The organism is Ruegeria sp. K11 (genome assembly GCF_056531905.1).
This window is the reverse complement of the sequence record NZ_JBQFMP010000013.1, coordinates 1-56,497: the sequence shown is the minus strand read 5'-3', so window position 1 is coordinate 56,497 and position 56,497 is coordinate 1. Positions and strand designations below refer to the sequence as shown.

At 54.2% G+C, this 56,497-nt stretch carries 54 protein-coding genes and 2 pseudogenes; 32 read left to right on the top strand and 24 right to left on the bottom strand.

The window, feature by feature from the left end; genetic code table 11:
- Positions 1 to 252: 252 nt before the first annotated feature.
- Positions 253 to 963 (bottom strand): M48 family metalloprotease, encoded by a 711-nt coding sequence (locus ACR0K4_RS18580; protein ID WP_480516675.1) that lies wholly within the window; start codon positions 961 to 963, stop codon positions 253 to 255.
- A 645-nt stretch (positions 964 to 1,608) separates the two neighbouring features.
- On the opposite strand from ACR0K4_RS18580, the gene ACR0K4_RS18575 reads away from it, so the two are divergent.
- The 3 genes from ACR0K4_RS18575 (at position 1,609) to ACR0K4_RS18565 (ending at position 6,427) form a co-directional block, all read left to right on the top strand.
- A complete protein-coding gene (locus ACR0K4_RS18575; RefSeq protein ID WP_480855155.1) occupies positions 1,609 to 2,694 on the top strand; it encodes an endonuclease/exonuclease/phosphatase family protein in 1,086 nt (361 codons plus the stop codon).
- A gap of 258 nt (positions 2,695 to 2,952) precedes the next feature.
- Positions 2,953 to 4,605 (top strand): hypothetical protein, encoded by a 1,653-nt coding sequence (locus tag ACR0K4_RS18570; RefSeq protein WP_480516679.1) that lies wholly within the window; start codon positions 2,953 to 2,955, stop codon positions 4,603 to 4,605.
- A gap of 265 nt (positions 4,606 to 4,870) precedes the next feature.
- Complete coding sequence (locus ACR0K4_RS18565) at positions 4,871 to 6,427, top strand: flavin monoamine oxidase family protein (protein WP_480855154.1); 1,557 nt, start codon at positions 4,871 to 4,873, stop codon at positions 6,425 to 6,427.
- Positions 6,428 to 6,694: 267 nt separating this feature from the next.
- Here the strand turns inward: ACR0K4_RS18565 and ACR0K4_RS18560 are convergent, their stop codons facing one another.
- Together ACR0K4_RS18560 and ACR0K4_RS18555 are read right to left on the bottom strand one after the other, a co-directional pair.
- Positions 6,695 to 7,150, bottom strand: coding sequence for a hypothetical protein (locus ACR0K4_RS18560; RefSeq protein ID WP_480516683.1), 456 nt, complete (start codon positions 7,148 to 7,150; stop codon positions 6,695 to 6,697).
- A gap of 95 nt (positions 7,151 to 7,245) precedes the next feature.
- Entirely contained in the window at positions 7,246 to 8,328 is a 1,083-nt protein-coding gene (locus ACR0K4_RS18555) for a class I SAM-dependent methyltransferase (protein ID WP_480855153.1), read from the bottom strand.
- Between the two features lie 54 nt (positions 8,329 to 8,382).
- On the opposite strand from ACR0K4_RS18555, the gene ACR0K4_RS18550 reads away from it, so the two are divergent.
- The gene (locus ACR0K4_RS18550; protein ID WP_480855152.1) at positions 8,383 to 10,224 is read left to right on the top strand and encodes an ankyrin repeat domain-containing protein; all 1,842 of its coding nucleotides are present in this window, start codon (positions 8,383 to 8,385) and stop codon (positions 10,222 to 10,224) included.
- A 48-nt stretch (positions 10,225 to 10,272) separates the two neighbouring features.
- On the opposite strand, the gene ACR0K4_RS18545 is transcribed toward ACR0K4_RS18550, so the two are convergent.
- The 8 genes from ACR0K4_RS18545 to ACR0K4_RS18510 all read right to left on the bottom strand — a co-directional run bounded on the left by ACR0K4_RS18545 (position 10,273) and on the right by ACR0K4_RS18510 (position 14,782).
- Positions 10,273 to 10,728 (bottom strand): GNAT family N-acetyltransferase, encoded by a 456-nt coding sequence (locus tag ACR0K4_RS18545; RefSeq protein WP_480516689.1) that lies wholly within the window; start codon positions 10,726 to 10,728, stop codon positions 10,273 to 10,275.
- Positions 10,729 to 10,997: 269 nt separating this feature from the next.
- Positions 10,998 to 11,657 (bottom strand): DUF2461 domain-containing protein, encoded by a 660-nt coding sequence (locus ACR0K4_RS18540; RefSeq protein ID WP_480516691.1) that lies wholly within the window; start codon positions 11,655 to 11,657, stop codon positions 10,998 to 11,000.
- A 12-nt stretch (positions 11,658 to 11,669) separates the two neighbouring features.
- Positions 11,670 to 12,014: a TfoX/Sxy family protein gene (locus ACR0K4_RS18535; protein WP_480516693.1), complete on the bottom strand. Its 345-nt coding sequence runs from the start codon at positions 12,012 to 12,014 to the stop codon at positions 11,670 to 11,672.
- Positions 12,014 to 12,412 (bottom strand): MAPEG family protein, encoded by a 399-nt coding sequence (locus tag ACR0K4_RS18530; RefSeq protein ID WP_480516695.1) that lies wholly within the window; start codon positions 12,410 to 12,412, stop codon positions 12,014 to 12,016. The genes ACR0K4_RS18535 and ACR0K4_RS18530 overlap by 1 nt, the downstream gene beginning before the upstream one ends.
- Positions 12,413 to 12,433: 21 nt before the next feature.
- On the bottom strand, positions 12,434 to 12,820 hold the full coding sequence (locus ACR0K4_RS18525) for a VOC family protein (RefSeq protein WP_480516697.1): 387 nt from the start codon (positions 12,818 to 12,820) through the stop codon (positions 12,434 to 12,436).
- A gap of 68 nt (positions 12,821 to 12,888) precedes the next feature.
- A complete protein-coding gene (locus ACR0K4_RS18520) occupies positions 12,889 to 14,124 on the bottom strand; it encodes an RNA polymerase sigma factor (RefSeq protein WP_480516699.1) in 1,236 nt (411 codons plus the stop codon).
- Positions 14,125 to 14,127: 3 nt separating this feature from the next.
- A complete protein-coding gene (locus tag ACR0K4_RS18515) occupies positions 14,128 to 14,499 on the bottom strand; it encodes a YciI family protein (protein WP_480516701.1) in 372 nt (123 codons plus the stop codon).
- Between the two features lie 121 nt (positions 14,500 to 14,620).
- Complete coding sequence (locus ACR0K4_RS18510) at positions 14,621 to 14,782, bottom strand: VOC family protein (RefSeq protein ID WP_480516703.1); 162 nt, start codon at positions 14,780 to 14,782, stop codon at positions 14,621 to 14,623.
- Between the two features lie 489 nt (positions 14,783 to 15,271).
- Between ACR0K4_RS18510 and ACR0K4_RS18505 the strand changes: the two genes are divergently transcribed.
- From ACR0K4_RS18505 to ACR0K4_RS18440, 14 genes and pseudogenes are all read left to right on the top strand, one after another.
- On the top strand, positions 15,272 to 16,624 hold the full coding sequence (locus ACR0K4_RS18505) for a serine hydrolase domain-containing protein (RefSeq protein WP_480855151.1): 1,353 nt from the start codon (positions 15,272 to 15,274) through the stop codon (positions 16,622 to 16,624).
- A gap of 173 nt (positions 16,625 to 16,797) precedes the next feature.
- Positions 16,798 to 17,430: pseudogene (locus ACR0K4_RS18500) on the top strand (tyrosine-type recombinase/integrase).
- Between the two features lie 1,215 nt (positions 17,431 to 18,645).
- The gene (locus ACR0K4_RS18495) at positions 18,646 to 18,978 is read left to right on the top strand and encodes a YegP family protein (protein WP_480855150.1); all 333 of its coding nucleotides are present in this window, start codon (positions 18,646 to 18,648) and stop codon (positions 18,976 to 18,978) included.
- 236 nt (positions 18,979 to 19,214) lie between these two features.
- Positions 19,215 to 19,673, top strand: coding sequence for an EF-hand domain-containing protein (locus ACR0K4_RS18490; RefSeq protein ID WP_480855149.1), 459 nt, complete (start codon positions 19,215 to 19,217; stop codon positions 19,671 to 19,673).
- A 125-nt stretch (positions 19,674 to 19,798) separates the two neighbouring features.
- The gene (locus tag ACR0K4_RS18485; RefSeq protein WP_480855148.1) at positions 19,799 to 20,863 is read left to right on the top strand and encodes a hypothetical protein; all 1,065 of its coding nucleotides are present in this window, start codon (positions 19,799 to 19,801) and stop codon (positions 20,861 to 20,863) included.
- A complete protein-coding gene (locus ACR0K4_RS18480; protein WP_480855147.1) occupies positions 20,860 to 22,389 on the top strand; it encodes an ABC transporter transmembrane domain-containing protein in 1,530 nt (509 codons plus the stop codon). The genes ACR0K4_RS18485 and ACR0K4_RS18480 overlap by 4 nt, the downstream gene beginning before the upstream one ends.
- Before the next feature lies 1 nt (position 22,390).
- The gene (locus ACR0K4_RS18475) at positions 22,391 to 23,974 is read left to right on the top strand and encodes a sensor histidine kinase (RefSeq protein ID WP_480855146.1); all 1,584 of its coding nucleotides are present in this window, start codon (positions 22,391 to 22,393) and stop codon (positions 23,972 to 23,974) included.
- 69 nt (positions 23,975 to 24,043) lie between these two features.
- A complete protein-coding gene (locus ACR0K4_RS18470) occupies positions 24,044 to 24,715 on the top strand; it encodes a response regulator transcription factor (RefSeq protein WP_480516721.1) in 672 nt (223 codons plus the stop codon).
- A 1,214-nt stretch (positions 24,716 to 25,929) separates the two neighbouring features.
- A complete protein-coding gene (locus tag ACR0K4_RS18465) occupies positions 25,930 to 26,283 on the top strand; it encodes a roadblock/LC7 domain-containing protein (protein WP_480855145.1) in 354 nt (117 codons plus the stop codon).
- Between the two features lie 108 nt (positions 26,284 to 26,391).
- Positions 26,392 to 27,069: a response regulator gene (locus tag ACR0K4_RS18460; RefSeq protein WP_480734350.1), complete on the top strand. Its 678-nt coding sequence runs from the start codon at positions 26,392 to 26,394 to the stop codon at positions 27,067 to 27,069.
- Entirely contained in the window at positions 27,056 to 28,465 is a 1,410-nt protein-coding gene (locus ACR0K4_RS18455; RefSeq protein WP_480855144.1) for a HAMP domain-containing sensor histidine kinase, read from the top strand. Before ACR0K4_RS18460 ends, ACR0K4_RS18455 begins: the two co-directional genes overlap by 14 nt.
- Before the next feature lie 13 nt (positions 28,466 to 28,478).
- Positions 28,479 to 28,808 (top strand): hypothetical protein, encoded by a 330-nt coding sequence (locus tag ACR0K4_RS18450; protein WP_480855143.1) that lies wholly within the window; start codon positions 28,479 to 28,481, stop codon positions 28,806 to 28,808.
- Between the two features lie 300 nt (positions 28,809 to 29,108).
- Positions 29,109 to 29,222 (top strand): annotated as a pseudogene (locus tag ACR0K4_RS18445) (integrase); the annotation flags it as partial.
- A 301-nt stretch (positions 29,223 to 29,523) separates the two neighbouring features.
- The gene (locus tag ACR0K4_RS18440) at positions 29,524 to 30,984 is read left to right on the top strand and encodes a pyridoxal phosphate-dependent decarboxylase family protein (protein WP_480855142.1); all 1,461 of its coding nucleotides are present in this window, start codon (positions 29,524 to 29,526) and stop codon (positions 30,982 to 30,984) included.
- 225 nt (positions 30,985 to 31,209) lie between these two features.
- On the opposite strand, the gene ACR0K4_RS18435 is transcribed toward ACR0K4_RS18440, so the two are convergent.
- From ACR0K4_RS18435 to ACR0K4_RS18425, 3 genes are all read right to left on the bottom strand, one after another.
- Entirely contained in the window at positions 31,210 to 31,482 is a 273-nt protein-coding gene (locus tag ACR0K4_RS18435; protein ID WP_480855141.1) for an HlyU family transcriptional regulator, read from the bottom strand.
- A gap of 386 nt (positions 31,483 to 31,868) precedes the next feature.
- Positions 31,869 to 32,981 (bottom strand): linear amide C-N hydrolase, encoded by a 1,113-nt coding sequence (locus tag ACR0K4_RS18430; RefSeq protein ID WP_480855140.1) that lies wholly within the window; start codon positions 32,979 to 32,981, stop codon positions 31,869 to 31,871.
- 118 nt (positions 32,982 to 33,099) lie between these two features.
- Complete coding sequence (locus ACR0K4_RS18425) at positions 33,100 to 33,588, bottom strand: hypothetical protein (RefSeq protein ID WP_480855139.1); 489 nt, start codon at positions 33,586 to 33,588, stop codon at positions 33,100 to 33,102.
- 153 nt (positions 33,589 to 33,741) lie between these two features.
- Between ACR0K4_RS18425 and ACR0K4_RS18420 the strand changes: the two genes are divergently transcribed.
- The 3 genes from ACR0K4_RS18420 (at position 33,742) to ACR0K4_RS18410 (ending at position 36,606) form a co-directional block, all read left to right on the top strand.
- The gene (locus ACR0K4_RS18420; protein ID WP_480855138.1) at positions 33,742 to 34,407 is read left to right on the top strand and encodes a Crp/Fnr family transcriptional regulator; all 666 of its coding nucleotides are present in this window, start codon (positions 33,742 to 33,744) and stop codon (positions 34,405 to 34,407) included.
- 411 nt (positions 34,408 to 34,818) lie between these two features.
- On the top strand, positions 34,819 to 35,484 hold the full coding sequence (locus ACR0K4_RS18415) for a LysE family translocator (RefSeq protein WP_480855137.1): 666 nt from the start codon (positions 34,819 to 34,821) through the stop codon (positions 35,482 to 35,484).
- Positions 35,485 to 35,901: 417 nt separating this feature from the next.
- Positions 35,902 to 36,606 carry an SDR family NAD(P)-dependent oxidoreductase gene (locus ACR0K4_RS18410; protein ID WP_480855136.1) on the top strand — a complete coding sequence of 235 codons (705 nt, stop codon included), beginning with the start codon at positions 35,902 to 35,904 and terminating at the stop codon, positions 36,604 to 36,606.
- Positions 36,607 to 36,734: 128 nt separating this feature from the next.
- Here ACR0K4_RS18410 and ACR0K4_RS18405 read toward each other — a convergent pair whose 3' ends face one another.
- Positions 36,735 to 37,130 (bottom strand): ACT domain-containing protein, encoded by a 396-nt coding sequence (locus ACR0K4_RS18405; RefSeq protein ID WP_480855135.1) that lies wholly within the window; start codon positions 37,128 to 37,130, stop codon positions 36,735 to 36,737.
- Between the two features lie 371 nt (positions 37,131 to 37,501).
- Here ACR0K4_RS18405 and ACR0K4_RS18400 point away from each other — a divergent pair, with 371 nt between their 5' ends.
- From ACR0K4_RS18400 to ACR0K4_RS18390, 3 genes are all read left to right on the top strand, one after another.
- Complete coding sequence (locus tag ACR0K4_RS18400; RefSeq protein ID WP_480516731.1) at positions 37,502 to 38,278, top strand: MBL fold metallo-hydrolase; 777 nt, start codon at positions 37,502 to 37,504, stop codon at positions 38,276 to 38,278.
- 88 nt (positions 38,279 to 38,366) lie between these two features.
- Positions 38,367 to 39,095: an SDR family oxidoreductase gene (locus ACR0K4_RS18395; protein WP_480855134.1), complete on the top strand. Its 729-nt coding sequence runs from the start codon at positions 38,367 to 38,369 to the stop codon at positions 39,093 to 39,095.
- Between the two features lies 1 nt (position 39,096).
- A complete protein-coding gene (locus ACR0K4_RS18390) occupies positions 39,097 to 39,966 on the top strand; it encodes a sigma-70 family RNA polymerase sigma factor (protein ID WP_480855133.1) in 870 nt (289 codons plus the stop codon).
- 205 nt (positions 39,967 to 40,171) lie between these two features.
- Here the strand turns inward: ACR0K4_RS18390 and ACR0K4_RS18385 are convergent, their stop codons facing one another.
- The 6 genes from ACR0K4_RS18385 to ACR0K4_RS18360 form a co-directional block, all read right to left on the bottom strand.
- Positions 40,172 to 40,588, bottom strand: a complete 417-nt coding sequence (locus ACR0K4_RS18385) for a YybH family protein (protein WP_480516737.1) — start codon at positions 40,586 to 40,588, stop codon at positions 40,172 to 40,174.
- A gap of 147 nt (positions 40,589 to 40,735) precedes the next feature.
- Complete coding sequence (locus tag ACR0K4_RS18380; protein ID WP_480516739.1) at positions 40,736 to 41,080, bottom strand: hypothetical protein; 345 nt, start codon at positions 41,078 to 41,080, stop codon at positions 40,736 to 40,738.
- On the bottom strand, positions 41,056 to 41,520 hold the full coding sequence (locus ACR0K4_RS18375; protein ID WP_480516741.1) for a phosphate-starvation-inducible PsiE family protein: 465 nt from the start codon (positions 41,518 to 41,520) through the stop codon (positions 41,056 to 41,058). The genes ACR0K4_RS18380 and ACR0K4_RS18375 overlap by 25 nt, the downstream gene beginning before the upstream one ends.
- A gap of 49 nt (positions 41,521 to 41,569) precedes the next feature.
- Positions 41,570 to 42,358 (bottom strand): transporter, encoded by a 789-nt coding sequence (locus ACR0K4_RS18370; protein WP_480516743.1) that lies wholly within the window; start codon positions 42,356 to 42,358, stop codon positions 41,570 to 41,572.
- Positions 42,359 to 42,398: 40 nt separating this feature from the next.
- Positions 42,399 to 43,409, bottom strand: a complete 1,011-nt coding sequence (locus ACR0K4_RS18365; protein WP_480516745.1) for a DUF1254 domain-containing protein — start codon at positions 43,407 to 43,409, stop codon at positions 42,399 to 42,401.
- A gap of 17 nt (positions 43,410 to 43,426) precedes the next feature.
- Complete coding sequence (locus ACR0K4_RS18360) at positions 43,427 to 44,482, bottom strand: DUF1214 domain-containing protein (protein WP_480855131.1); 1,056 nt, start codon at positions 44,480 to 44,482, stop codon at positions 43,427 to 43,429.
- A 474-nt stretch (positions 44,483 to 44,956) separates the two neighbouring features.
- On the opposite strand from ACR0K4_RS18360, the gene ACR0K4_RS18355 reads away from it, so the two are divergent.
- The 3 genes from ACR0K4_RS18355 (at position 44,957) to ACR0K4_RS18345 (ending at position 48,278) form a co-directional block, all read left to right on the top strand.
- Entirely contained in the window at positions 44,957 to 46,033 is a 1,077-nt protein-coding gene (locus tag ACR0K4_RS18355; RefSeq protein ID WP_480855130.1) for an AraC family transcriptional regulator, read from the top strand.
- Between the two features lie 68 nt (positions 46,034 to 46,101).
- The gene (locus ACR0K4_RS18350) at positions 46,102 to 46,839 is read left to right on the top strand and encodes a porin family protein (protein WP_480516751.1); all 738 of its coding nucleotides are present in this window, start codon (positions 46,102 to 46,104) and stop codon (positions 46,837 to 46,839) included.
- Between the two features lie 263 nt (positions 46,840 to 47,102).
- On the top strand, positions 47,103 to 48,278 hold the full coding sequence (locus tag ACR0K4_RS18345; RefSeq protein WP_480855129.1) for an alpha/beta hydrolase: 1,176 nt from the start codon (positions 47,103 to 47,105) through the stop codon (positions 48,276 to 48,278).
- Positions 48,279 to 48,406: 128 nt separating this feature from the next.
- Here ACR0K4_RS18345 and ACR0K4_RS18340 read toward each other — a convergent pair whose 3' ends face one another.
- Entirely contained in the window at positions 48,407 to 49,114 is a 708-nt protein-coding gene (locus ACR0K4_RS18340) for an IS6 family transposase (protein ID WP_480516759.1), read from the bottom strand.
- A 156-nt stretch (positions 49,115 to 49,270) separates the two neighbouring features.
- Between ACR0K4_RS18340 and ACR0K4_RS18335 the strand changes: the two genes are divergently transcribed.
- From ACR0K4_RS18335 to ACR0K4_RS18315, 5 genes are all read left to right on the top strand, one after another.
- Complete coding sequence (locus ACR0K4_RS18335; protein WP_480855128.1) at positions 49,271 to 49,672, top strand: cupin domain-containing protein; 402 nt, start codon at positions 49,271 to 49,273, stop codon at positions 49,670 to 49,672.
- Complete coding sequence (gene gstA / locus ACR0K4_RS18330) at positions 49,669 to 50,277, top strand: glutathione transferase GstA (protein WP_480516763.1); 609 nt, start codon at positions 49,669 to 49,671, stop codon at positions 50,275 to 50,277. Before ACR0K4_RS18335 ends, gstA begins: the two co-directional genes overlap by 4 nt.
- 594 nt (positions 50,278 to 50,871) lie before the next feature.
- The gene (locus tag ACR0K4_RS18325) at positions 50,872 to 51,504 is read left to right on the top strand and encodes a tyrosine-type recombinase/integrase (RefSeq protein ID WP_072776096.1); all 633 of its coding nucleotides are present in this window, start codon (positions 50,872 to 50,874) and stop codon (positions 51,502 to 51,504) included.
- A 144-nt stretch (positions 51,505 to 51,648) separates the two neighbouring features.
- Entirely contained in the window at positions 51,649 to 52,308 is a 660-nt protein-coding gene (locus tag ACR0K4_RS18320; RefSeq protein ID WP_480516766.1) for a hypothetical protein, read from the top strand.
- Positions 52,286 to 52,606 carry a hypothetical protein gene (locus tag ACR0K4_RS18315; RefSeq protein WP_480516767.1) on the top strand — a complete coding sequence of 107 codons (321 nt, stop codon included), beginning with the start codon at positions 52,286 to 52,288 and terminating at the stop codon, positions 52,604 to 52,606. The genes ACR0K4_RS18320 and ACR0K4_RS18315 overlap by 23 nt, the downstream gene beginning before the upstream one ends.
- On the opposite strand, the gene ACR0K4_RS18310 is transcribed toward ACR0K4_RS18315, so the two are convergent.
- Together ACR0K4_RS18310 and ACR0K4_RS18305 are read right to left on the bottom strand one after the other, a co-directional pair.
- The gene (locus ACR0K4_RS18310) at positions 52,551 to 54,029 is read right to left on the bottom strand and encodes a pentapeptide repeat-containing protein (RefSeq protein WP_480516769.1); all 1,479 of its coding nucleotides are present in this window, start codon (positions 54,027 to 54,029) and stop codon (positions 52,551 to 52,553) included. The genes ACR0K4_RS18315 and ACR0K4_RS18310 overlap by 56 nt on opposite strands.
- Before the next feature lie 18 nt (positions 54,030 to 54,047).
- Positions 54,048 to 55,811: a hypothetical protein gene (locus ACR0K4_RS18305; RefSeq protein WP_480855127.1), complete on the bottom strand. Its 1,764-nt coding sequence runs from the start codon at positions 55,809 to 55,811 to the stop codon at positions 54,048 to 54,050.
- Positions 55,812 to 56,497: the final 686 nt, after the last annotated feature.

The following is a 56,497-nucleotide window of genomic DNA, read 5'->3' as shown; positions in this document are numbered from 1 at the left end:
GCAGTCAGACCGGACGCTTACCAGCTCCCCTAATTTGATCCCATTGTTTCGGACTAAACCTGACACTTGCTGCCAGAAATCACCGTTCACAGCATGGCGGCATTACGCGTTTCTTGATCGTTGGTCAAACGCACTATGGGGAAGAAAAACTCTTATTTTAGGCTGCAACGTCCGAGCACGGTTCGTTCCAGACCTTTATCATTCAGCTTTGCAAAACCGAGATCAGGATTTCAAAACACAAATTCAAATTGGTCAACGACCGATTTGGGTCATTGTATCTTGCACCGCATAATATCGTTGAGCATTTGGAGGATGTGTCCCTAGAAAACGATCACCAGGATCAGGAACTCGTGCGAAATACAGCGCACCTTTGAGAGGATCATATCCCGCCTTGTAGGCTATAACCGTACCTAGTCGATCAGCTTCCAGTTCAAAGTTCTTTGAATAGCTGCGCCCTCCAACAAAGGCCCCAATGTCTTGTGCTGCGGCAATATCATTCGGCCCAGACCCCGCAATTGTCGCTAATCCCGCCAAAAGCACCGCACCAACTGCCGCATTTTGGGCCTGTCGCGCCAAATGCCCTTGAACGTGGTGAGCGGCCTCATGCGCCATAACAAATGCAAGTTCATCGGTATTGTTCACATTCCGTGTCAGCGCTTGGGTCATTGTGATAACAGGGCGTCCTGACTTGCTTAAACTCTGATACGCGTTTGAGGGTGCATTCTTGTTTGGATCAATTCGGATCAAAAAATCGCAATTCACTCCCCGCGTTTGGCGGCGACATTCCCGCTCTGCGACGGGCTCAATTCGAGAGGCGACCTGCCGAAATCTAACTTGTGCCTGTTGTGAACTGGCCGGAGCACTCGTGCGACCGGGATTTGGGATAGATGCTGATGGCGGAGGCACGGTTGAAACGCATCCCGCCAGCAACAATGCAGCCAATACGAAGATACTCTGCTTCATAAATACCTCTTTCTATTTTCTAAAGAGCCGGAATGGAGCTCGTAGTCGTTGGTAGAGCAACGTCCTATCCCGAACTTTAGGACCTGTGTAAATTGTTATTCAATATCAGTGGAGATTCGGTGCAATCGCATCATGATTTAGCTGCCGCCAAAATGGTAAGCAACGCAAATGGCTTTGAGCCGAGTGGCCAGCCGGTCCGCGCCCCCGTCACCAACGAGCTGAACCGCGCTGAACACCACATCCGAGGCCCCGACTTTCGCTGCACGGCGACTTCAAATCTATCTACTTTACGGCAAAGGGAATACTGCGAGTACATGTATAACTCAACGAGTGTTTCCGTTATTGGCTAACCGTTGACACTCCCTGCAAGTCGCTCTTGCGGCGAGTCACGGCCCATTGCGGACCTTGATCGACGATCGCCAATGCTGCGACGTGCCCGTCAAACCGGACTTTCGCCGCACCGCCGCAATCCCGACGTATTCTAACTCACACATCGCGGGACGAACTTGCCGTTCGGCAATCATTTTAGACGGTCTTCTTTGGGTAGCTGCTGTTCACATACCGTATCCTCTATCGGCGGCACCTGTCACAAATCAGTGCTAGGCTAAATGTAATGCTTTATTGGGATGAACGGAGGCTGCATTAATGAAACTCGCCGTCTGGAACATGGAATGGCTCAACGACCTCGTTGATAGCAATGCAAGCGCACTCAAACTAGGTGACCGTAATGTGCGCGGACCCTGTCCACCTTGGGAAAACGAGGGGCCCACAGTTGCGGAGCGCATCGCGTTGCTGCGCGAGGGTCTTGCTGACCTAGACCCGGATATACTGCTGATTGTCGAAGGTCCTGATCGGACTGAAGATATGGAAATCCTCATGGCCTCCATCTCCGATGCGGAATGGACAATACATATTCAGCGTTCGCACTTTCCTTCCGCCCCGGACAACTCACGTCAAAACACCTCAACTCAATGCGTGGGCATCGCACTCAGAACAGATCGTGGAATTTTTGCTGACACGCCAATGACCACCACAGATGTGGAGGACCCTGCTTACGGGCTGATCCATACTGCGACAGAACCGTTCTTCCTCGACCTCGGTGCTGACAAAGTGCCCGAATGGTTCCGTTATGAGCGCCGCCCCCTCTGGGTCACGATCCACCCGGCACAGGGATCAGATTTCAATGTCATGGGCCTTCATTTGAAATCGAAGGGAATCTTTGCCGCGCATGAATGGTCGCGCTGGTGGCAACTAGCAGATGCAAATAGAATGCGTTTACTGGCGCAGTGTCGCCACATTCGCGAAGCTTTTCTGGATGTATACCTCTCCGACCCCGCGTCGCTCCCGCTTATCGTGGCCGGTGACATCAATGATGGCCCAGGTTTCGACACATCAGAAATGCGGCTTAACGCTAGCGGGGTCGAGACGTTGATGGGTTCCGTCTGGAAACCAGATCTAAGCCTCGGCAATTCGCTCTTCGATGCTTTGATTGACCGCGATCGAGCGCGCCTTGATTTTAGTGAAGTGACAACGACGCGTTTCGCTGATCCGATTTTCAACGATACCTACCATAGAGTGATGATCGACCACATTCTCTATTCCCGAAACACTCCGGACTGGGTGTCTCCAGATGAGGTCCCGCGTGAGACGGCGGCTGGCACCGAGTACTGGAAGATTTCCGACCACTTTCCTGTCGTAGTCGATATCACCCCGCCAAACGTTGGCACCTGAAAACAGCGTCAGTTCCGGCCCTTAGCCGACATTCAGCACGGCACCGGTATTCTGCGGACGCCGCCCGCTTTGCTGACATTCGCTGCAAATGCATAATCTCGGAGTCTTCGAATTCACCGGATGCTGGACGAAGCGTCAATTCGCTTCGGTTGAACGAACGGCCGCATTGAGAAAGTGCCTTCGGCCATATCCGATCTGCATCCAGATAGCGTGTTAGCTAAACATGACAACATCTATTCGGCGGACTAAGTTGCTTGCATGAGACGCCGTCTTGCTGTGATCCTGATGGCCGATATGGTCGACTACACGTCTGCGATGGAATCTGACCAGGCGGGCGCTATCGGATTGATCCGCGAACTCAGGCAAAAGTGGTTGGAACCAGAAGCCACGAAGCGTAGCGGTGAAGTGCTGAAGCGTCTAGGTGATGGCTGGATATTCGCTTTTCCCTCAGTAACAGATGCAGTCGAGGCAGGTCAGTCGATCCAATCGGCATTGACCGGTCATGAGAAAATACAACTTCGGATTGCTGCTCATCTCGGAGAAATTGTTGAAGATGATGTAGATATGTACGGTGCCGGCATAAACATTACCGCGCGCCTCCAGACAGAGGCCCCGCCAGGCGGCTTTATGATTTCAGAAGACCTGCGCAGGCAGTTGGATGACCGGCTTGCAAAGGGCTTTAGCGACGCAGGTACATTTGAACTCAAAAATGTCGCGCATCCAGTAACCGGGTTTCAATGGCGACCGACCAAACTTCAGACTACACGCATTGATGCTGTGCCCGTAATTGCGGTCGAAGATGTCAAAGCAACACCTGAAACCCGCGAGACCCTTGAAGCCGGGGCTGATTTACAAGACCAACTTGTCCACAATCTGTCGCGACGTACCGGAGTAAGAGTTCTTGCCGCAGACGAGTCTGCCGAGTCTGAAGCAACCTACAGTCTTAAGTGCCGGATTCGCACCCGTGCAACGGTTGCAAGGATCACCGCCAGTCTTGTCCGCCGCAGCGACGGGCAAGTTACATGGTCGCGGGTATTCCAAGGAGACGCGCAGGATCTGTTTGAGGTAACAGACCGGGCCGCTGAACAACTCTCGGACGCGTTGCGACTTCAGATCAATGCCTTTGACGGTGAAAGACTGGCAAAATTGGCTGATGATCAATTGAGCTCCAGCGAATTGAGGACCCGTGCAGCGATGCTTGTCTATCGCACCACGATTGCAGACGATTTTCACGCTATAGACCTTTTGGAGCGCGCACTTCGCCTCGATCCGCGGAATGCATCTGGGCTTGCAATGTGGAGCGAGGCACAGTTGTGTGTGCTGGCGGCGTACTACAGGAGCGCTGATGCGGATCTACTGAAACGCATTCAGGAGTGCTCTTACACAGCTGTTCAGCTTTCGCCGCGGTCCGATTACCCTTTGTATGTTCGTGCGCTAATACGTGCACGCCTCATAGGTGACGTTGACGGGGCAAGAAAGGACGTAGAACGCCTGACGCAACTTAGTCCTGGCTATACGCTTGGAATGGAGGCACGTGGTTACCTCGAGCTCATCGTCGGAAACTGGGAAATCGCCTCAAAATATTTGGCAGAGGCGGTCAGTCGTTCCGAAGACGATCCCTATCTACCCTACCGTCTTTATCCGCTTGCCGTTGCGCGAATGATGAACGGACAGGCTGAACTGGCACTTTCAGCAATAACGGAAGCGACCGAATTACGGCCATCTTGTCAGCATTTCTGGCTTGTCAAAGCCTGGGTCCTAAGGGAAACCGGCAAAACCCACGAAGCAGTTGAAGCCGCATTCGCGGCGGATAACGCGTCCGGCAAGGTAGACGTGCTGGCACCGGACTTAAAGTTGCCCGAAGACATTCGAGAAGCGATTGGACTACCCGACAGGCCGATCGAAGCCTAGCGTTCGGAGATGCGTTCTAAGCGCAGCAAGAAGCCGAATACACCCGCTTGGCGATCAGTCAATATCAGAGAAAGCGCAGTATCAGTCCGGGCTTCAAGTTTTGCATTCTGAACTCAAGCCCATCGTCGGACATTCAATGACCGTCGCTCCGGATGACAAGCCCATTGCTAAAATGAGCAATTTTGCCACTATAAATCTGTCGCGCAGGCTACGTCCAATGTTCAATCGTACTGCATTATTTCTTTAAGCAACCTGAGAATACACGATGCCGACACGCCGAACCTTTCTAACGCAAGCTGGCGCTGCTGGTGCAATAACTCTCGCGTCGCCTGTACTTCACGCACAAACCAGAACAACCGATCTCGACGTTGCAATAGTAGGCGGCGGTGTGGCGGGATTGTTTTGTGCGATGCGATTGAGCGAGACGCCGGGACCAAAGGTGGGCGTCTTTGAAGCGACGGACCGGATCGGAGGGCGCCTCCTCTCGCTGCATTTCCCCGATTTGACAACGCAAACTGCAGAAATCGGTGGCATGCGGTTGCGGCACACCGACAAACACGCGCTTAAGGTCGTTGATGATATGGTCGGGCATGAGAAGCTGCAGGACTTTGCCTATCCGATCACCGGATATTACCTACGCGGCCAACATGTCTCAGAGTTGTCCAAGGCCACGACTCTTCCATACGCGTTGAGTGATCAGGAACGTGCGGTCATCACCAGTGGTCAAGACCTACTGACCCATACGATCAACGATCTGAACAAGAAGGTTGCCGCCGGCACGCTGTCGCTCAGTGGAACGGGACTGTGGGAGCTTTTGCTGCAAGAGCGCAGTCGCGAGACATATAGTTTCATGCGCGATGTTCTGGGTTACAATTCCCCATTATCCAATTGGGACAGCAAAACCGCAATCAGCTGGTTCGAACGCGACTTCGCGTACAAAACCAAATACCTTAAGCTGGAAGGTGGTCTTGAACAAATCCCACAGGCAATCGCAAAAAGCTACATGTCGAACGGTGGCGAGGTTCACCTAAAACACAAGTTGGTCGACCTCCGGCGGCGGCCTGATGCGGGCTTTGAGCTGATTTTCCATACAGATGCTGGCCAGGCAAAAGTGTCCACTGCTCGGGTCATCTTGGCAATTCCGCCAAATGCCTTTCCTTCCTTGATCGACACCGACGTTTTTGCAAGCGACGCCCGTTTCACAAGGGCCGTGGACAGTGTGCACAAAGTGCCCCTGGCTAAGGTGCATCTAGCGTTTGATCAGGATTGGTGGACGCCTCGGAACCTGTCCGACGGTCGTGTTATCACGGATTTGCCTGCAAGGCAGATTTATCGCTGGGGCGTAGACGACACGTCTGGCCATGCGCTTTTGATGGCAAGTTATCACGACGGCGAGATGATTGAGTATTGGGACGCGTTGTCCGAAGGGTCGACTTTTGGTGCGCCGAACTGGATCGATCAAGCGACGGGGCCCAACGGAGATCCTATCGCGCCATCAATGCGCAAACTTCTTCCAGCGTCTGAGCGACTTGTGAAAGAGGTCTGGAGTCAGGTCCGCAAATCTCACGACATTGGTGATGACTTGCCCGAACCTGTTGCTGCGACCTACCAGAACTGGGGGCGCGAGCCCTGGGGTGCTGCCTATCATCTGTGGGGTATTGGGGTGAACCCACAGGACTCCATCGCCTACATGCAAGAACCCGTTCCGGGAATACACATTTGCAACGAAGCGTGGTCGGTATCACAGGGTTGGACGAATGGCGCAATGCAATCGGCAGACAGCCTGCTTGTTGCCAAATTCGATAAGGAACCCTTTGTCTAGAACAAATCTTTTGAGCCTTTCGAGACAATCGAGCAAGGAGAAAATCAGCCAACCAACAATGCAAGCCCCAGACGCGCTGTCTTCGCGAACTTCGTCAGCCGATCATCCTTCCAAGTTGCAACTGGAACCGTGATGTTTTGGCATTTGATAGACCGGCTTGAATTGAGGACAGACTAATGACGAATCAGGAAATACAATTTGCATCTAGGCCTAATTAGCCAGTAGCTTGCTTTACTTCTGACCGCCCTCGGCACTTGAAGACTTTGGCTAACCGGTGCACCTGACATCAAACGCGGCAGCACGCTTGTTGTCTTTTTTGAAGAATTTCACCTGACCACTCGCTCCTTGGAACACTCCGGTGCCACCGACAACTGCCAATTGCGTTTCGAAATGGGGCACAGTGTCGGGACTGCTCGGGGCGGGGTAGGAGCCAGAGTAGATCAGTTGGTTGGTGTCAATTGTCAAGTAAGCGTTAACGATTAGCTGGGTTTTACCCTCACTTGCGCCGGGCGCTATCATTGTCGTGACGTTTTGCATACCAATGACCTGTCCATCTTCACTGAAAACCGTGACGTGCCCGACCGCGACGTCCCCAATTTTGTCGCCACCAGACGTGATCTTCAGGTCTTCTAAGTAGACAGTAAATTGGCCGCATTCCGGAGCGCCGTCAGCTGAAGCAGCAAGGGCGTGGGTGAGAAGAAGCATGGCGGCGAAAAAACGCATTTTGACACTCCTGTGAAGATTAAAAAGGGCTGGCGAACTATTTCGACAAGCCTTGTGAAAAAGTGAGATTGAAACAAGCCTGCATGGTTGTTCGCTCACTGTCTTCTAAGTTCAATCGTCAACAACCAGATCTCAAAGGCGTATCTGCCCCCTCCTTCTTTGATGGTTGCTTCAAAACGATCATAAAACTGATCCAGAAGAGTTTCAGTCTTCTGCTCAGAGTCACTGCGTAACAAAGATTGCCTGAACGTGGACTCGGTGAAGGAGCGAACAAAGCCCTTATAGCTTGCTGCGTATTCTTGGGGCGCATTGATCTGGTCTGCAAAGATATCCTCCGGGTTTTGCTGAGCCGGAGCTACCTCTGCTCGTTCGATCAAAAATCCATCTGCCAATTCCTTGTTGCGTTGAAAGGGTTCAAGAGCTTCCTCCCTGGACATAAACCAGATTGGCATAACGAAGTCGCGTAGCGCGTGCCCGGATACCAACCCGTCACTCACCATCGTTTCGGCAACGTTGTACATCGCGCGGTAAGTATGTCGGCCAGAACTGCAAATTCCGTTGACCTCGCCCGCATCAGCAATTGCCCCCAGCGTCGAGACCATAAGCCTGCCGCCACTTCGCAATTCACGATGTCGCAAAGTAAGGAAGCTTTCCCAGTCGTGTTGCGCTTTTCTTTTGAGCTCCTGGCGAGCTTCTCCCTGCAAATCTGCGAACCAAAGCGTGCCCTTTGAAGAGATTACCGGCTGTGTGCTGAGCCAATGGCTCGCCCCAAACGAAGTCCCGACATCAATAGACGATGCCGGTGCAGCCATTGAAAAAAAACTACCCACACTTGCAACAGGGCGAATACTGGAAGAGAGATTGGTGTAACCGTCCTGGCCAGCAGCACAATCAAACAGGGTATTCCAATCGTTTTCCGCCTGATCGACATGGTGAACAAAGATGGAGCGACCCGGATAGCGATCTACAAAGGACTTTACGGCAGGCTTGACCGACAAGATCGCGTTTGCCCCGGTGCCACAGCCATAGTCAGCAATGTGTATTTCGTCAGATGAGGCCAGAACCTTATCGGCCATCTCCCGAACATCGTCCGCGCGAGATTGAATTGAGTGCTTCTGCGGGAGGGAATTTCCTGCATAGTCGATCATTCCCTCAGTTGGGCTGCTCCTATCGTCCATTCGATCCTCCCACGTGCAGTTGGGTTGGCAGCTAGAGCCGATAGTATACATTGATTGCCAGTCAAAATCGATGAATTGACTGGCCCAAAAGCCGGTAGCAAGTCGCCAACCGAAAAGCCGCGATCGCCGCCTACTCGGCAGCCATTCGATGCGAACAGCAATTGCCCAAACTGCCCTCTGATCCGCTGCCGACTTGCGGGACATTCCCGCAAGCGCTACGTTGACCTGAGGCTGTTCCGAGGCGGCCCCCTGGTCCGCGGAAAGCTGTCATCGGCACCTCGCACAGGATTTGTGAAAACCACATCGGTTTCTCAGCCCGGATTAGCGGACCGTCGGGCAGTGGAGGGAAGACCGATGACCAAATCACTCGATCAACTGCGCCGTGATGCCAAGGCTTTAGGCAAAGCTCTGACAGAAGACGACAAAGGCGCCATCTTGCGCGTGCACGGCATTGTCGCAACCCCCGCAAACGGGGCCTACAAACACGCGGATTGTCTGCATGTCATCGCACGAGAAACTGGATACGCTTCTTGGCCGGCATTGAAACTTGCCGTTGAAACGCAAGGTATGGATCGCGCGCAGAAACAGGGTCGGCTGCGTTGGGCGCTTTACAATGGCTCAAACGAGACGATCACGCATTTGCTTGCAGATGAGCCGGACCTCGCCGACGGTCAGGTGCCTCTTCTTGTCGCTCTCTATGACGTGGCCGCAATGCGAAAAATCCTCGCGCAGGATGCCGGTGCCGCGACGCGCGAATACCCTCCGCGGCGACCAATCTGCCATCTGGCGTTTTCGAAATACATCAAGACAGCGCCTGAAAAAGAACCCGAGATGCTCGCCGTGGCGGAATTGCTTGTCGAACACGGGGCAGACGTGAATGATAGTTTTGCATTCGACCCCGAGACAGATCACCGCTTGTCCGCGCTCTACGGCGCCATCGGCCATTCGGACAACATGCCGTTGGCCAAGTGGCTGTGGGAACATGGGGCAAATCCTGACGACAATGAATCCCTCTACCATTCCACCGAACTGGGCCATACCGAAGGTCTTCGTTTGTTGCTGGAACATGGAGCAAACCCGAAGGGCACAAATGCACTGCCCAGAGCGATTGACTTCAACAGTACCGATGCAGTTCGGCTGTTGCTGGAACACGGTGCTGATCCCAATGAAAGCATCAATCCTCATCCGTCGGGTGACCCTACACTGGTGATCCCCGCCTTGCATCAGGCGGCACGGCGTTTGACTTCGGGCGAAATCGTTCAGCATTTGTTGGAGCATGGCGCGAACCCAAATGCCGTGAGCCGCGGCCGCTCTCCTTATGCTTTTGCACGCATCTTCGGAAGCCGGGATGTGGCGTCGGTACTGGAGCGCACAGGTGCATCCACGCAGTTGAGGTTGATTGAAGAGCAACTGGCTCGGGCAGCGGACGGTACGTCAAAGGAGGACGACCAGATCGACATGAATACCCTGTCGCAAGAGATGAGGTTTCTTCTTTGCCGCCTCGTCTGGCGCGAAGGAACCCTGCCTCATATGCAGCGCCTGGTCGAAATTGGCTTTGACCCAAATCTGCCGGACGAGATGGGAATGCCGCCCATGCACCTTGCTGGTTGGGAAGGCATGCCCGAAGTCATGTCGTATTTTCTGGACCAGAAACCGGACCTAGACCAAACAAATGCGTACGGAGGCACACTGCTGTCAACTATCATCCACGGGTCCGAAAACTGTCCGCAAAGAGCACATCGCCATCACATCAAGTGTGCGCACTTGGTACTGGAGAGAGGTTTACCACTTCCTCGAAAAGCCGCGCAATTTGCAACAGATCCTGAAATGTCCGACTTTCTTGCTGATTGGGCGGTGTCGCATCCGCTGCAAGTAACAGAACATGGGGTCGTTTAAGGGAAAAGGCGCTTGCGCCAGACGAACAGGCTGGCGCAGCCAGATTATCTAAAGGTTGGCCTTCATCGGCAAGATCGGCCCCCAAGACGTCTGCCGCGCAGGACCAAAGGCAAAGAATCCCGCCTTCTTATAAGCCGCGATCGCGCGTGCATTTTCAGGGTGCGGATCTGTTGCGACGACCGGGACACCTGCGGCGAACAATCCTTTCAGATGCTCTGAAATGAAGGCCGGGCCGTGCCCTCGCCCGATCATATCTGGTTCGCCAATGAACTGGTCGATACCTCGAGATCTCGGTGGAAGGGAGAAGAAATGATGATCCTCCCAACCGTGAACTGTGTAGTCCTGGATATATGCAAATGGGCGTACCTCAAGCGAAACGATCCATCGTTCGACCCGCGTGTCTTCCAGGTCTCTGTTCGTGCTTGGCTCATTGGTATCCCACCATTCGCGTACATGTGGGTACGATTGCCATGCCGAAATCATCGCAAAATCTGCTGACGTCATCTTGCGAAATGCATATCGGTTAGGACTAATCATGGTAAAGGGTAGCAAACAGTAGATAGATGTTTAAACCCATTAGCATGTCCCTTGGGACGGCGCTCTGGGTGTAGAGGGTCAAGTGTTTGATTTAGCGCTGCACCGGCTCGAAGCTGCCGCTAAGTGACCTGAAGACTCGACACAGCAATAGCGGCCCATTCCTGTCGTTCATCCAACCGGAACCAAGTTGCGGCACCCCGTAAAAGCCGCCATCCGCTGCGTTCGCAATAGTGGGGTCACTTGATCCGGGAAAGCAGCTGAAACACCGGCATCAGCTTGGCGAACTCGGCGGTTGTTCGCTCCGTCAGATTCGACTTTAGAACAAAGGCTTGGGTCTCGGCATCCATCCAAACTGCAAAGCCCTTGCGCCGCAACGCTTCCTCACGGGGGTGGTCTTTGTCAAAACCGGACGGCACACGCTTCAACTCCGGCTCACCGATCCTGTAGCCCCGTTCTCGCATCTCTTTGGTGGTCTGGATTAACTCCGCCCCGAGGGGACCCGCCATAGCGTCGCGGAATGCGTCCAAAGATCCTTTTTCATACTGAAAAACCCCACAACCGAGGGACAGCATTTCAGGAGAGAACCCAAAGAACCACATCGGCGGTTGATCCCCCTGCCCCGTCGGCATGAACGCAAGGTGCAGATGGGCGTTGTAGGGTGTCTTGTCCTTGGAGAACCGAACATCGCGGTAAATCCGAAAGATCTTGCTGCTGTGATCCTGTCCGGTCAGTCCACCCAGGGCTAGCGCCATGTCATCGGCGAACAGCTTGCTGGGCGCTTTCAGGTGGGTTTCATAGATCGCTTTGTTCGCTGCAAACCAATCTTTCGTGTTGTTCGCTTTCAGGTCATGCAGAAAGCCAACCGCTTCAGGCGAGAAACAGTCAAACTGGGCCATGAAGTCCTCCGTTCAGTCTTTCTTGGGCAGCGCCGCGGCGTGTTCAAGGCACAGGTGCAGCCAACGCTTCAATGCAGCGCCATCGCAATCTGTTTCGTCCACTCGAACAAAACCACCCAGCTTGCGGTCTCCGTGGATCACGGCATGGGCCGTGGGGTTTTTCAGGGCGACGCTCTCGTTCGCCTTGCCAACCCGGAACATGAACCGCCCTACCCCGTCCGGGTGCCGCCGTGCACCGCAAAGCATGTTGCCGTTCAAAAAGAAGCACAACCCGCCCATCATCCGCTTTTCGGAAATGCCCACATGAGCGGCCAAAGCCTCTCGAATGCGGGCGTTCAGTGTTTCATCCACGGGCATCAGTTGGTTACCCAAAGCTGCCAGAGGATCGCCAACGCAAGGACCAGCATGGTCAATGTTGTGAGCGCCGCCCCAACCGCGCGCCCTCTGCCATTCACCGAAGCACTCAGGCTGAAATAGTGAATGGCACGCGCAAGCAACAGCACACCACCACAGGCAGCGACGAGCCAAGGTGCAGTTCCCGCAATCTCTGCCCCTGCAAGGGCCAGCAGGGCGAGCGGGACATATTCGATGAAGTTCCCATGCGCTCGCATCAGTCGCAGCAGGCTTTCATCCTCACCGTGAAGCAAAGGAATTCCAGTCTTGGTGCGACGCACACCAACGGCAATCGCCATCGGAATGCTCATCAAAACAAACATTGCCGTGACGGCCAGCGCGATTTGCGGAAACTGTTCCATCTGATCCCTCCTTTGCCGCGCTCAAGATGCCATGCTTTCATAGGTGATCAGCGCGAACCGCGCCCCTTGCGGGTCAGTCAGAGTGGCCATACGACCGACCCCCGGCATATCCATCGCAGGCTGAACAATCGCGGCGCCTTTGGCCTCAGCCTTGGCGACACTGGCGTCCACGTCGGCCACGGTAAAGAAGATCGTCCAGCTACCGTGATCCTCTGGCATGGGGGAAAAGCCACCAATTGCGGTTTCGCCTACGACAGCAGCAGAATAACTCGACCCGTCCTGCATGGGCATGTCATTGATCGTCCAGCCCAGCACCTCTTGATAGAAGGCTTTGGCTTTGCCCTGATCCGGGCCGGAATGTCCGATCCAGCCGGAGTTTCCGACAGTGGTCATCTCAAGAATACTCATGTGCGTCTCCCTTGGTTACACCCGCCACATACGGGTCTGATCCAAGGACGCACGACGCGCCGCGATCCCTACAAGCTACGCAAAATTTTTTGACTGATTGCAATTTTTTCAGTGATCGCAACACATTCGGGCGCGGTTGGACCAAGGGTCATCACCGTTTCAAAGGCCGCAATCGCAGCTTGGTGGTCACCCGCTTCCTGCAAAAGCCCTCCGCGCATGGCATGAAACCAGCGATACGCCGATAAATCCCGTGCCAGCGGCTCCATCGCTTTCAACGCGTAATGCGGGCCATGGAGCTTGGCCTGCGCTGCTATCTGATTAAGTCGGACAACAGGCGTTGGCTGCAATGCGTAGAGGGCAGCGTAGTGACTCTCAATCGACGCCCAGTCCGTTTGATCAACCAAGGTCGCCTGGGCATGTGTCGCTGCGATTGCAGCCTGAATGATATAGACACCATGATGACCAGTCCGCTGGGCCTTTTGCAAAAGACCCGTCGCCTCGGCGATGTCCGCGCGATCCCATAGACTACGATCCTGATCGTCCAGCGTAACAAGCTTTCCGTCCCCGTCAATGCGTGCACGCCGTCGGGCGTGTTGAAACAACAAAAGCGCCAGCAGGGCAGCCTGTTCCCCCATTGCCGGAAACAAGGCTGCAAGCAGACGGGCCAAGCGGATCGCCTCTTCGCACAAGGTCTGCCTGATTTGCTTTGGACCACCCGAGGTCGACCACCCTTCGTTGAACATCAAGTAAATCATCAGTGAGACTTCGCCCAAGCGCGCACCCCGCTCGACCGGGCTGGGTGTTTCGAAAGCAACCGGGTTACTGGCAATCTTCTTTTTCGCACGGGTGATCCGCTGTTCCATAGTCTTGGGCTTGATCAGAAATCCGCTCGCGATCTCGTCCACGTTCAACCCAAGGACCACGCGCAGCGCAATGGCAATCTGATCCCGACGGTCAAGTTCCGGATGGCAACAGATGAACAGCAGTCTCAATACGTCATCGCGCATCTCGTCCGGGTCCGGTGTTTCGGCGGGCATCGGCTGAAACTCCTTACTGTGGCGCGACAGGATTGCCGCACGACGCTGTGATTTGCGCACATGATCCAGGCCCGAGTTACGTGCCGTCGCCAACAACCACGCCAACGGGTCACGAGGTGCTCCGTCTTTGGGCCAAGCCGTCAGAGCCTTCAGGCAGGCATCGGCAAACGCCTCTTCCGCCATGTCGATATCCCGGAAGAATCGGGTCAGTGCCGCAAGCGCGCGTGGTCGGTGCAGAGTGAATGTAGCCTCAAGCCAGTCCGACATGATCTATTCCGACGAGATCACACCACCCGCCCAGGCCACTGGCCGCACCTCAAGCCTTGCAACGGGGGATGAGATCATCTTTGCGAATTCCAATGCCTCATCAAGATCCTTGAACTCCGCGGCATAGAACCCAAGGAAGTTCTCCTTTGTTTCGGCGAATGGACCGTCAGTGATCAGTGTCATTGCGTCTTCGGTCGAAGCGGGCTCGACCATCACGGCAGAGGTCGGCGGCATCAGCTTCATCGACACGAACTCCCCGCGCTCTGATAACGCCGATTGCAGTGCGCCGTGGCCTGACATCACCTCGTCCTGGCGATCTTTGGGCAGCGCTTCGAACACGCCCGGCTCCCCATAAATCGTGATTGCGTATATCATTTTCGCCTCCATGCATCATTCACATGGTGCAAGGACGCGCGAGGATATGCAAATCCGACAACCGGTAAACAACGCAAGGTCGCAAGATAGCCGCTTGGAACCCCGAGACGCTGATCGAATGCTAGGCGGGTTCCCAAAGCTCAATTGGGTTTCCTTCTGGATCATTGAGCCACGCGAACTTGCCATTTGGATAAGGCGAATCTGGATCGCGACGGACTTCAACATTCTTAGATTCGAGTTGTGCGATCATTTTCTCAATGTCGCGAACACGAAAATTCAGCATAAATGCCTTTTCTTGGTTCCCGAAATACTCTGTCACTTTTTCGAACGGGGCAAATACAGTCTCGCCTGCTTCCTACGTCCAACACGGTGTTTCATAGTCGTTTGGTACAAGGTCAATGCCCAAATTGTCACGATACCATGCCGCTAAAGTAGCAGGCTCGTCTGCCCTGAAGAAAAACCCGCCAAAGCCCAGTACTTTTTCCATCTTCGACATCAAACCCGGACACGCTATCGGAAAAGACTACACCAATATGTGGAAATTGATAAGCGCGGCCCTTTGCTGCCGATCGTACTACGAACTCGCTGCTGCAGTGCGGCCCGTCAAACCGGCCATTCGCTGCAATCGCAAAATCAAAGGTTGGCTGAACTCACACAACGCGGGACAATGCCGCCGTTGAATTGTAATCTGCAAATGGCCGCTTTGGTTTATTTTGCGATCCGGTCGGTAGAGCTTTCTTGACTGGTGGTCTGCGACGGAGATACTTCATTTATGAGAACCCAAAATGATCATCGCCATTCGCCTGTAAGGCCCCTTCTGGCCTTGCTCCTCGGGCTATTTATCCCGGTTAGCACTACATCCGCACAAGAATTTGAGCCGCAGCGTTCCGACTTCAAAATTCCGGCTGATTTGAAATCGGTCACAGAAGGTCGAGACGGTTTTTCTGCTGAGCAAAGCCAGTTGTACCGGCAAGCCTACGACGGGGAAACTCTGACCACCTCTGCCGATGCTGGCAACTATGCTGCGTCTCGCCTTAGCGAGAACCTGCCAACGGCAATCGTGCATCGCTATGGACCAGTTTCAGAACTCAAATACCAGCTGATGCCTGAAGTCGGTGATGTCAGAGCGACAACCATTCTCGGCACGATGACATTGAACGAGATGATCCAAGACGAAAGGTCTCGGCTCAAAGCAATCGCCGTTGTTCACAAGGGACAGATCGTGTTCGAAGAGTATGTCGGCATACGCGATTGGGACAATCACCTCTGGGCCTCTGCAACCAAGATACTGGTTGGGACCCTTGCCCACATCGCCAACGAGCAAGGCCTGATCGACCTTGATGAAACGGTGTCCCACTATGTCCCCGAGCTCTCAGACACACCATGGGCAGACATCAAAGTGGCTGATGTTCTCCACCAGCGATCCGGTCTCGATATAAGCGAAAGTCGCTTGGGTAGCTCTCCAGACCACCCGGTCAGCCTGTTTTACGCCATTGGCTTTGGTGACCCCAATATCCCAGAGGGTCTGTCACTCATGGAAGCGCTGCAGCGCGTCGAGGTTGAAGTAGAACCCGGCAGTCGTTTTGAGTACGCGTCTCTCAACACCTACGTTACGACGTTGATCTTGCAGAAAGTTACAGGCAAGCCTTTCGAAGACATCGTGACTGAACACATCTGGAGCCAAGCAGGCATGGAGGGCGATGGGGTTCTCGGCCTGACTGTCAGTGGAGAACCTTCGTCTCCGGGGGCATTCGCCGCCAGACTTCGTGATCTGGCCCGCTTCGGAATGCTCTTCACCCCGAGCTGGGACGTTCTCGCGGAAGAACAAGTAGTTTCAGCGGACTACTTCGCGAAGGTCCAATCCGCCGCAGACCCCGCCATCTATGGCGAAGACTATATGAGCAAGCGATTGCTCAACGACTTTGGAGAAGATGGTTTTAGCGCTTCTTATCAGTGGGATGCCGTGTTCCCTGATGGCGACATGTACAAATCCGGACGGACGGGACAGTGCCTCTACGTGTCTCCCGAAACCGATACGGTAGTGGTCTATTACTCGTCGTCTTACCAAGCGGAAGTTTGGGTTCACGCCTACGCCCGTGAAATCGTTCAACAACTGTTCAGATGAGTTAGTTCAAAAGGTGAGGGGGGATGTTCGAAGCCGACATTCGTTCGCATCGCAGCATTTTGCACTTTGGGCTCGAAGCAGACCTCGGAGGCAGCGCAGCAATCCTATGATATAGTGCGTTGTCAACGTCGGGTTGTCGTTATGGGAGGGCATGGCGGATCGGAGGATCAGTCATGGAAACACCAAACCTTCCTGCCATTCGCGCGCTTCGCCCAGCTTGGAACAAGGGACGCATCGTCGGTCAAAAACGCCCGCTAAAACCCAAACACGTCTGGGCAATTCGAGTAAGATTGGAGCTCGCAGAGAACCATCGCGACCTCGCTCTCTTCAATATGGCCATCGACAGCAAGTTGCGCGGCTGTGACTTGGCGAAGATGAAAGTCGTTGACATCATGGCCTCTGGTCAGATCAAGGAGCGGGCTTCGGTGCTGCAAAGTAAAACTCAGAAACCGGTCCGCTTCGAAATTTCTGAAGGTACTCGGACCTCCGTCGAGAAGTGGATGGAAGATGAACTCATGGTTGGGTCTGAATAGCTTTGGCCAGGGCGTTTCCATGAGCGTTTGCACAATTCAACGCGCCAGTATGCCCGGATCGTGCGTGATTGGGTCACGTCTATAGGTTTGGAAGCCAGCGCATATGGCACACATTCTATGCGGCGCACAAAGGTTACTCAGATTTACAAAAAGACGGGCAATCTGCGCGCGGTGCAACTCTTACTTGGGCATACAAAAATGGACAGTACCGTTCGTTATCTCGGTGTTGAGCTTGAGGATGCACTTGCCATAGCGGAGGCCATCGAAATCTGAATACTACGGGCCGCTTTCGTTGGCGGCCCATTGCGGCCGTTCGCCCGTGTCTCAGTCCGTTGCGGCGCGGCCCCTCAAACCGGCCATTCGCTGCGCCCGCAAAATCAGATGATGGAAGAAATCACAGCGCGGAAAAAGCTCCCGTTCAAATTTATTTTCAGCTGCTTTCTAGGCCCCAAAACACAAACGCCTGAACGATCAAAGATTCTTTCATCCGATAGGTTGCTGCCATTTTAATCTTGGCTATCTGCCCGGCTTCGAGAGGACCAGTAACGAAATTTGGGATGTCTTGCGTTGCCTCAGCGGTATAATCCAACTCCGTCGCCGTGACACGGGGTTTGACCCATATCTCGGTAGGGGAAAGTGTCAGCTTTGCAAACTCTCCAGCACCTTGAAAGTAATTTTTTTACTCATCGCGTCCACGAAACTGCTTTCGGGGGTTAGCAAATGACGCGTTCGTATCGTAAAAGGTGTCCACCAATTCGACAAATCGCGCTTGGTTATGAATGTCGTAGTATCTGTGCCAAAAAGATTCATCGACTGCCATCATTGTCTCATTCCGTTTCCAATCACTATGAGAAACTATGTCATTCAGAGTGTGGGACGTCGAGAACGTCCCGCAGTTCGTCAATAAAGCCCTGTGAAACATGGACTCCCTGCTGCCATCGGAGCAACCGCGGCATTTTGAAGAGCAGACCAGCTTGCACGGATTAGGGCGGCCCAGAGCTGACTTATTATACGGCGTTTGAAAGCTGCGGCCGCATCCCACTTGCCCGCAGCTATCAGTTGCCACGACCTCAGTTTATTGCCGCATTTGGCGATGCATATGAGACCTTCGTAGCGTTTTAGGGTTTTATGTTGTTTGCGGAGATCCCAAGCGACTTCACGATCTGTGGCATAGTTCTGATTTTGGGGTAGGACTGCTTGTTTTGAATTAGGACAATTGAAGTACGCGTTCCGTCTGAGAATAACTTCATACCATATGCGAATGCAGGTGATCTTACAGTGTGTCATTGTATTCCATCAACAACAGGCGGAAACCCTTGAATGCGTAGATGACCCGGGTCAGCGCGGAACCAACAGGTCCTTTGTTTGTCAGACTCTGTGGTCCCCCCTTAAGCTGGAGTTCCACAACACAAATTTCTTCTTGTGACTGTCTGGCAAAAACCGCAACGTCGTGACGCGTTTGGGTTCTACATCAATGAGGTGACTTACATGGCAGGAAAATTTGAAATTTACGAAGACAAAGCCGGAGAATACCGTTTCCGGCTAAAGGCGGGAAATGGAGAGATCATTCTGGCCAGTGAAGGGTATGTCCAAAAGGCCAGTGCCGAAAACGGCGTCGCATCGGTAAAAACAAACGCTCCGAACGACGATAGTTATGAGCGGAAGGAAACCAAACCCGGTGGCCATATGTTCAACCTGAAAGCCAGCAATGGCCAGGTTATCGGGACCAGCGAAACCTATACAAGTGCATCCGGACGCGACAACGGCATCGAATCCGTCAAGCGCAACGCCCCTGATGCGCGGATCGAAGACCTGACCTGACTTAGACTCGTCCTTGATCGAGCTAACGACCGAGGCAAGCCAAGTTTCACGGTGGCGCGAAGTTGCGCCGCCGATGCCTTATTAACAGGTTTTGCAACCGACATTGCATCAATGCGTTTTCTGAAATTCCTCTCGCACGTTCATTTTCTGTTCATTTTTTGAATATGCGCGCTTCATTTGCACACGCCATATTGTCCTACTGGAGTTAAGAAAACACTGGTTCCCGCGAAGGGCCGATGGGCAAAGGAACATTTGTGTCGGGGAATGGATGTAGGACCAAGCGCTGGCCGGGGGCAATCTGTCACGCGGTCTGCGTTATATTTCTGACTTGTATTCTATGCGCCGGGTTGGGGCAGGTCGGCACGGCCGAGGCGCAAACCGCAAGCTTTCGCTCGGTGGATACGAACGCGGATGGTGTTCTGAGTTTTGACGAGCTTGTGGCTGCCTTTGGGACGGCGGGGGCAAGAAAACTGCTTCAGGATATAGATCGCAACGGAGACAATCGCATCACGATCATGGAACTGCGTGGTGGACGGGACAACGGGAAGGACAGACAAGACAACCGAGGCACGCGTGAGACCGACGCGGGTAATCGGGGCGAGCGGGAAAACGAAGACGGCGACGACGGTGAGCGCGATATAGATGACGGTGATGACCGCGATGACGGCGGCGATGATGATAAGGATGACGATTGATCTAGACCCGTCGCGTTCATCTGTCATTCATCTGATCACATGCCGTAGTTTCATCCGGTTTTGCGATTTTTCTCACATGGCGCTGGCAAAACGAAAGCATCAAACAGCCAGTCACGGAGTTAAGCATGACACAGTTTCCCCAAACCACTCCTTTTGCCTGCGACATTGCAAAATGGGCCTTCACAACCCGCAGGGTCGATCGGTCCGACGTGCGTGGGTTTTCCACGCGGATGGACGCCGCAAAGGCGGGCGATCTGATCCTGTGCGAGATTGCCGAGATCGGGCACCATAAGAAAATCCAATTGGCCGAGCGCCGTGCCTCGGTCAGTTATCCGGGCGATTTCGTCGTCGTTTGCCTTGGGGATCGCTATGCGCCGGATCAGTTTCTGGCCAGTGCAATCATTGATGACGATCTGATTGATCTGGTGGCAGGCGGCGGCGTCGCCGGGCGGGTGGACGCGGCCCATGTCCGTATGGAAGCCCCCACTCGGTTGAAACCTCTCGGTTTGCTGACGACTGCGGAGGGGCGGGTGATCAACGTGGCAGATTATGCTCTGCCCGGCCTGCCATCCAACGATCAGGTCACTGTCATCGGTGTTTTTGGCGCATCGATGAATTCTGGCAAAACAACCGCCGCGTCGAGCCTTGGGCACGGCCTGACGCGGTCGGGCTTTGCCGTGGCTGGGATCAAGGCCACTGGAACCGGCGCCTTTGGCGACTTCAACAGTTTTGAGGACGGTGGCGCTCCGGCCCTTGATTTCACGGACGTCGGGATGGCCACCACATACCGAATGCCGATGGCGCAGATCGAAGCGGGCTTTGAAACGCTGGTTGCCACCGCCGCCGCGCGCGGGGCCGAGGTGGTGGTGGTTGAGATTGCCGATGGTGTGTTCCAACAGGAAACCCGGGCCATCCTGCAATCATCGCGCATTCGCGACCGTCTGGATGGAATCCTATTCGCTGCCCCGGATGCGCTGAGCGCGCTTGGCGGTGTGACCGTTTTGGATCAGGCGGGTCTCAGCCCCTTTGCGATTTCGGGGATGGTCAGTTGCTCGCCTCTGGCCGCTGCCGAAGCCACCGAGGTCACGGGCCGCCCGATCCTGTCGCGCGAAGACCTATGGTCGCCCGAGGTCATCACCCAACATGTCGTGCCGCTGATGCGACGCACACCTGAAGATGTGGCCGCATGAAACTCCTCCCCGGATTGGCCACAAGGGACCGCATCATTGATGCGGTCCTGGTGGTGTCCAGCAGCATCCTGCAGGCGGGCGCATTGGCCGTTGCCGCCTTTGCCACTCGGGATGCGTTCGCAGCGCTGCACGCGGGCAATGTCCTGGCCGTGGAAACCGTCGCGCAACTGGCACTGGCAGGAGTTGTCGCGGCGCTGTGTCTGCTGATATCGCAATACCGCGCCGAGGCGTTGGGCCAGAGCTACGCGATCTCGCTGCGTCAGGTTCTGTATCGAAAGATCGCGCGCCTTCCGAAATCCCGCCACGAAGAACGTCGGCTGGGGGCTTTGTCTCTGCGTTTCGTGGGGGATCTTTCGGCGGCACGCCTCTGGTTTGGCCGGGGTCTGCCCGATGTATGGTCCGCTGCCGTGGTGATTCCGGGCGCGGGGGCCATTCTGTATGCGCTGAACCCGACGCTTGCGATCAGCGGCGTATCTGCGCTGGCGTTCTCTGTTGCGGTGATGGCAGGCTTGGCGTGGCATCTGGGACGTCGGCATCGGAACCTGCGCAGTCGCCGGGCAAATATCGCAATTTCCATGATCGAACGGATCGCGATTGCGCCGGAACTGGACCTGATGGGCCGCACCGGTCGAGAGCTGCGCAGGTTGAACGCTCAGGGCTCATCCCTGCGTGACGATGCGCTAGCGCGCAGGGGGCGAACTGCCTGTCTTCAGGCAACGCTGCAGATGGGGGTAGCCCTTGCCGGTCTCTTGATGCTCTGGCAAGCCAGCCAAACCGGCATAGCGCCAGCCACGGTTGCTGCCTGTCTTTCGGTCATTGCGCTGGTCGCCCATCCTCTGCAGAGGCTCGCGGGGGCGTGGGACCAGTATTGCGCGTGGCGTGTGGCGTGCGAGAAGGCTGAGAGGCTGCTGTCGGAACCCGAGGTGCTGCGGAAAGCGACGCCCTGCACCGGTCCCATTGCAATCGAAGTCACCGGAGAAGTTGATCAGACGCCCATCGCGTTCATGGCGGGACATAGCGCCACCTCGACTCTGACAGGTAAACACGCGTCGATCATCGCGCGGTGTATCGCGGGGCTCGACCGGCGCGCGGGGATCAACGTGCGCTTCAGCGGGCAGGACAAGGCCCCCAAAGTGGCCTTTGTCGGAAATGATCATATCGGCCTTCAGGGCAGTTTGCGCCGGTCGGCAAGTCTGATGTGCCGGAAGCGGCCTGGCGACAGGAGGATATCAGAGGTCATGCGGCGCTTTGGCTTGTCTGATCTGCTGTCTGCGCCGCGTGGTCTTGATCAGCGCCTGGCAGAAAACGGCAATGGGTTGTTGCCGCATCAGACATTGCGGCTGGACTTGACCCGCGCCGTTCTTGGCAAGGCAGATGTCATTGTCATCGCCTCGGTGCGGTGGGAATTGTGCAAATCCCATCAGGCTGACTTGCTTGCGACGCTGCGGGCTCTGTCCGGTGCTACGATCATATTGGTCGAAGAAACCATCCCTCTTAATCTGGAAGAGAACTCAAAGGTCGTCTGACATGCGCTCATCTACATTGTTTGGTATCTATGCAATTGTTCTCGTCGGTTTTCTTGGGGGGCTGGCGGGCCTGACCTTATACAGCCTTGAAAAAACCCGATGGTGGGATGCTCGGATACAGTTGGCGCAGGAATCCTATGGGCTGCATCTGCGGCTGGAAGCGGACCTCTACCGCCTGTTCAAGCAGCACGGCGATGCGCTGCTTATCGGGGATCGGGACGACGGGGTGAGTGAAGTCGAACTGCGGGCAAAGATCGCCCAGACTCTGGAAGCGATCCGTAAGACCATCGCGCGTGAGATTCAGATGGTGGGCGACGAAGAGATCGAGGAACTGGAGCTGCTGGATGAGATTGAGGAGGATATCGAATCCGTCAACGCGGCCATCGCAAGCCTGTCAGCCGAAGGCAACCCGATTGAGACCTTTGTTCAGATAGAACGCCTGGCGGGTCTGCTTGATGGAGATATCGATGACGCGCTTGATCAAAAGATTCAGGCCGCGCTGGATGAAGAGGTTGAAGAGGTCGAGGATGTTCTGGCCGAGGCAATCGCCTTTCGGCAATGGAACGAGCGGTTGGTCTATATGATTGTTCTGGCCGCGATCGCGGTCCTGCTGGTGGGGCTTGTATCGTTCAACCGGCAGATCAGAAAGCCGCTGACACGGTTGGCAGATGGCATCGGTCGCCTGCGCAAGGCCGACTATTCCGAGCCGGTCCATCTTGGTGGCAGTCTGGAGTTTCGCGAACTGGGCACCGTGCTAAACGGCATGGCCGAGGGCCTCGCCGCGCGTGAGGCCAGCCGCGCCGAGCAGAAGCGGCGGCTTGAAGATACCGTTGCCGCCAGAACGGCCGAGCTGCAGCAGCTTATCGATAAGCTGGAGACCGGCGAGGAAAACCGCAAGCGGTTGATGGCGGACATAAGCCATGAGCTGCGCACCCCGCTGGCCATCATTCTGGGCGAGGCCGATGTTACCCTGCGGACGTCGAATTCCCTGCCCGACGAGGCCTCGGATTCGCTGGCGCGTATTCGGGATTCAGCAAAGCATACCAATCAGATCGTAGACGACATGCTGACCGTTGCGCGATTTGAGGCCGGCCAGTTGAGGCTGGATCGCAGGCAAACCGACCTGCGCAAGATCGTTCATGATGCTGTCGCAATGTTCCCCGACCCGGTTCGGTTCGATAGCCTCGACATCAAAGTGATGGCATCGGTCGATGAGGTGCGTCTCCGCCAATCCGTGCTGGCCCTGCTACAGAATGCGCGGCGCTATGGAGGGCCGACGATCGGGGTCAAGCTGGACGAGGGTCTTGCTTCGTGCACGATAGCCATCGAGGATGACGGGCCGGGGCTAAGCGCGGCAGAGAAATCCCAGGCCTTTGATCGGTTCTTTCGGGGCTCGAACGCGTCGGGGCAAGGTATCGAAGGCAGCGGCCTGGGGCTGCCGGTGGTAAAATCCATCGTTGAGGCGCATGGTGGAGCTGTCGATCTTCAGGATCGGCCCGAGGGCGGGTTGCGGATCGTCATAACCCTGCCAAAGGTTGCCCGGATGAAAGTTGTTCAAACCGGCACGATGCAAAAAAGGGGTTGATGCGCGGACATCAGGGCTAACCTGATTTTGTCGGCGCAGTTTCGAACAGCGAAAGAGTTGAGGCACGTCATGAATATCTTGCTTGTCGAAGATGAGGCCCGCGTTGCCGATTTCATACGGCGCGGTTTATCCGCCGAGGGCTGGGCGGTGGATCACGCTCCGGATGGTGAAGATGCCTTGGAGCTTGCCGCGACAAACACCTATGACGTCATTCTTCTGGACCTGATGCTGCCCGGCATTCAGGGTCAGGACGTGTGCCGCAAGATGCGCGCCCGCAAATCGAAGACACCGATCCTGATGTTGACCGCTCTGGATAGCCCGGAAGAAAGGGTCGAAGGGCTGAAGATCGGCGCGGACGACTACCTGCCCAAGCCGTTCGACTTCGACGAGCTGATCGCGCGGGTCGAGGCACTGCATCGCCGTGCCAACGGGTATGCAAGCAATCTCAGCGACACCGAGATCATCTGCGGAGACCTGAAGTTTGATCGGACTTCGCTTCAGGTTTCGGTAGCAGGGCAAGAAATCAAGCTGTCAAAGAAAGAGCGTGATCTGTTGCTGCTCTTTCTTACCAACACAGGCCGTGTGCTGTCGCGCGAACGCATCCTGAATTCTGTCTGGGGGGTGCACGAGGACCCGTTGACAAATGTAGTCGACGTCTATGTTGGCCGCTTGCGCCGCAAGATCGGGGCCGAAGGCCAGCGGATCGTCACGCTCAGAAACGTTGGATACCGGATGGGCTGAGTGCGGTATTGGCGCAACGAAAGAAGTGACGCGTGGAACCAGAACCCGCAAATCTGTCATGATTTTCATCTTGGTGAAAAGTGACTGCAAGAAAGCACACGCATGATGCAGGGGTGGATTGATTAGCAGAACTTCGAGGGTTGGTGGATTCACAGCCCGCCCAAACCGGGGCACACCGGCATCTGACGATGCCACTCACTCCAAGAACCCGGCCAATCCTCGTGGCGGCCTTCTCCAGGTGTTTCGGCGCAGTGGAGGAGGTCGCCTATTTTGTGACCTGCGGGCTGCTGAAGGCAGTGCATGCTAGCCTTGGAGTTGTCAAATCTTATATTTTGTAGAACCAAATGTATTGTGGGAAAGTGCGCTGCATTCTGTAGGATACAGTTCTGGACATCATTACGCTACGTCAGGGATCTACATTGAAAGGCGCAGAAAGAATCTCGTTAATAATTGGTACAAAATGAGAATTTTAGAACTATGAAAACCACCTGACCGACAAGCTGACCTGCACAGGCCAATCTTACATATTTTTAAAGATCCTGAATAATTCAGTTAAACTGAATATCGCTTCTACACTCATCTGTCGGTTTGTATGAGTCGTGGGCAAGCATGTTAAGCATCATCATCTGCGCGATCGCATATGCCAGCTTTGAGTGCACCAACCTGTGGTGCGTCCTTGCAGGTGACAAAGGCGATGCGATCTCTCCGCTACTCGCGTGTCATACACCGTTTGGGTATTGGTCGGTGCTGAGTGCTGCACGGCTGTTGTGGCAAACTGCGGATGTCGTGCCGATACAAACTGCGCCGACGTTTCGGTTGCAGGCCGCCACGCTCGCCTTGCCGCGTCGGCGTGCCTCCGCGCCAAGAGCGCTTCCGCAGATCGACGAGCAACTCATAGACACGTTGCTGCACCATACAAACAGCGTGATGACTCCGGGCGCGAGGCCGCGGACCACGTCAGTGATGTTCTAAACGATGCTGCTTTCATACCCCGGAAACAACTTTCCACCTAGAACCGACGAGTGAAGACGATGGAAAAAAACAAACAAAGCTCTCTATCGGCCGCCACGCGGTTTGGCGAACGGTTCGGGCTGGTCCGCACATATACGATCAAAATCCCGGGCACTGGCCCTGCGAATGAAGAATCTGAGCCGCGAAATGGCACCTCTGACAGAAAAAGAGCTGCCGGTTTTAACCTAACGAAGGAGAAGATGATGTCTTTGGACATATCAAAACTCAGTGAAATCAAGGGCCTGATTGGTGCCTGTCTGGTTGATAGTGACACCGGCCTGACCCTTGCAACCGAAGGCGGAGCTAAGTTCGATCTTGAAACCGCAGGCGCGGCGAATGTGGAAGTTGTGCGCGCCAAACTGCAGGCCATTGAAGCGCTGAAGCTGAATGACGTGATCGAGGATATTCTCATCACGCTGGGCAAGCAGTTCCATCTGATCAGGCCCCTGGAAAAGAACCCGAATATCTTCGTCTATGTGGCGCTGGACAAGAAGACCGCCAATCTGGGTTTGGCCCGTCTTCAGGTAAAAGCCGTCGAAGAGACGTTGAGTTTATAAATGACCCCCTCGCGCCAACGGTTCAGGCGCAGTAATGTGCCTGAACCACCCGTACGAGGGCTTGTTGCGTCAGCGTTGCTTTCTGCAATGTGATTGAAAGCCGGAACCATGAAAATTCTAGTCGCCGAAGACGATGTCAAAACCGCGGAGTTCGTGATCTCAGGGCTCCGCTCCAGCGGGTTTACGGTTGAGTGGTTCGAGGATGGGCGCGATGCTCTGTCATACTGCCTGTACAACCAATGCGATGCGGTGATCCTTGACCGGGTGCTGCCCGGCATGGACGGCATGTCGATATTGAAAGCGCTGCGCGCGGCGCAAAACCAAACGCCGGTGCTGTTTCTGACCTCAATTAGCGACGTGAGTGATCGCGTCGAAGGTCTGACCGAAGGGGCGGATGATTATCTGGTCAAGCCGTTTCACTTCTCAGAGCTTCTGGCCCGTCTGCAGAGCGTGCTGAAACGGCGCACCGACAGGGTGGAGGCGACGGAATTGCGCGTTCTGGATTTGTCGATGGATCTACTGAAACGTCTGGTTCGCCGACAGGATCAAACGATCGATCTGAAACCACGAGAGTTCGCGTTGTTGGAACTCCTCATGCGCAACTCGGGCAGGATCGTGACCAGAAACATGATCCTCGAACAAGTTTGGGATTACAACTTCGATCCGAACTCGACCGTGATCGAGACCTATATCAGCCGTCTCAGAACCAAAATCGACAAACCGTTCGAGGTCGCGCTTTTGCATACCATTCGAAATGTCGGATACAGCCTCCATGGACCGCGCTAGTATTTTCTCGGGCGCGCCGTTTAGAACCGCGTGCTATGCGGCGCTCGTTGTCTGGGTCATCACGGCGGTGTTTGGATACGCTGCCTATGTCGCGCTGAAAGACACGCTGCGGGCAAATCTCGAGCAGCAAATTCTGGAAGAGGAGCTGCTGCTGCATGAAATCCTGCTGGATGGCGGCACAGACGCGCTCCAGCGCGCGGTCGACCACCTGAACAGCCCGAACCGAACCAGGCTGCATATAATTGCGCTCTTCGACAAGCATAACTCTGCCCTTGCAGGCACTGTGGCCAAGATACCCGAAACAAATGGCTGGCACGAGGTTGACCCTGATTTTGTTGAGATCGGGGGCGGCAGCCCTGTTTATCTGCTCAGAGCATCCGACTACCTCGGGTATCGCACCGTAGTCGCACGCAGCATGGCATCGATGAACCAGGCATTAACCACTCTATGGGAAAGCCTGGTGCTCCTCACCATTGCAACCACCATCGTCGTTCTCGGGCTTGGCTATTGGGTAAGCTATTACAGCTACGGCAAGCTCAGGCGCATTGAAAAAACACTCGACATGGTTTCCAAAGGGAATACTGAGGCCCGCCTTCCGGTTTCAAGCCTTAACGATCAGATTGATCGGGTATCACGCCTTATGAACCGTCATCTGGATCGGTTGTCCAGTTTGATAATCAGCACGCAGACCACTGCCGTCACCATCGCCCACGATCTAAAGACTCCTCTATCCCACGGATTTCTGGCACTGCAGCAGGTTTTTGCGGAGCTGGACTATGGCGGCGACCCACGGCCAAAATTATTTGAACTGGAACAAGAGCTCAAACGGCTCAGCGCCGTGTTCGACACCATTCTCAGGATATCGCGGATCGAAGCAGGTACTTATAGACGGCCGTTCTCGACCGTTAATCTGAGCGCCCTGGTCGCTGATGCGGTCGAGACCTTCCTGCCCGTGGCCGAAGATCAGCAGATGAACATCACAGCGGATTTCAACGCCGATACCATACTGGTCCGGGGTGACGAGCAGATGCTGAAGCAACTTCTGGTCAACCTGATCAACAACGCGATCAAATACTGCCCGCCCCAAGCCTGGATACGGGTCTCGCTTGTGGCCAGCAACGACTCGGTGGTGCTGGAGGTCTCAGATAATGGCTTTGGCGTGCCCGGCCCGCTTCTTGATAAGATATTTGACGCGTTTTACCGCGTCGATGGGCATCGTAAGGAAAGCGGAAACGGCCTGGGTCTGGCGCTGGTCAAAGCCGTCGCCCTACGGCATGGCGCTAAGATTTCAGCCAATAACAACGATCCCGGGCTGAGGATTAGCGTCAGCTTCGGTAAACCCGAAGTGAACACTGTAGAAAACGACGTGTTCGATGGTCGTAAGACGAAAACGTGAAACGAGGTGTATTATGCTGGGAAAACTGGTTTTGATGAGCGGCGTAGCCTGTGCTTCGAGTGCCGTTGCAAGCGGAATGGAGTTTCACTGCTTATCAGATGTAACAAGCGACGAGATCAGAATTTCACAACACGAAGAAGGCGCAGACGCGCAACTAGTGTTTCACGACATCAAAGGGTCTGCGACGATCGCGCATGGCCTTGATGGTGTAACCTTTATCCATATCAAAGAAAACGAAGTCTGGACGCTCGCTCTACATTTCCCCACGATGAAGTATGAACTGTCCGCACATGGATCAGAAAACCTCGAAGATCATGGTCAGTGTACGCAAAACAGCGAATGAGTTGAGACCATTGCAAGAATACGCTCGCGATCTGAGCAATCCTCACCGCACCGGGTTGGTGTAAGACGACTTTTGTGCGCCCTCATTGAAGGTCGGCTTTACGTCGTTCCAATTCCCGATCGTAACCGTTTGCTAAGGCTCAAACGGATGGTCGTGCAGTTCGTGGTGTAAGCAAAGTGCCCTTGTAGTTTAGTTGCACCAATTATTAGGCACTGACGTTCGGTCATAGGTTCTGTAGAAATGTCATCCTCACGACCTGCCTTCTTTGAGAAAGCTCTCCATCTCGAAGCGGCCATCTATAACCTGCGTGCCGTTCAGCTCCTACTTGGTCACACCATGATGGACAGCACGGTGCGCTACCTCAGTGTGGAGTTAGAAGATGCCCTAGCGATTGCTGAAGCCATTGAAATTTGACTTCATCGGGCCGCCGTCATAGGCGGCCCATACCCGCCGTTGACCATAACATCCTAGTGCTGCTCTGCAGCCCGTCAAACGAGCCATTCGCTGCTAGTGCGAAATCTCAAGCGACCGGAACTCACAGTCGACGGGAGAAGCTGCCGTTGCAACTGATTAACTGAATGACTGTTTCCGAGCCCAGTCTCACTCCGTGCCTCTGACAAGGCTATTGGATTGCAAATGCAGCCCTCACTAAGCATGGTCTCTGAACACTTTGTCGAGAACTTGTGCCAAAAGTACTTTTGGGAGGAATTGATTAATGTCTGAAGGGTCATTGTTTGAGAGTCTGGACCCACCAAACTGGGAGAACACACGTGAGCAAGCACATCAGATTGTGGATGTCGCTATTGATCATACGCGAGACGTTCGAGATCGTCCCGTTTGGTCTGACATACCGGAAGAGGTGCGCAAAAGATTTCTGACGACTGTTCCTGAAGAACCGGCACCATTGGGTGAAGTTCTGGATGAAGTAAAAGAAACGGTTCTTAAGTATCCCATGGGTAATATCCACCCTCGCTTCTGGGCATGGTACATGGGCAGCAGCAATTTCACAGGAGCCATGGCCGATTTTATTGCAGCGGTTCAGGGGTCAAATCTAGGCGCTGGCAACCACGTTGCAGCTCTGATCGATAAACAAGTGGTCTCATGGTTCCGGGACATGATTGGGCTGCCCAGTGGGTCCAGTGGCACTTTGGTCTCCGGTGGCTCGGTCGCAAACCTCATCGGGTTGACCGTCGCCCGCAATGCTCTCGCTGGGGTCGATATCCGCGAGGAAGGCGTCGCCGCGCTACCCAAAGCTCTGCGATACTATTGTTCTGATCAAGCGCATAGCTGTCATCAGCAAGCGATGGAAACACTTGGCTTGGGAAACAAGTCTCTGGTTCGTATCCCCTCACGGGCTGATCTGACAATGGATGTGTCAGCCCTGAAAGAAGCAGTTAGAGCCGACCTTGCAAACGGCCTGAAACCGGCTTGCGTTATTGCGACGGCAGGCACAGTAAACACTGGCGCAATCGACGATCTTGCCTCAATTGCCGAGTTTTGTGAGGCAGAGGGTCTTTGGTTCCACGTAGATGGCTGTATCGGTGCCTTGCTTGCAATCGCGCCCAAGAACCGCTGGCGCGTTGCCGGAATCGAACGCGCTGACTCGGTCGCTCTCGATCCGCATAAATGGATGCACGCGCCGTTTGAGGTTGGTTGTGCACTCGTGCGGGACAAGTCAGCACATCTGAAAACCTTTTCATTAACCCCAGAGTATCTTGAACGCGCGACGCGCGGCCTCGCTGCCGCCGAGTTCCTTCACGAATATGGCATTCAAACCTCTCGCGGCTTTAGGGCGCTCAAAGTCTGGATGTCGTTGAAAGAACAAGGCCTAAAAAAATTCGGGAGACTGATTGATCAGGATATCGAAAAAGCCCAGTATCTGACCGAGCTGATCGAACGGACACCCGAGATTGATCTACTGTTCCCGACGAATCTGAACATCGTGTGCTTTCGCTATGACATGGGAAATCAAAGCGAGGCGGAGTTGAAGGCGATCAACACTGAGATCATGCTGCGCCTTCAGGAAGAAGGTATTGCTGTTGTGACCGACACGACCGTCAAAAACAGGCACTGTTTGCGGGCGGCAATGAACAATCACCGGACCCAGCGCCCCGACATTGAACTATTCGTGTCTTCAATCTTGAGGATTGGGGCGCAAGTCACAGCAGAGGGCTAGCAAACTGAAAGTCGGCGTTCGGTCTTACTGCAGCATCGGTCAATTTTTGGGCTCTTTGCAGACCTCGGAGCAGAAGCAGCATAAGCCCCTGCCCCGCTTGCCACGACCCAGCCATCGGCCCTTAGCGGATTTTGCCTATGTAACTCGATGCGGCGGCGCAGCGTCACCGTATCAGCCATTCACATGGTACCCGCGGATCGCACCGTGAACTTCGACCTACCGCTTCTATGAGCCGAAAAGGCGTCCGCCTTGCTCGTCAATCACCTGCTTCGCCTTTGCGATGCTGAATCTTTCAGCCTGCTCCCGGCTTTCAAAGACATCCGCCCTGATCACCGTATGGGTCTTTCGATCTCCGTCTATGATCTTTTCGATACGGACCAAAAGGCGGTACTTGCCGCCCTCGGGCATCAGGTCAGGGAAAATCTCGAACCCTTTGTACGATACCGGCTCCGGCTCAGACTTTTCGCTGTTACCGAAGAGTTTAGAAAAAAAGGACATTGGGCGGCTCCTTTCAGCATTGCTAGGACCGGAGACTAGCGCGGCTTAGCGCAGGCGTTAAGCGACTCGTGTTATCACCTCAGTGGTCGTCCATCCGGTGGTACGCTCTGTGCGTGGTCTCAAACGTCCCAATCCACGGGGAAAGCCCTTTCCTCTGCACCATTCTCACATTTGCGGATCGGCCCTAAACCGAAGTTGAATGATCAGTTTGGTTTCTGCATTCGCGCCCGCTTTCCGGCCGTTCGGCGCGAATGCAAAGCCGTGTATCTTCGGACCCACGATCTGTGAACTATGGCGTCATTCGTTCTCCTGCATGGGCTGGAAAGCGAGAATAAACGTGCCCCAGCCCACGGCTGAAGCACGGTGGTCCTGAATTCCGGAGCGTTTTAGAAATCTCCTGTTCGGTCGTTAATGACAAAGTCGGTCTCGGACGGCACGAATTTGGGGGCCGTCAGACCTTCCAGCGCTTGTTTGACATCTACACTCTGCACCGTTTGAGACTTGTAGGTCTTGAAGTGATACACGCGGTTTTGGGTGTCAGAGGCTGCAGTCCAAACCGTATAGTCTGTATGCACACCTTCTGGTGTTGGCGCGCGCACGGCCCCTTTGGGGATATCAAACATATTCAGAACGTGGAACGCCTGAAAGATCGTCTCAGCTGCCGTTTCCGTCGGAAGGGCGGTTTCCTTAAACGCGACCGCGCGTACAAAACGGGACGGCGGCGTAAAATCACCGGGCAGACCAAGCATGCCAGTCCCTTCGCCAAAGGCTGACAGTGTTTCACTGCCAACGGTGATCGGTTCGCGATTTTCGGGGCGAATGTTGAGGTAATTACGTAGGTTGGTCAAATGCCAGTCATAGGTTGGATTGTTGGTTATGACGCCGACTGTATTGTCGAAAATCTTGAGCCCCTCGTCGGTCTGCTCGATCACAATCGCTGCGCCGGATGCATCAACGACCGTATAATGGACCGGGGCGTAGCTTCCGATGACATCAATATGGCTTCCAACCAGTTCAATGGTCGAGATCGCCTTGCGCACTTCTTCAACTGTACTGAACTGCCCCAGAACCCAGTTCCCAAGCTCTTCTGATGACACCGCGCGGTCGCGATTTTCATCGCTTACCTCGCCAAAGACGGCGTCCCCAGCGAAGTAGAATATACCGAAATACAAGCCTTCAGTATTCATGCCATCCACGATGATCGGATATCCAAAGGCATTCGCGCCCAGAAACCCATATTTGGTGGTGTAGGTGAAGCCAGCCTCGTCGGGGTTGGCCTGCAATGTGGTGATCTCGGTTCCGGCAGGAACGGCATACAGGTCCGATTGCACATCAACACCGAACTCCATTGTCCGGGCCGGAACAATCGCGCCATCTGCCGCGCTTAGAATAATCCCGGTGCACGCATAGGCATGTCCGCCGGTCAGCGCGATGCAGACTGATAGCAACAAAAGCCTGAGGTTTTGCAGAATTGGGTTTGGTGTCCTGGATCTATACATGAGAAAATCTCCATTTTTAGGTCGTACGAATTTCAGATTGCAGATTACCTTTGAGACACACCTTGGCTCGCTCAACTTCACTTATTCGGCTACGCAAGCAAGCCAGCGCCTTTCGCAGTTAGTCACCGACGGCACCGAGGTATAACTTCAGGTCAACGAGAATGCGTTGCAGGGCCATAACCTCGCTCAATGTTTCCTGCGCTTCGCGCGCTGTCGGCGCGTTATGGTCATTTATCGCGTTGGCCGCAGCCATTAATTTGGCGAATTGCTGACTGAGATCAATGATCTGATGTGGCAGTCCAAGCTTGTTAAGCTCATTCAGCCGAATGCGCCTTTCGTCCCCGCCATGCCCCCGGAACTCCCTGATGGCCTCGGTCACATATGGGAAACTGGACACCTGTTCGAGGATAGCCACCGACGTCAACGGCATAAGCCTGTCGCCGTATTCGGCGTTTCGCGAATAGTACCGGCCCAGTGTTGCTTTGGATTTTCCGGTCAAAGCGCCAGCGGCTTCGATGCCCATATCCTTGACCAAAAACTCAGTATGCTTTTTCAGATAAAGCCTAATGTCCTGTTCCGTCGCAGGATCTGGCTGTTTCGCTTTCATTCGTCCGTCCTGCAGCACCAGAAGGTGCTGACACCTGTAAGTAAAATTGCTGCACCTCTTGGCGCAAAGCATACGTTCGAAATAATGACCTTGTATTGCCCGATCCGATGACTCAGATTGTTCCGGGCTGCACAATGTTGAGATTTTTTTGGAATGGCACCTCCGATTCAAGCACGATGGCTGGCCTCGGCGCCCGATGATCTGAAAAGCGAAGTGATCGCAAAGTGTGATCGACTGACTTTGCAGCAAGATCAATCCATTTACCGCGCCGGGGATGAGGCCGGTGGAATATACGGTGTCATTTCCGGTCGCATTGATCTGCACCTGCTCCACCTGCGCGAAGGGCGTACTTTGTTGCACTGCGGAGGTCCGGGAGGTTGGATCGGAGATATGGCTGCACTTTCGGGTGAACCCCGGAAGTTCGAGCTGATTGCGGGCCGCGATAGCGAAGTGCTGCGGCTCACGCGTAGCACTTTGATGATGTTATGCGAAGCCCACCCCATTCTCTGGCGCAACCTGGCAGAGATGGTGAACACCAACATGCGCATGGGGTTTAACACCATCGAAATGCTGCGCACCGAGGACCCCACGGCGCGGGTGGCCACATGCCTGGTGAGATTGAGTGCCGGTGGCCCCGGTTGGGGTGGTACGATCTCGGTCTCACAAAGTGAACTTGCATCGCTTTGCGACATCGCCCGCAGGCGCGTCGGCATCGCCCTGGAGAAGCTGGAAAGCCTCGGCTACATCAAGCGCAAATATGGGCATGTCGAAATCACGGATGCGAGCGGTTTGGCAGGAGTATTACCCAAAGGGCACTAAGGTACTGATAGCACAACGCCTTGACCCAGCCCTCGACTGTGGCTGTGCTGAATACCAGTTTCATAGCACAGCCCTGCATGTGCCAGAAACTACAGGCACATCATAGTGCGTCCTGAGACGGGTCTACCGCATCCGCAGACGTTTCGCCGCAGCGTGATCCGGTAATTTGGGCATCTGGATCATGAGGAATACCAGGGGTCGGCGACCCTCAATTGCTGCGGCGATCCTTCTTTACAACTCTACTAAACCACTCGTACCTATCGGTTACTAAGAAGACAAATAAGGATTGAATACGGGGAAAAAAATCCTGAAAGGTATCCAGATGGTGTCTACGTTCATAGACTATCTGAGAAGCAGCCATCGCTGATCAAACAGTACCTTCTGAGTTTGAGCTGGATATCTCTCTGTCCCATGGCAATATGCGACACCGGATCAACGGAGGGCAGTACACTGTACAATTTAGAGTTTTTCCTCACTCTCGCTGGTTTTGGCTTGTTTCACCTGCTGGCCGTTATCAGCCCAGGGCCGAGCCTGATTGTTGTGACGCAGACATCTATATCGTCTTCCAGAAAGGCCGGCATCTTGAACGCGCTTGGTTTCGGCGTTGGATCGATCATATGGGCAGTCGCCGCAATCTTCGGGCTCAATATTCTGTTTACCACCGTGCCCTGGATCTATCTGGTCGTGAAAGTCGCTGGCGCTCTTTATCTAATCTATCTGGGGTTTAAGCTACTGACGAGCCCCGGCATGAAAGCCATTGATGGGAAAAGTGTCGCCTCAAAGTCGCCAGCCGTCAGTGCGTTTTTCAAAGGCCTGATGATCCAGCTTTCCAACCCAAAAGTTGTGATTTTCATGGGTTCCATCCTGACGACCCTCCTACCGCGCGAACCAGCGGCTGAACTGTTATTCTGGGTTGTTGTGGTGATCTTTCTAAACGAGTTCATTTGGTACAGTTCGGTCGCGTTTGCGTTTTCCATCGAGCGCTTGCGAAACGCTTACGCAAAAGCGTCCAAAATGGTTGACCGAGCGGCCGGCGTTTTTCTCGGCGGGCTAGGGATCAAAATACTATCACAATAGATCAAACCTCTTTGCAGCAGGCCACGCTAGCAAAACCCTCTGAGAAAAAGAAGTTTGCTATTGGCGCCGACCGCAGCACCTGTGGAACAGGCTTATTGTGTTGAAAAACTCGTAAATCCGACCGACGCGAGCTGTCTCCGCCTGCCGAAACTACCACTCGTTTACTTTGCAGCATCCGTCACTTTGGGCTTTCTTTGCCGACCTCGGAGCAAGCGCGGCGTCTTGGCAGCAGGCAGACCCGTCTTAGATGTAGACCGGCCCATAAGAGACATTCACAACCCACCTGAATTTCTGCGGTCGCAGCCCGAACCAGACATTCGAAACAAGACTTTGCGAGTATTGCTGCCCTTCAACGAGCGAACCAAAAAGTTTTGTGCTACGATTGCAGAGAGACGAAAGCTGTAAGGAGAAGAAATCATGGATGGCAAGGTTTGCGTCATCATCGGTTTTGGCCCTGGCTTAGGTGCGGCTTATGCTGAGACTTTCAAGCAGGCCGGGTACACTCTCGCACTGTTGAGCCGTTCAGGCGCCGCATGCGATGACGAGGGTTCAACTGATACGTCAGTTCGATCCTACAGGTGTGACGCTGGAGACCCGGATAACTTGAAAAAAGCGCTTTCTGCAGTCCAGAACGATCTAGGCATAATTGATGTCGTTATCTACAACGCAGACCTCGCACAGTTTGGAACGCTTGAAGACGTTTCGGAGCTCCAGTTCGAGCAGAGTTGGCGCGTCGGGGCTCTTGGTCTTTTTACCGCCGCGAAGCTTCTAGGGCCTCAGATGGTCAAACGCGGTTCCGGGGTGATCATTGTATCGGGCGCGACCGCTGCGCTACGTGGTAACGTTTGGACGACGGTTTTTGCGCCTTCAAAGTCTGCCCAACGCACGCTCGCAAATGCACTGGCCAAGCAACTCGGTCCAAGCGGAGTACATGTGGCGTACATCGTTATTGACGGTGTGATCGACACAGAGGACACACGGACGAACTTTGCTCCAGACGAACCCGACGAATTCTTTATCAAGCCAGCCCGGATTGCGGATACAGCTCTAATGTTGGCCCGACAAGACAAGTCAGCCTGGACATTCGAACTCGACATTCGACCCTTCAGAGAAAAGTGGTAACTCACTGACAGCCCTAACCGGACCTTCATCGTTGGGCTTTGCAAACTCCGAACTGCGGGACAAAGTGACCGTTTCCACCAAGCATTCAAACGGCAGCTATGTGCGGTGAACTCACCATCAATTTCGGATCAAGAAGCGGACATCTCTTGCAAGACGGCCATGGCATCATTCTCTCGTCCGTCCGGAACGAAAATATGATCATGAAAGATACCCGACACCGGATTCACGCCCATTTCGTGCTTCGCCAACTCCGACGAAATGCGAGCCATGAACCCTACGGCCTCAAGGGAAGAGTGGATGTTCAGAGTAATCATCCTGCAAGGGAACTCGTAGGTTAGGCCGTGCTTTTCAGCTTCGGATTTCAACATGATTAGTGAGGTTCCTTCGGCTTCTTCAAAAACCATGCGGGGCGAAAGACCATGGGGCATTTTTCCGGGCTCAACTGTAACAAAAACGTACAATCCATCGATAAGAGTCGCCGAAATCGACCTTATCAATTCGTCCAAGTTTGTCTCACCAACCATGTATCACTCTCTTCCGTCTATTTTTGCGGCTGCTATTTCGATGAACCTGCCGTGGATCGACAGCAGAGAACAAGCTACTAGGCACTTTGAGATTTTGCCAAGGTTTCTGGACATTGGTCGATTTTGCAGCATCCGTCAAAAATGGGCTCGTTGCCGCCTTTCACTACTTTTTACATCAGTGACCGGTTACATCCCGAAGCCGACCTTCAAGATCCGACTTTGCAATTCTCGTGTTGCGGACTTTAGCTAACCTTCGCCGCACCTGAGCGAATGGCTGCTTGTTCGGCAGATTTCAGATTATCTTTTTGCGCCCCGTTTGGGGCATGTGATGTGTCTTCCTTCTGAGAATTTCACTTCAGTGGGAGAACAGTGTGTGTGATCAGGGAACAAGCGTCATGCCTCATGGCGCGCTGGATGAGGTTTTTCCAAGCATTTGGTTTGTTGAGGGCAAGTGGACCATGCCAGTACCCATGCGTCCGAGCATTTCGCGGTCGATGATCGTGGTGAAGACACCAGGGTCGGGCGAGCTCACACTTGTGAACAGTATGCGTCTGTCAGAAGACGGTTTGGCAGCGTTGGATGCAATTGGGCCTGTAACGTCCGTGATCCGGCTGGCCTCGATGCATGGCGCTGATGACGCCTTCTATCGCGAGCGATACAACGCCACCGTCTATGCGCTTGAAGACACCACCTATCAGCGCGGTCTGAGCGCAAACGCGGACGCCGCGCAGTCCTACTTTGCGCCGGATGTTTTCTATGGCGCCAGTACAGTTCTGCCCATACAAAACTGTCGCGTCCTGATTATGGATAGCCCCTCACTCCGCGAGGCGTCCCTGCTGATCGAAGATCACGGCGGTATCTTGTTGAGCGGAGACTACTTTCACAACACACCGGTGCCGACCGAATACAACAATCGTGCCGCCAAGGTATTTCTGAGATTGGCCGGGTTGTTTCGCCCTGCGAATATTGGCGTGGCCTGGTTCATGATGACCAAACCAGAGGCCGAGGATTTGCTTTCGCTTCTCGATATTGATTTTGACCACGTGCTGCCCATCCATGGTAAGCCTGTGATTGGCAATGCGAAGGCACAATATGAACCGGCCATTCGAAAGTTTGCGCGCAAGGCAGCCAAAAGAGCTCAAAAATAGCGGATACTCAAAAAAATTCTAAGACCGCGCCCCGTTCTCTGTCCACCAGGTGTCTTACCTTCAATCGGCTGACAAAGAGGAGATGATAGTGACCAGGAAGATACTCATCCTCGGCGCCGGACGTGGCGTGGGCCGCGCAACAGCAACCGCGCTTTCCAAAGAAGGGCACAACGTTACCGCTGTGGCACGGACGCAATCGGATCTGGAAAGTTTAGCAGCCGAGACCCCCGGCATCACAATCGACGCCTGCGATGCATCAAGAGAGGGCGCGATTGCAGAGCTTTTGCGACGCCACTCGCCCGAAACTGTGCTGCAAATCGGCGGCATCAAACCAAAGATGGGCATGTTGAGTGGGTATAGTTGGTCAGAGTTCAGCGCCCCATGGCACAGCGATACCAAAATGAGCTTTGACCTCGCGCAAGCCGCCCTCAACAGCGCTCTGCCTAACGGCGGCAGCGTGATCGCCTTCGCAAGCGGTGCTGCGTTGAATGGTTCACCATTGTCAGGTGGTTATGCGGGTGCCAAGCGAATGCAGCATTTCGTTATGAACTATGCGCAAATGGAAGCGGACAAACGCGATCTTGGGCTGACCTTCACTACCGTCTATCCCAATCAATTGATCGCGGGCACCGAAATCGCTAACGAGGCCTCCGCCGCATATGGCAAGATGCAAGGCGGAGATGCCGCCAGTTTCATGAGCCAGTGGGATGCCCCGCTGACACCCGATGGCGTTGCCGTTCACATGCGTGCTTTGGTGACCAAACCCCAAAAGGGGGCTTTTGGCGTCGATGGGTCCCGCATGGTAGCACTGTCGTGACATGAGCAACGCGCAGTTTTCGAAAGACAACGATCTGAACGCCGAGATCGCCAAGCTGCGGCCGGAATTGCACCGTTTTCTGTCGCGCATGATGGGATCGGTATTCGACGGCGAGGACGTGCTGCAAGACACACTGGTCGCCGCATTGCGTGCGCTCGAAGCCGGAACCGAGGTTGAGAACTTGCGGGCCTGGTTGTTCCGGATTGGCCGTAACACTGCGCTCAATGCCATCCGTGCGCGCAAATCGGAGCAGGCTATGAAGGACCGACTGACGCAATTCGAAGCGATCACGCGCACCTTGCCTCTATCAGGCGGTACGTCCGACGCACTGCGCCCGCTGATGGCCTTAACACCCGGGCAGCGCAGCGCTGTAATCTTATTTGATGTTCTGGGCTACAACGCCACTGAAGTCGCCGAAATCTCGGACACAAGCGTCGATGCGGTGAGATCTGCGTTGAAACGCGGACGCGCCGCATTGCGCACTACGCCGGAAGCCAAGCCTGTTGTGCTGAGCGACAAGGACAAGGTGCTCCTGGATCATTACACGACCTGCTTCAACGCACATGACTTCGATACCATCCGGGCCATGCTCGCGGACGAGGTGTCCCTGGATGTGGTCAGCATCGAACATCGCAGGGGTGCCATCCCGGTGGGCGGTTATTTCACCAACTACTCCAAGGCCACCGATTGGCTCATGGTTCCCGGCCAAGTTGATGGCGCGCTGACGGTGCTGGTCTTCGACCGCGAGACTCCGGGCAACACGCCCCTTTACGTCATTCGACTGACATTCGCCGATCGTAAGCTGCTGAGAATTCAGGACTTTCGCTATGCTCGATACCTCATGCAAGATGTCCACTGGCAACGTCTGTAGCCCTGTTCCCGGAAGAAGAGTTGATCCAACAAGACTTTCCGGCGGCATTGCCGCACAGCCCGCTCACCGAAGTATGAGTAACGCAAGGAGAACACATGACGTAAAAGCCATTCGCTGCGCGTTGCTCGAACTGGTAAGATGCGGACAGAAGCCGACTTTTACCAGACGACAATCAATGTCCGCTTTATGACTTGTTCGGTTTGCTTCACTTTTTTCCCTGCCAGCCGGAAGTGCAGGTTACAGCAACAGTAAATCGCCAGCCATCGTCAAATCTCCGAGCTACATAGTGCCCATCTATCACTTCGATGGATGATCCATCCTTCCTGAGACGCGCCACACTCTTCGCATCAACGACCGCCATCTGCTCCCCACAGGCTTGAGCCGAAATCTCGCTGACTTCTGTGTGGCTGAAACCGTCTGCTTCCAGTCCTGCAAATACCTTCTCGAGCAGCACAACAAAACTGGCCCTGTCAGAAATCGGTATATCTATTCCGGGGAGAGCGTAAAAAGCGGGTTCTGAAAAACAATTGGCGACGCCCTCAAAATCACGACTGTTCCAAGCACTCAGAAACTGAACATAGAGTGCTTGAATTGCATCCGTCGGGTCTGAAAAGTTCGACATTCTTAATCTCCACCTTGTTTAAACGGACATTCGTGTGCGCTGCAGCATTTGTCAAAATGGGCTCAGAGCGGTCATCTGACAACTTCTGTCAGCATTCAAAGGGCTCCCAGCGTGCCAGAGGTCGGCTCTGCGGGACAAAGCCGCAGTTCACTTTCTGGACGGTGCTGACGCAGCATATTTTAGCAGTCGCTGCACACGCCTTACTGCAACGCAGCGCACGTCGCCGAAGCAGTCGTTAACTGGCACCAATTTGGACCGAACCGGCACCTCGTTTTCGCTGCTGGTAGTGCAGACGTTCGAGACGCAGACGAAGCGATCTTTCGTCGGACAAGTGCCAAGGTCTGCTTTCGGATTTTTGGGATTGTCGAACGTTTTTTCTTTGGCTGAATAAGTAGCAAATTGCAAAAAAGCACCAATGTCGACGATTTCGCTTAGGCTAGCATCGATAAAGGCGTCCTTGGAATTTCCTACTTGCCACGCCACAACAACCAATACGTGACTCCAAACGCCAGACCGAGTCCAGAATACCCAACGAAATAAAGCGGCTCCAGGTCCGTCGTGTCGAGTGTGATGACCTTTCTGGCAACGGCCATCAGGGCAGTTGCAACTACCAGCTTCACATGTATGACATCGGCCGTCAGGTAAAGCGTGACATTCGTGTAAATCTCGATGGCGATCAGTACGACAAGCGCGGCCGCAAAAACCTCCAACAGATCACTGACGTCAAGAACCAGGACCGGCGGACTTATAAGCTTGATGTAGAACGAGTAGCCGGCGTCGATGACGGCAAATCCGATCACAACGACCATGAACAAAGACATCACACGAACGGCGTGTCGAATGAGCCGATTGCAGCTTCTGACAATCAGATCCTCATGATCTGGGTCAAGCTCGACATGCGCTTGCGCATTGCGTTGCATCTGATCGGCCATCAAGACCTCCCTATTTTCGACGTTTCATGAACTATCCTTCAGCCAAACGTCAGCGGCCTCTGGGCAAGACGACCTGAGCCTGCAATCGTAGGCGAACGCCCTCGGCACCCACCTCGGGCGCTTCCAGCCAGTAGCCCGCCCCCGCTTGCAGATTGACTGGCAGCGCCCCCCATTGGACCAGCTTGGAGATCGAAGCGTTTATAGGCACAGCCCAGGCTTCAGTTTCCCAGTCATAGGTGCTTTCGCTTTGCAGCGAATAGGTCCACGCGCCTTCGGTGGAATAAGCAAGAAAGGGCTGGAGAAAACTAACATTCGTGGGGGTGTCGGGGTTGCTTTCCAAGTCCCACAGATGATTGGCCAGCGCACCATAAGTCCACGGCCCCGTCTGCCGCAGGGCAATCCCGGTAATCCCAGCGGCCCATGTATCACTCGATACGTCGCTAAAAGTTGGAAAGCGCACAACGGGACCAACGCCCCACGTTACGTCCCCGGTTCCGATTGGCGAGAACCAGGCAGAGAACAGGATATCTCCGAACCCCTCCTGTCGTGTGCCCGGCACAACGTCTTCCTGCCAGATGTAAGGAATGATAGTTCGTGTGATCAGGTTAAGGTCATCGTTCAGTTGAAAAGGCACGACTGGTTGAAAGTTCAGCGTGGTGCGCGAGCCCTGATCAGAGACGCCCAGATTTTCATCATAGTTCAATTGAAATGGAACCGAGACGATTGCCGCAAGTGGATTGGCCAGTTCTTGGGCCAGATCGGATGCCTCGTCTGCAACGGTTGTGGTTCCGGCACTGGCTGCAAAAAGCAGCCCCAAAAGAGTAAGGGATCGACGCATAGCCGTGTACTCCTTTTGAAATGCGGGTTGGGCGAGTGGCCTAGTTGATCGGCTCTAATTTCGGGAAGGCCCAATTACCGTTCAGGATTGCATCCTCCGGCTCATAGAGGCGGATCGCGTAGTTCCAGCCCGGAGTAATCGGCAGACAGTTAACGCGGCCATCGTCGCACCCGCCGAAATGCAACGTGACCGAGCCGTCCTCTGCCGCTTCGGCTGTGTAGCCATTATAGCTGTTTACGCCCAGATCATTGGCTTCCAGAAAGCCGTCACCGTTATAGACAGTCACTGACCAGAACGCCCGAACCGGCACATCCTTGACCGTTACCGCATGTGGTGTCTCGCCGTCATTCTGATCGACCGCGTCCAACATGTAGATCGCGGCCTCAGGCGGAAGCCCGCCCCAACCCGAGAACGCACCGACCAGAAACTGAACCGGATCAATATCGTCTTTGGTTCTGCCAAAGGCCCGTGCTGTATCGGTGCCCAGCAAGGATAAGTCGTTTATCGCCTGACGCGCAGTGGCAAGCTGTTCGGTGTTCCAGTTGGGCGCATCAAACGGGCCCGTCCCCCCGCCGCTGACGACAATTCCATCCTGTGCCGCTTGCGCGGCGGCAATATCATCCGGGTCAGTTACATCGACGAATGTGCGAAACGCGATGAAACCAAAGCGCGTACCAAGGTCTTCCTGTGTGATTTGATACATGCCGGGCTCTGCCTCGGCGTACATGAAGTGATCCTGATTGATGACATGCATCGAGATATAGCGGCCATCCGCCACGGGGAGCGTCACTTCGACGGGTTTGCTCAAATCCAGCAAGATGCCGGAGTAGAGCGTGTCCTGATTCATGCGGATAACCGGCTGGTTGTCCGGTGTGGTGGCTTCGCGCATATGCCCTAACTCGCCAACAGCGAGGCCGAGATTGGCCATGTTGGTGCGAAACATGTGATCTGTCTCGGCACGCACAAGGGTGTCGACGGTTACATCGACAATGTCTTCGGCCCAAACGCCTGTCGGGAGTGTAAGCGCGACTGTCAGAAGAAGCTTTTTCATCGTAAGCATCCTGTTGTTCAGTTTGCGGGTTCTACGGAGGGGAAGACCCAGCTTCCGTCGATGACCTCTGGGCCCGGCTGATAAAGGCGCACGGCATAGTTCCAGCCATCCATGATCGGGAGACAGTTCACGCGTCCGTCGTCGCAACCGCCGAAATGCACGGTCACACTGCCATCATCATTCTTGGTGCCAGAGACCGAATTGACCACATACGAGTCGAGGGAATTGAGTTCAAAAAACCCGTCTGCATTATAGAGGCTCACGGACCAGAACGCGTTCACTGGCACATCCGCTGGGACCTGGATTTTGTATTCTCCAAGCGGCACGCCGGGCTCGATATTGAGGTAAAATGCCTCGTCTTCGGGCAGTCCACCAAAGCCGACTGCTGTGCCAAGGAAATGGCGTAACGGGTCTATATGATCTGCCGTACCAAAAGTCCGGGCGCTGTCTGTGGCGAACCTGCCCAGCTCAACCGCTGCTTGGCGCAGGGCCTCAAAGCTATCCGCGTCGTAATTGGGCATCTCGAAGGGTGTCGCGGAGGCGGCATTAATGGTGAAACCGTCCTGAATTGCATTGACCGCCGCAACATCCTTGGGGTTTTCGGCATCCACCAGTATTCTCATGAAAACAAGCACGTAAGGGGTATGGAACGTTTCCATGTCAAGCTGGAACACACCGCCACCGTCGAACACTTCATTGATAAAATGATCTTGATTGACCACCATCGTCGTCATGTATCGGTCGCCCACATCGGGCAGAGTCAAGGTTGCGCCTTTGCTGATATCAATTACCGCAACGCTGTAGAGCGTGTCGCGGTTCATCCGAATGGTGGGCTGATTGTCAATGGGGGTGGGTTCTTTGAAATGAAAGAACTGATTTACGCCTCCGGCCAGGCCATAGTACGTCTTCAGTTCGTTGTCTGTAGCAGCCCGAACAAAGTTGTTTATGGTAATGGGCACTTCGTATGTCTCTGCAAGTGCATCGACCGTGGTATCAAAGCTCTGAGCGGTCGCTGTGCTTCCAATCAGGACAGCTAAAGCAGCAAGTTTCCAGTGTTTGTGCGTGGGATTCATAGTTTGTCCGCTCCACTAGCCAATTACAGAAATGTATTGCTTGATGGTCCCGGCAGCTGATCAAATGCGCACTCTCGCGCCCCTCTTTTTGTTGTTTTTGAAACGCTACAATTGAAGCCGTGCCATCTCTCTCCAACAAACCACAAAGTTCGAATGTATGCCCTGACAGATTGGAGCGGCCACCTCCGAAAACAGGCCAAAAATGACAGGTAGCGACAGCGCGTCGGCCAACAACTAGATACTCTCTTTGCATATTGACCGAGCGGCGGGCCTATTATTCATGTGGTGATGTCAGTCTGTTAGAGCGCACTCTCTGTGGGTAGCGTGGTTCCATTCGGTTGAGCCTCTACCAGCGGGCACCTGACTTTTTTACCTCAAAAAGTGACTTCAGCTTTGACGCAGGTCAGGGACACTGAGCCGCACTGGTCTATGCTTGACCTGCCCGGCCTTTCAATTGCGATACCTTAGGGGGTTATGATGACAGGGCAGGACGCGCATGCTCAATACAGAACACCACCGCTTACACGCGGGCGGGTCATCATCCCGCTTTTGCTTGCGTTTCAAGAATCCGGTCAATCTGTAGAAAGTCTCCTTGCGGAATTCGATCTATCCTTCTCAGAGTTGAGCGCTCCGAGTTGTTTCATTCCGCACGACACTGTCTATGCCGTGTTTGAAGCCGTCGCAAAAAAGACATCGCCGGACTTTCCAGCACTTGTTGGTCAAACTTCAGATCCGACGATTGCATCCCCATTCGGACAGGCCTTTCGCGTCGCAAAGTCGCTGGCCGATTTCATTGCCAGGTTCTGCGTTCATGCGGGAAACAACACAAATGCGGTCACCATGACACTCGATGTCTCTGGCGAGTTCGCCGTGCTGTCCGCCAAACGCAGGTTCACGCCATGCTGTTCGCCCGCCTATATGGATGCGTTTCAGATCAGTCGATGGGCTACGTTGCTGCATGAAACCGCAGGCCAACGTTGGGAAGCGAATAAGGTTCTTGTGCGGGTGAACCGTCCTGATCTGCTACCGTCTTACTTCTACGGTATCCGGGCGGTAGGCGCGGGCTCAGACGGGTATTCCATCCGCTTCCCAAGTGCCTGGCTTTTGTTTGAACTGGCTAACCGAACTGCGACCGAGTACGTGTCGACCACTCAGGACGACAAAAACCCTGTGCCTACAGACCTGTTGAGTTCGATCCAAAGCGTTGCCAATTCAATGGTCGGACGCACGGACTTGTCGGTTACAACCCTCGCCAAAGCATGCGGTTTTCGAGGCGCGGTTCTCAACCGACGGCTTGCTGCCTATGGAACATCACTGTCGCGCATCGTCATCGAAGCCAAATGTGACCAGGCAAAATACTTGCTTTCCAAGTCTGAATTGTCGGTGGGCGATATCGCTGCTCAGTTGGGGTATTCTGACGCTACCGCAATGACACGGGCCTTCAAGAAATGGACGGGTCAGACACCGTCGGAGTTTCGCGCCCGTGAAACGAACTTCGTTAAGGCATCTGTTCCGATACTCGACCCGGTCGAATGCAATTGTGAAACGTAACAGGAATACGACGCGGCTTATCTTTTTGCCGCGTTTCAAACTTGGGATCGAAAAAAGGGGAGCAGGTCATGGAATTCACACAGGTAAGGAGTTTCTTGGGCAGCTTTCTGGTTGCGTCGACTACGCTGCTCTACGGTTCTCCAGCAGTGGCTCAGGACTCTGGTTGGAGCTTCTACGGCAGTTTCTACACCTATGGCGCGGATACTGAGACAACCATTGGCCCCTTGGAATCGGAACTGAGCTTCAGCGACGCACTTGAGAATCTGGACCTCGCCTTTATGGGCACGGTTGAGGCGCGACACGGTCGATGGTCACTGATCGCAGACTATATGCGCACAGATCTGACATTTGAAGGCGACACCCCTGGCCCGGTGTTCAGCGGCGCAGAAACTAGCCTGAAGACGCAGTTCTTTAGCGGGTGTGCGGCGTACACGGTCTATCAGGACCAATCTCTGGATGTCGATCTCGGTGGCGGGCTTAGTTGGTTTGATACCAGCAGCACAATCACACTGGGCGGCGGCCCCAGCCCGGCACTAAGTTCAAAATCCAGCGACGATTGGATCGACCCCATGATTGCAGCCCGCATCTGGTATCAGATCAATGACCGCTGGTCGGTAATTGCCTTGGCTGACTATGGCGGATTTCGCTCAAATCGCGAAACGGCGCAATTTGTAGCTACCATGGGTTATGCCGTCACTCCAAAGTGGAATTTGCGCGAAGGTTATCGCTACATCATGGTAGACAAAGGTGAAGGTGACAGCAGGTTCAAGCTCTCACAACCCAGACCCTTGTTGGGTGTGACATAAAGCTTTTGAGTAAGGGCATTATGCGAAAGGTGGCCATGCCGAACACAAACAGGTCTGAAGTGTCGAAGTTGCGCCAAGACGCGAGCAGCGGTTCTGACATGTTGGGGCCAGGCAATTGCAGCCGGATGCGAACAGTCGGACAAAGGCAATTGAGGCAAGCAACGACGAGGCGACTGATTACCAGAGCTTTGCCTGCGGCAACCGTGTGTTCGTTCTGTGTCCTTGCTGCCTGCGGGCCAAATATCTATGACGAAATTGAGCTGATGCCCTCCCCAACGGTCTATGCCGAAGCTGCTTTTGACCCTTACACGGACATCACGGCAGACAATTTCGTGCAGCGTTCGCAGCTATTCTACGCCACAGATCGTCAGCCCGCGGTTCCCGGCGACCCACAAGCATATTACAACAACGAGCGCGGTCAAATTCTGCGCACCGGCGTTGCCGATGTGCAAAGCACCCCCCCGCTGGCGACGTTGGAAAAGCTTCGCCACGTTACTATGACGCGCGACCGCGCTAAGGACTACACGCTCAGCGTATCTGACGTACAAGAGATTGGTGTCATGCCGTTCAGCGTCACGCGCTACATGAACGATCCACCTTCGCAAAAGGAGATGAAGGCAGCCGGTCTTCGGTTTGCCCAACGGGTTGACGATCAGCTTGCAGCTTCTGGCAACAAAGACGTTTTCATCTATATCCATGGCTACAATGTCGATTTCGATTACTCGACCCTTGTTTCCAAAGAGTTGCAGCACTTTTTGGGCTATCAGGGCGCTTTCATCAGCTACAACTGGCCCGCTACACCCAAACGCCTGGCGTATTTTCGGGATCAGGAATCTGCATTGGCGACGCGCCGCAATTTGCGGTCTCTTGTCGAATACCTGTCGGCAAACACCAACGCCCGGCGCATTCACCTTATAGGATACAGCGCTGGGTCCAGGCTCGCATTTGAAGCCGCCTATCAGATTGCTTTGCGGCCTGAATCAAAGCCGCGGCTGGGACGGCTGATCCTGATCAGCAGCGATCTTGATCGAAGCTACTTTTTGCAATCGATTGAAGACGGCCTATTGGATGCCGTTACAGATGTGACACTCTATCAATCGCAGACCGACTCAGCACTGGCGATGTCACGGTTGGTCTTCGGTCGCGACCGTCTGGGTCAGGTTTCCGATGAAGCAATAAACGGGTCTCTGTTTCAGCGCCGACTTTCTGAGATGAAATCCCTACATATCATCGACGTGACCGAGGCCGAAGCGGCCGATACAGGAAACGGGCATTGGTATTTCCGATCTTCGCCCTGGGCCAGCAGTGACCTATTCATTTCTCTGCTTACAGACCGAGATCCTCAAGCGCGCGGGCTTGTGCGTGCTCCCGGCGAAGCTGTCTGGAGTTTTCCACCGAATTACCCTCAGATACTACAGCGCTATCGAAATGGCAGTTAGCACTTTGATTCCAACAGGTTAGAACCACTGGAACCAGATTTTGATTATATTTTATGAGACTCACAACGCACCTAGGGTGCTGTCAGACGAATTCGAACCAGTCTCAGTTTGCCGCGGAAACCGCGAACCTATCCGGAACAAAGCTGACGCCACTCGGCGAGAGCAACGGTGCGGGTCAGCTTGAAGGTGTCTCGACTGGCTAGCGATCTTTCCTGGTTGAAATGGTTGTAGATAGAGGAATGGACGGAGGCGAATTTCTGTAGACTTCGCATGCGCCTGAAACGCTGCATCGCGCGTTCGCGTCGTCGAAACGGCAGGTGCGAATTCTCGACTCGGTTGTTGAGCCACTTGCCCGTCTGTTGTTTTTCGAGCGCGCCAATTTCTCTGAGCGCAGCCTTGTAGGAAGCGAAGCGATCTGTGGCGATCTTTTCGGCGCAACCGTACCGCTTCATCAATTTCTTGAGGAATTTCAGTGCTGCGGCTTTGTTTCGACGCTTCGTGACGACGGCCTCAAGCACTTCACCTTCGTGATCGACGGCACGCCAGAGATAGTGGCGTTTGCCGTTCACTTTCACGAATACTTCGTCTACGTGCCACTTCCATTTTGAAAAGGCTCGGAGTTGCTGAACCCGTTTTCTCCGGATCTCTGATGCAAACATCGGACCGAACCTGTTCCACCAGTATCGGACAGTTTCGTGGCTCACATCGATGCCTCGCTCGTGCAGCAGATCTTCGACATTCCGAAGCGAGAGAGGGAAACGGATGTACAGCATCACCGCAAGGCGGATGATCTCGGGACTGGTTTTAAAGTATTTGAAAGAGGCAGGTCTGGTCATGTGAAAAAACTACGCAACCGCCCTGCCCCGCTCAAGCAAAGTTCTTCTGACAAGACCTGATGGTGAACGACAATGCCTGCCAATGGCGCCAACCTGACAGAACCCACTACGTGCCTTCACAGCGCACGCTTTCGAAAGGATAGAAAGAGCTACGTGATGGAATATGTTCACATTCAAGCAGATGCCAATGGCGTAGCCCATTTATCCAAGGAGGTGTGGGCGACGCATGAGGGAGAATTCACCCCTCCGTCGCCAAGTGGCTACAAAATTACCGAAGCGATCAAGGCAACCGGGGTCATCATGATGCACCACCCTGCCGGGTATCGGGACGCGTGGCATTGCGCGCCCTCGCCTGTTCTTGGGACGGTCCTTTCGGGAACCATCCGCATTGATACGAGCGACGGCGATAGCTGTCTGCTGCAACCCGGCGACCAATTTGTAGCCACGGACTTGGACGGCGATGGCCACAAGATTGAGGAAGCATCCCTGCAACCCTACGATCTTGCGCTGGTGCTTTTGGAGGATGTTCAAAGCTTATTTCCAGAGGAATTAAAATGAAGCTATTCTTCATGCCCGGCGCGTGTTCTTTGACGGTTCACGTTGCTCTCATCATGACTGGACGAGACTTTAGGATTGTCCAGGTCGACTATACGACGCGCCGAACCTCTGATGACCAGAGTTTTTTGGACGTAAACCCAAAAGGGTATGTCCCCGCACTAGAAACTTCGGACGGACAGATATTCACCGAAATCCCGATCATTATTCAATACCTGGACAAATACGCGCCCGAGGCAAAGTTACTGTCGGATGGTGAGTATCAGCGACTTCGTTCATTTGAATGGTTACATTTCCTAGCCACGGAAATTCACAAGAGTTTCAGCCCACTCTACCGACCCGATACACCACACTCATTTCTTGAAGTAGGTCGTCAGCATCTATCGAAGCGTATCGCAGTTATCGAAGCTTCGCTGCAAAATGGCCCATATTTGTTGGGTGAAGAGTTTTCGATAGCCGACGTTTATTTATATACGTTGTGCCGCTGGCTCGAGGATCAGGATCTGGACATTAGCCAATGGCCGGCGCTTCGCGAACATTATCGAAGGATTGAGGCCAAGCCCGCGGTTCAGACAGCTCTCTCAAAGGAAGGGTTGTCGAAGCACTAAGGGAGCCAACGGTCTGGAAGCTGCCGTTAATGACCGATGCAAGGGCGGCCCAAAGCCGACCTTCGCCCATACAGATAGTCGCTGCGGTGCGGCCCGTCAGACCGGACTTTAGCTGCGACAGCAAAAACTGAAGGGTCGTGAACTCATTGTCGCGGACGAAGCGGTCATTCACTTGCGATGAGAAAACGTCGTTTTTCTTGAAGCCAGTCGCTATCTGCCACCATCAGCCATACCGGCTCCTTTGCTCCGCACAAATTCCTTGCCATCGTAACCAGCATTAGGGGTATGCGGGCCATGGGATTTTGGCGGCTGATTTCTCTTTTTCTTTTGGGCATTTAGAAACATGTAGACGCCAAGAATGCACAGTATTAATGGACCAAGGATTGAAACAATCTGGTTTGCTGTCAATTTGACCTCCAAAACGTTTCCTAGTGTTGAACATCCACATATATAGCAGTCATTAGGTTGCCATGCAGCATGTGTCGCTCTGTGCTCGATGCAGACCTCGGAGTCAGCGCAGAAATCCTTTGATATGGTACCTTGTCAACGTCGGGTTGTCGCTTTGGGAGGGAATGGCGGATCGGAGGATCAGTCATGGAAACACCAAACTTACCGGCCATTCGCGCGCTTCGCCCAGCTTGGAACAAAGGACGCATCGTTGGCCAGAAACGACCGCTGAAGCCAAAGCACGTCTGGGCAATCCGAGTTCGACTTGAACTGGCCGAGAACCATCGCGACCTCGCGCTGTTCAATATGGCAATCGACAGCAAACTTCGTGGCTGTGATCTTGTAAGGATGAAAGTCGTCGACGTAATGGCATCGGGACAGATCAAAGAGCGCGCATCCGTCCTGCAAAGCAAAACTCAGAAACCAGTCCGCTTCGAGATTTCCGAGGGCACGCGTGCTTCAGTCGAAAAGTGGATGGAGGACGAACTCATGGTAGGCTCGGAGTATCTTTGGCCTGGCCGTTTCCATGAGCGCCTGCACATTTCAACACGCCAGTATGCGCGGATCGTCCGTGATTGGGTCACATCCATTGGCCTTGAGGCAAGCGCATACGGAACGCATTCGATGCGGCGTACCAAAGTAACCCAGATCTACAAGAAGACTGGCAACCTGCGCGCCGTGCAGTTGCTTCTTGGGCATACGAAGATGGACAGCACAGTCAGATATCTGGGTGTCGAACTTGAAGACGCCCTAGCTATCGCCGAAGCCATTGAAATCTAGTGCAGTTGGGTCGCTTTCACTGGCGGCCCTTAGGAGACGTCTAACAAAGTAGTCAGTGCTGCGTTGCAGCTTCTCCTGAGCGGACATTGGTCTACCAATTCAAACGCATTGTGGCACTATCGGAGCGGATACCGAGGGTTCTTTATGCAACTATTAGCAGTCTTTCTAGTTTTTCTTGCCACTTCGTTGGCCTCCGTCTTCTTGTTGTCAAAGCGCTCGGATCGATTTTGGGAGGTTACAGAGTACATACTTTTGTCAGTTGCTTTGGTCGGTATTGCAGCGGCAGTTGCCGACATAACTGCATCCCGGAAACAACAAGCGGTTTCTGACGCTGCGGCTGCTTCCCTGTCGGCCAAGTCCAGTCTCAATTATCGCACGGAATGGGTAATGAATTCTTGCGGGGTTTGGTGGGATGACGTCTTAAACCAAACCAATGATACACCGCCAGCGTGTTTTCAAACTCATCCAACGATAGTCGGTGCGACCTGCGAGTCTTCGTGTCGCGCAGCTCACTTTGTTGGCCAACATAGAATGCAAACCTATTCTCCGGCCGAAGAGCGTGAGGCTGCATCAGGTCTGCATATGAACATCTGTTACGATGGTGCGGAAGACATTGGCATGTGCTCCAACTTGGAGTCCTATCTCGAACTGGCTTCCAAGCATGCCGAACTTAGCGCCTCAAAAACACTCTATGACTTCGTTTCTGGCGGCCAGGCGTCCTTTTGGATCCAAGTTTTGTTTGCTCTGACACTCGGGGTTCAAGCAGGAAAGATCAGAAGAGATGCAACAAGCAGAAGTGCTTGATTTGGACGGCCCTAAGCAGCTAATGGTCATTGCTCCGGATCGCTGCATTGCAGACCATCAAACCCGCCATTCGCTGCATTTGCTTGATTTCAACGTCATCGGATGGGCGGCGTTGATCTGCCCTAGTTGTCCTGTTCTCCAACAGATGAGCCAGTCGATGAAGAAAAGTCGCTTCATCGAAGAACAGATTTTCAGCGTTCTGGTGCAAAATCAGGCGGGTCTTGTTGCGAAAGAACTGTGCCTCAACGTCTTGGCTTCAATACGTAGTAGATGGTGTCGTCCAAATCCGATTGATTGAGAAAAGGATGATCTGGTTTCGCCGAAACCACCATCCAATGGCGGATAAATTTCGACTTAGCTTCGCTAATCGCTTCACCAAAAAAACCCTCAGCTATTGCTCCAATGTCCGGAGCTTCATCGCCGGAACTGATGATTGCGTTCTCAAAGCTCGTGGACGAGATGTCTGTTTCCAAAAACGTTGCGCCGAAGAGCACCGTGTTTGTTAGGTTCGCGCCCTCCAAGATCGCCCCATCAAAGTTCGCGTGGTTTAAACGCGCAAAGCTAAAATTCGCATTTGCAAGATTTGTGATGCGGTCAGGGTGAAAGGCACCAATCGTATCTGGACAGGGCGGGTTTTCTTCTTCTTCCGTCACAGCCGTTGAGAAATTGACTCCGGTCATGTTGGCATAACTGAAATCGGCGCGTTGAAGCTGGGCACCCCTAAAGCTCGCCGCGAATCCATAGGACTCGCGAAAATCGCTGCTGCGCAGATCAAAACAGTCCAGCTTAACCTCGCTCAGAAAGTACTCCCGGAAATCTGAGAACTGAAACACTGGGCCCTTCTGATGGAGGTCGCCCATGTTGGATATCGGCGCGAAGACGATCTGCGACAACAATCGGGATCGCTCCTGACTAAGCGGCGTCCGCGTCAACCGCACCCCGAACTCCGCATCAAAGGGCAGAAGATCCTGCTGAACCACGTTGAGGGTGTTCTGCAGAGAGTATTCCACGAAGCGGTAGGGTCGAAATGTCCGGCTCAGCGCGACGATCTTCAAGATCAGAGGTTCGGGTAACTCGATCTCGCCGCCGGAGCCCTGCAGGCGCACAAGTTCCGTCTCGAGGTTCTCCAAAGACACAGCCAACGCCGTTTGTCTCTGCGCCTCCGCCAGATGCAATTGGTTTTCAATGAGACGGTTTTGAACGGCCAGGCGCTCTGCCTGAATGAAGGTTGCGGCAAAGATCGCAAAGGTCGCCGCTCCACCCAAAACGCTGACCAAAAACACCAGACTAAAATACCGGCCAATCGCACTGCCGGCGAGTACGAAAAGACCGGACAGTGTGTTGCCGAGCCGGTTTTCGGCCTCCTCGCGCTCGACCTCATCAACAGCGTCTTTGTCGGCGAAGGTACGCACATCCGAAAGAACTTGCTTCGGGCCATAGACCTCGTCGGCCGGCGCCACCAAATCCTTCAAGCTAAACTTTCGGGACAGGGCCTGTGCCATGAAGAAAAAGAACAAGGCTCCGAAGACGGACAAAAACGACAACGCCAGGAAGCCGATCAGCACATTGGTGATGATCCCAAGCTGTGCGCTCACGATGAACGCCACCGTAAAGGCGATCCCAAACCCGATCCCGTAAATCAGACCCGGTCGCGTCGCCCAGGCGAGCGTCTTCAGAACCGGGGGCTTCGAGCTTCCCTGGTCCGTGTCTGTCTTCGTCATTGCCGCCTCTCCGTGCGTTCAGGCGACCGCGGGCGCCTCGTCGGGTTGCAGAACCGCGACGAAGGATCCGACTTTGCCTTCCTTTGTGGGATCATCCGGCCGCCTTGCGCGCAAAACAGATCCGACCAAAGCGGGCAACCGGTCCTTTCCGTTCGGCCAATCGGCAACCAGGTGGCTACGGTATTCATAGACATGGCCGTCTGTAGCGGGCGTTGCACCCCTCGCGGTTAGGACGATGATCTCGCGCTGTTCCCACCAATCCGGTGTCAGCTCGTAGTCAACATTGCGGTCATCATAAAATCCCTCAACATCGTAGACATAGTCGGGATTGGGGTCCGGATGCCCACCTTGAAGCGTGCCGGTGATCTGGCCATTCCCGGCCTGGTCAAGGGTCAGGTCCGCGACAAACCAAAGGGCAGCAAGGTTCTGATCATCCCTGTCCGCGTCATTATGGAAGCTGCGATAGGTCCAAGTGCCGGTCAGAGGGAATTTCAGTTCAGGCGGCGCATCAAAGCGTTCGAAGAACGCGTCTTTGACCTTGTCCCCCAGCTGCTCGTCGGCCGCCTCGGAAACATGCGGTTTTCCCTGCGCCAATAGCTTCTTGTAGAGATCATCAATCCACTGATGCCAATGGAAGAAGCGGAGCGAATAGTTGTTCGTGTAAGGATCACGAATATCGCAATGCTCAAGATGGCCGGCGCCGTGATACCGCACTCCGAAGCCCTCAAGATAAGCGCCAAGCTCGGTGCCCGTATTGAACTTTGACAGATCCGGATCGAGCAAGGCCGGTGCAAAAAGCTCAGGCGCAAGCGCCTCGCCATTGGACCCGCCAATGCCCCAGGGACCAAACCCGGCCTGCTTTAAGATATGCGCGGAATGATGAATGCCTGGCTCCCAGGGCTGTTCGCCGTCTCGCCAACTCGTGGTCGGAGGTCTGCCCCAGCGTGCGAGATACTCATTGTAAGCATCGAGGAGATCGCTGTGGAATTCGAGGAACTCCAACCCGAACCCATAGGTGTTCATCGGATATTTGTGACGGGCTTTCTCGCCGAACTGGCTGTGCCATTTCGGGCACCGGCCATTCCCGAACACATCATCGTGCCAGGGGAAATGATCCTGGTTGAATTGATCCATGAAGGTGATGTCAGACCACTTGTCATGGGGATAGGTCTCGATCTCTTCGCCGGCCAAGGTCCGGCGCAGATCATCCGCCCACTGCAGAAAGCCCCAGAACCGGATGCTGTAGGGTGCTGTCTCGATATTGTTCAGCTCATTGTGGCGGTAGAGGCGAAGCTTGCCGCCACTGACGGGCCTTGACCAAATGCTGTGATGTCTTATGTCCGCGAAATATTGCTCAATCGCATTGCCGAGTGCATCGACCGCTGGCCATTCTTTGTTGCGGCCCCATCTCACATAGGCATCGTTGAAGTGGGATAGATCACCCTGCAGGAGTGAAGGCACCGCCGGATTGCTCTCTTCTGGCAGCCACGGTCGCAACCGGGAACCATCCCAAGGCTCGATGGGCCTGAGGCCGTGTTCTTGCCGCCAGCGTGCGTAAAGCTGCAGGAGTGCGAGGTCGGTGTCCTCGGCTGTCGGATCGGGCTGGGCAGGTTCCGGATTATGAACATAATGCACCATGAACTCAGATCCGGCACCCTGCTGATCGACCGCTTCGCGCATATAGCGGATCGATTCACCGCGTCTTGGTCGCGCTTTCAGCCAGGCTTTGTGACGGGTTGCAAGAAGATCAAGAAATGCAATTGGGTTCTCGGGAAATTCCATCTTTCCGCACCTCAAAAAAACCTTGAATATGCGGGACAGGATAGATGGTACTCATGATGTTGCATAGACACCGAGTGCACTTCGACCCATGTTGGATTGCGTATTGCTTGAGCGAGTGTTGGATCTTCATCTCTGCCAGCCTTGAAAGTGGCGGAGAATCGGAAGTGGCGTGACCCGATAGGCACTTTGAGTACGGCCCAAAGGAGACGTCCAATGCACCCCTCGAATGCTGCGGCTGCAGCCCGCATTCCTGCCGTTCGCTGCGCAAGTGAAATCCGGGGTTTGGTGAACTCACGGTAAGCGGGACAAACCGGACTTGTGCGTTTGCGGCTATTGCTGACGCAGCATAGATTTGCCGTTGCGACACATTTATCGCTGTGTTGCAGCCGTGTCGCCAGACCGGTCATTCAAAGCCACGAGGAATCTTTGATCTTAAATCGCACTTTCGCCACCCTCAGGCCCCCGCCAAAAGAGATGCGGACTTAAGCCGCCGTTCGCCGCTGGTTCGATCAAAATTTTTTGAAGGCAGTTTTTTACCGCTGGAAAAATCCTTTAGGAAATTCCCTAGGCCAACTGGTCACGTGCTTGTTCCAAAACTACCTGCTCTAGCGGTGCTAGCATTGCGACGAGGGAAACTTCCTTGACTCTATGCTGGCTAAGAACCACAAAAGTGTATTGGTGATAAT

What these genes read in the sequence shown, in the direction of transcription:
- ACR0K4_RS18410 (WP_480855136.1), top strand. Translation starts at nt 35,902, where the DNA reads ATGGATGGCAAGGTTTGCGTCATCATCGGTTTTGGCCCTGGCTTAGGT.
- ACR0K4_RS18495 (WP_480855150.1), top strand. Translation starts at nt 18,646, where the DNA reads ATGGCAGGAAAATTTGAAATTTACGAAGACAAAGCCGGAGAATACCGT.
- ACR0K4_RS18310 (WP_480516769.1), bottom strand. Translation starts at nt 54,029, where the DNA reads ATGACGAAGACAGACACGGACCAGGGAAGCTCGAAGCCCCCGGTTCTG.
- ACR0K4_RS18345 (WP_480855129.1), top strand. Translation starts at nt 47,103, where the DNA reads ATGCCCTCCCCAACGGTCTATGCCGAAGCTGCTTTTGACCCTTACACG.
- ACR0K4_RS18435 (WP_480855141.1), bottom strand. Translation starts at nt 31,482, where the DNA reads ATGTCCTTTTTTTCTAAACTCTTCGGTAACAGCGAAAAGTCTGAGCCG.
- ACR0K4_RS18325 (WP_072776096.1), top strand. Translation starts at nt 50,872, where the DNA reads ATGGAAACACCAAACTTACCGGCCATTCGCGCGCTTCGCCCAGCTTGG.
- gstA (WP_480516763.1), top strand. Translation starts at nt 49,669, where the DNA reads ATGAAGCTATTCTTCATGCCCGGCGCGTGTTCTTTGACGGTTCACGTT.
- ACR0K4_RS18360 (WP_480855131.1), bottom strand. Translation starts at nt 44,482, where the DNA reads ATGAATCCCACGCACAAACACTGGAAACTTGCTGCTTTAGCTGTCCTG.
- ACR0K4_RS18515 (WP_480516701.1), bottom strand. Translation starts at nt 14,499, where the DNA reads ATGATATACGCAATCACGATTTATGGGGAGCCGGGCGTGTTCGAAGCG.
- ACR0K4_RS18405 (WP_480855135.1), bottom strand. Translation starts at nt 37,130, where the DNA reads ATGGTTGGTGAGACAAACTTGGACGAATTGATAAGGTCGATTTCGGCG.
- ACR0K4_RS18340 (WP_480516759.1), bottom strand. Translation starts at nt 49,114, where the DNA reads ATGACCAGACCTGCCTCTTTCAAATACTTTAAAACCAGTCCCGAGATC.
- ACR0K4_RS18335 (WP_480855128.1), top strand. Translation starts at nt 49,271, where the DNA reads ATGGAATATGTTCACATTCAAGCAGATGCCAATGGCGTAGCCCATTTA.
- ACR0K4_RS18320 (WP_480516766.1), top strand. Translation starts at nt 51,649, where the DNA reads ATGCAACTATTAGCAGTCTTTCTAGTTTTTCTTGCCACTTCGTTGGCC.
- ACR0K4_RS18560 (WP_480516683.1), bottom strand. Translation starts at nt 7,150, where the DNA reads ATGCGTTTTTTCGCCGCCATGCTTCTTCTCACCCACGCCCTTGCTGCT.
- ACR0K4_RS18555 (WP_480855153.1), bottom strand. Translation starts at nt 8,328, where the DNA reads ATGGACGATAGGAGCAGCCCAACTGAGGGAATGATCGACTATGCAGGA.
- ACR0K4_RS18565 (WP_480855154.1), top strand. Translation starts at nt 4,871, where the DNA reads ATGCCGACACGCCGAACCTTTCTAACGCAAGCTGGCGCTGCTGGTGCA.
- ACR0K4_RS18375 (WP_480516741.1), bottom strand. Translation starts at nt 41,520, where the DNA reads ATGGCCGATCAGATGCAACGCAATGCGCAAGCGCATGTCGAGCTTGAC.
- ACR0K4_RS18490 (WP_480855149.1), top strand. Translation starts at nt 19,215, where the DNA reads ATGGGCAAAGGAACATTTGTGTCGGGGAATGGATGTAGGACCAAGCGC.
- ACR0K4_RS18570 (WP_480516679.1), top strand. Translation starts at nt 2,953, where the DNA reads ATGAGACGCCGTCTTGCTGTGATCCTGATGGCCGATATGGTCGACTAC.
- ACR0K4_RS18455 (WP_480855144.1), top strand. Translation starts at nt 27,056, where the DNA reads ATGGACCGCGCTAGTATTTTCTCGGGCGCGCCGTTTAGAACCGCGTGC.
- ACR0K4_RS18535 (WP_480516693.1), bottom strand. Translation starts at nt 12,014, where the DNA reads ATGCCCGTGGATGAAACACTGAACGCCCGCATTCGAGAGGCTTTGGCC.
- ACR0K4_RS18540 (WP_480516691.1), bottom strand. Translation starts at nt 11,657, where the DNA reads ATGGCCCAGTTTGACTGTTTCTCGCCTGAAGCGGTTGGCTTTCTGCAT.
- ACR0K4_RS18575 (WP_480855155.1), top strand. Translation starts at nt 1,609, where the DNA reads ATGAAACTCGCCGTCTGGAACATGGAATGGCTCAACGACCTCGTTGAT.
- ACR0K4_RS18485 (WP_480855148.1), top strand. Translation starts at nt 19,799, where the DNA reads ATGACACAGTTTCCCCAAACCACTCCTTTTGCCTGCGACATTGCAAAA.
- ACR0K4_RS18480 (WP_480855147.1), top strand. Translation starts at nt 20,860, where the DNA reads ATGAAACTCCTCCCCGGATTGGCCACAAGGGACCGCATCATTGATGCG.
- ACR0K4_RS18520 (WP_480516699.1), bottom strand. Translation starts at nt 14,124, where the DNA reads ATGTCGGACTGGCTTGAGGCTACATTCACTCTGCACCGACCACGCGCG.
- ACR0K4_RS18440 (WP_480855142.1), top strand. Translation starts at nt 29,524, where the DNA reads ATGTCTGAAGGGTCATTGTTTGAGAGTCTGGACCCACCAAACTGGGAG.
- ACR0K4_RS18505 (WP_480855151.1), top strand. Translation starts at nt 15,272, where the DNA reads ATGAGAACCCAAAATGATCATCGCCATTCGCCTGTAAGGCCCCTTCTG.
- ACR0K4_RS18525 (WP_480516697.1), bottom strand. Translation starts at nt 12,820, where the DNA reads ATGAGTATTCTTGAGATGACCACTGTCGGAAACTCCGGCTGGATCGGA.
- ACR0K4_RS18530 (WP_480516695.1), bottom strand. Translation starts at nt 12,412, where the DNA reads ATGGAACAGTTTCCGCAAATCGCGCTGGCCGTCACGGCAATGTTTGTT.
- ACR0K4_RS18365 (WP_480516745.1), bottom strand. Translation starts at nt 43,409, where the DNA reads ATGAAAAAGCTTCTTCTGACAGTCGCGCTTACACTCCCGACAGGCGTT.
- ACR0K4_RS18350 (WP_480516751.1), top strand. Translation starts at nt 46,102, where the DNA reads ATGGAATTCACACAGGTAAGGAGTTTCTTGGGCAGCTTTCTGGTTGCG.
- ACR0K4_RS18415 (WP_480855137.1), top strand. Translation starts at nt 34,819, where the DNA reads ATGGCAATATGCGACACCGGATCAACGGAGGGCAGTACACTGTACAAT.
- ACR0K4_RS18465 (WP_480855145.1), top strand. Translation starts at nt 25,930, where the DNA reads ATGTCTTTGGACATATCAAAACTCAGTGAAATCAAGGGCCTGATTGGT.
- ACR0K4_RS18450 (WP_480855143.1), top strand. Translation starts at nt 28,479, where the DNA reads ATGCTGGGAAAACTGGTTTTGATGAGCGGCGTAGCCTGTGCTTCGAGT.
- ACR0K4_RS18545 (WP_480516689.1), bottom strand. Translation starts at nt 10,728, where the DNA reads ATGACGTCAGCAGATTTTGCGATGATTTCGGCATGGCAATCGTACCCA.
- ACR0K4_RS18355 (WP_480855130.1), top strand. Translation starts at nt 44,957, where the DNA reads ATGATGACAGGGCAGGACGCGCATGCTCAATACAGAACACCACCGCTT.
- ACR0K4_RS18460 (WP_480734350.1), top strand. Translation starts at nt 26,392, where the DNA reads ATGAAAATTCTAGTCGCCGAAGACGATGTCAAAACCGCGGAGTTCGTG.
- ACR0K4_RS18510 (WP_480516703.1), bottom strand. Translation starts at nt 14,782, where the DNA reads ATGCTGAATTTTCGTGTTCGCGACATTGAGAAAATGATCGCACAACTC.
- ACR0K4_RS18475 (WP_480855146.1), top strand. Translation starts at nt 22,391, where the DNA reads ATGCGCTCATCTACATTGTTTGGTATCTATGCAATTGTTCTCGTCGGT.
- ACR0K4_RS18390 (WP_480855133.1), top strand. Translation starts at nt 39,097, where the DNA reads ATGAGCAACGCGCAGTTTTCGAAAGACAACGATCTGAACGCCGAGATC.
- ACR0K4_RS18470 (WP_480516721.1), top strand. Translation starts at nt 24,044, where the DNA reads ATGAATATCTTGCTTGTCGAAGATGAGGCCCGCGTTGCCGATTTCATA.
- ACR0K4_RS18305 (WP_480855127.1), bottom strand. Translation starts at nt 55,811, where the DNA reads ATGGAATTTCCCGAGAACCCAATTGCATTTCTTGATCTTCTTGCAACC.
- ACR0K4_RS18580 (WP_480516675.1), bottom strand. Translation starts at nt 963, where the DNA reads ATGAAGCAGAGTATCTTCGTATTGGCTGCATTGTTGCTGGCGGGATGC.
- ACR0K4_RS18370 (WP_480516743.1), bottom strand. Translation starts at nt 42,358, where the DNA reads ATGCGTCGATCCCTTACTCTTTTGGGGCTGCTTTTTGCAGCCAGTGCC.
- ACR0K4_RS18420 (WP_480855138.1), top strand. Translation starts at nt 33,742, where the DNA reads ATGGCACCTCCGATTCAAGCACGATGGCTGGCCTCGGCGCCCGATGAT.
- ACR0K4_RS18425 (WP_480855139.1), bottom strand. Translation starts at nt 33,588, where the DNA reads ATGAAAGCGAAACAGCCAGATCCTGCGACGGAACAGGACATTAGGCTT.
- ACR0K4_RS18315 (WP_480516767.1), top strand. Translation starts at nt 52,286, where the DNA reads ATGCAACAAGCAGAAGTGCTTGATTTGGACGGCCCTAAGCAGCTAATG.
- ACR0K4_RS18385 (WP_480516737.1), bottom strand. Translation starts at nt 40,588, where the DNA reads ATGTCGAACTTTTCAGACCCGACGGATGCAATTCAAGCACTCTATGTT.
- ACR0K4_RS18430 (WP_480855140.1), bottom strand. Translation starts at nt 32,981, where the DNA reads ATGTATAGATCCAGGACACCAAACCCAATTCTGCAAAACCTCAGGCTT.